The sequence below is a fragment of the Desulfobacula sp. genome (assembly GCF_030611305.1).
Classification (GTDB): Bacteria; Desulfobacterota; Desulfobacteria; order Desulfobacterales; family Desulfobacteraceae; genus Desulfobacula.
This window is the reverse complement of sequence record NZ_JAUWQB010000009.1, coordinates 1-57,671: the sequence shown is the minus strand read 5'-3', so window position 1 is coordinate 57,671 and position 57,671 is coordinate 1. Positions and strand designations below refer to the sequence as shown.

Here is a 57,671-nt window from a genome sequence, read left to right as displayed (position 1 = left end):
GGGATATTCTATGCCCCCTTCAGCCAGGAACTGGTTGTGGCTGGATCCTCTTTTGTTTCCGGGTGAAGAAAGAATATGCTCTGAATATATTGCCAAAGCCATAAAAAAAGGAGCAAAAAACTTTGTCTTAAATGCAGTCTGGCAGATCTCTCTTTTTAAAAATCCAAAGCAATTAAATATCTGGGCAGGGCCCTTTTGCAATATTACCAACAGCATGACGGTAAATCTATTAAAACTATATGGATTCTCCGGTGCCATTGTCAGCCCGGAGCTTGACCAGGAAACATTTTGTTCTCTGCCTGAGACTTGTGAGCTGCCACTTGGGGTTGTCATTTACGGCAACTGGCCACTAGGTATCTCAAGAATCATTTCAAAAGACCTTAAAACAAACCAGGCATTTACAAGCCCTATGGGTGAAACAGCCTGGATAACAAAACAAAACAGTAATTATTTTGTTTTCCCCAATTGGTATCTGGATTTAACCTCTAAAAAAGAAGCGCTTACAAAAGCCGGGTTTTCACTCTTTGTCAATATCCATGAAACTATACCCCGTGGTATAAAAATAAAGAACCGGCCCGGCCTCTGGAACTGGAACTTAAAATTGTTGTAATATATATTTTAGCCCAGTTCATTTATCTGAAAAATTCAGTCTAATATTATACTTGACCACTCACCTTTTCAGTTCACTTGTACGGAATCTATTATTCTTCCTCAGTGATTATCTTTCAGCGTTGATATGCTTGAGTTTTCTCCATAGAGCTGCACGGCTTATACCTAAAAGCTCGGCAGTTTTTGACTTGTTGCCCTTGGTGAATTTGATTGCTTTGATGATATGGTTTTGTTCCATTTCCTTAAGGGTAAAAAGCGGTTTGCTTTCAATTGAACGGAAAGTGGATACTTTTTTTCTGAGCCGTTCAGGAAGATGTACAAGTTCTATGGTTTTGCTGTCTGCCAGTATCACGGCTCTTTCGATGATGTGTTTCAACTCACGAACATTACCAGGAAAAGGATAGGACAAAAATATGGAAAACACTTCATCTGAAAAAAATTCGATATTCTTTTCAAATTCGATATTTAATTTACTCAAAAAATAACTGCATAGCGGGAAAATATCATCCCTGCGTTCCCGCAAAGAAGGCACTGCCATCTCAATAGCATTTAGTTTGTGATATAAATCCTCATTAAATTTTCCTTGTTCAACTTTTTTCTTAAGATCTTGATGAGTAGCAACAATAAAACGAATATCCATTGACACATCAGCCGTATCAGTCAAACGAGTCATAGCCTTCTTATCAATTATTTTCGTCATTTCTTGTTGTGTTTTACTGGGTATAGTTTCAAAATAATCCAACAGGATCGTTCCGACGAAACCCTTTCCCTCCGTTCCTTTTTTTTTAGAGCCGAAATGGGATGCAGATTCCTCTAAGGAACCCAAGAGTTCATTAAAATGAAAATCATTGCTGAAACAACCGCAGTTGAATGCCAGGAATCGTTGGTCTTTTCGATAGCTCAGCTTATGGATGGCCCTGGAAGCTAATTCTTTACCGGTACCTGTTTCTCCCCGGATGATTATTGAACAGTCAAGATCGGACAACCGTTCAATATCTTTCCGCAATCGCTGCATCTCCGGGGTTTCCCCGATAATTTTTGGTAGATCTCCAAAACTTCTGCCAATGGAATCAATATGACCTTTTGGGATTTTCTGATCAGTTCTTTTTTCAAAAGGGTCACTCATAGCTTCAATCTGGCTGGGATTAAAATGTTTTTTTAAATAGTCATTTTTGTGTTGATAAGAAGATGTCGAAGACGACGGTTTAATGACAACCACATCTCCCTGAGTATTAAATTTTTTAATCAAATCCCAGAGATCTCCCATTGAATCTTTTTCAAAATACCCGGAACCAAGATTTTGGGTTTTCTGTTTAGTTTTTTCACTTCCGTAACCAGTCAGAAGGACTGTTTCCAGGTCCGGGATGATCTCTTTTAGCCGGGTAATCGTTTTTAACCCATCCATATCAGGCATTTTTAAATCAACAATTGCCAGATCAATCTGCGTTTTCTTAGCTATTTCAACAGCTTTTGTACCTGATGAAGCTTTCATAACCTCAAATCCCATCAACACCAAGCGTTGTGCCATTGAATTCAATAGCCTTTCTTCATCATCTACAAGCAGAATTTTTTTTGCGGGATTGATCATTTAATCTTTTTTGGAACCTTTTATTTTTAAAGCATCTTCGTGATCGCCACCTTCAGCCATTCCGGCAGCCGCCATGGTTGTTTCTAAACTTTTAAGAATTTTTCGGAAAAACCCCCAAAAGCTTCCCATATCCTCTTTTTCAAAATAGGAAGAGTTAAGCGCTTGGGTTGCCTCTTTTAGTTTCTCATCCCCATGGCCCGTCAATAGCATTGTCTTTATGGCCGGGTCAATCTTTTTCAATTGTGTAATCAGGACCAGACCGTCTATATCCGGCATTTGCTGATCGACAATAGCAAGATGTATCCGGTTGCTTTCCATAATTTCCAGGGCTTCTTTCCCGTTCAGTGCCGTCAAAGGCTCATGGCCTTTTAATTTTATCCTGTCAGCCAAAATTTTAAGAAACTTAGGGTTATCATCCACCAGCAAAATATTAATTTCTCCCAAAGAAAGATTGGCCAAGAAATCCCAGAAACCGGAAATATCCTCTTTATCAAAATATGTAGAGTTAAGGGCCTGGGTTGCCTCTTTTAGTTTTTCATCCCCATGACCTGTCAACAGCAGCGTTTTAATATCCGGTGCAATTGCTTTCAGTTTGGTAATGACTACCAGTCCTTCCATTCCAGGCATCTGCTGGTCAACCACTGCGATATGAATGGTTTGCTTTGATGCCATCTCCAATGCCTGTTCTCCATTGGTCGCTGTTAAAACATTGTATTCTCTCAGTTTAGCCCTTTGGGCCATGGAGTTAAGAAATTTTTCATTGTCATCTACCAGCAATATCGTTAATTTGTCTTTTTTCATAAGTCACCTTTTAAATTGTCCTGTATAAGGTATACGCATAAGTGTTCGCTAAATAACGTCATGGATACTAATGGCCTCCACTTCCCAAAAGCCCAGAGGCTGCAATGGATAAAACCGCAACCTCAAGGAAGGCAATTGCGGCATAAATCCAGTCTTTTTTTGTAACATACCCTTTTATTAGCACCAGATAGCAAACAATGGTCAGCAAGGCAAGAAATACCAACCCAATGTAATTTAAAAAATCACCGTTCCCAAGTAATGCCAGCCATCCCCATCCATGAGGCGAATGGGTAATCTCCAGATATTCGTTCACCCCTTTATCCCAGTTTTGCGTAATCAAAGTCATATCCACATGGGAAGGCATGAGTCCTGAAAGATAAATAAAATACGTTACAAACAATAACGCAAGACCGATCCATACGCCTATTACCAGTATATTAGCATAAATAACCTGTTCTTTTGAAGGCCTTGATGCCAAATTAGCTTGTGCAGTCATATTATTATTTTACTCCTAAAATTTAAATTCATGTATATTGATAAATTGGTCATCCCAATAGTCCCAGGCCCAGGCCTTTATCCATGGCTTTAAGCCCTGCAAACAACAGGACAACAATAACAAAATAACGAATCATCTTGGGCTTGGCTATGGCAAGCAGCCTTACGCCTAACAAAGACCCGAGCATTAAGCCGACAATGGACGGGACCCCGATCAGGGGGATAACACATCCCCGGTTCATATATATCCAGGCTGCAGATGTGTCAGTAATGGACAGCAAAAATTTGCTTGTAGCTACTGAAATTTTCAATGGTGCGCCCATCATAAGGTTGAGTACTGGAACATTAGCCCATCCTGCACCCAGTCCAAACATTCCTGCCACAAGCCCAATCAGGATGAACATGAAAAAACCCAACACTGTCCGGTGGGTTTTCCATTCAACATTTTCCCTGGCGCCCTCATCCCAATAGACACCGCCTAATCCCAATGCGTGACTAATCGCATCCTGGTTGGTTACAATTGGTTTTTCAGAATTTTTTGAAAAAATAAGCAATGCGGCAATGCCCACGATAGTCGCCCCAAGGCAAACCTGAATAATATCCGGATTCAGTGCGGACAAATATAAACCCAGCATGGCACCGATGATGGAAAATGTTGATGCAATCAATGCTACAGGCAGAGCAAGGCGAAGATTTGCCAGATTTCGACGAAGCAGTCCAGGACCTGCGGCCAGAGCTCCTGCAAGGGCAACCATTAAACCGACGCCCCTGACAAAATCAATGTGAAATGGGAAAAAACCACTGACAAGCGGAACATAAAGAACGCCTCCTCCAACACCGGCCATCACAGCCAATATGCCAAGGCCAAAGCAAAAAATAAATAAGATGAGCGGCCAATACCACCAAGGTTTATCTCCACCGCCCAATACGACCTGTTCTGCCGCATAAGCACCAACCGGACAACTTAGCACAAGGATTGTTACAGAAACGAGCAGTCGGTTTGTGGAATTTATCAAAATGTTTACCATTTAATCATTCTCCTAAATTTACTGTTTACAAATGAAACCAAGTGTGTTATATTGCATCTATAAAGTATTATTTTTAAACAGTCAACTAAAAAAATTTCATTATGGAACATGGAAATGTATTAATTGTAGATGATGAAAAAAAGTTTGCGGACATGTTAGCCAAACGAACTGAACTGCGTGGGTACCATTCAGAGGTCTGCTATGACGGCAGGACAGCACTTCAATGGATTAAAAAACATGTCGATTCTGTTACGCTTATTCTGCTTGACCTTCAATTACCGGATATGTACGGTACAGAAGTATTGACCAGGATTAAAGAAATCAATCCGGCCATCCCTGTTATTATCCTGACCGGACACGGAACCGAACGGGATCAACAAAAATGTGAGCGGCTCGGCGCTTATAAGTTTATGCACAAACCGCTGGATATTGATAAACTCATGACCATTCTGGAACACATCAGGGAGACACCCGAATGTTAAAAAAAATGCTGACGTCCATGAAAAGCATTTGGCCTGAATTTCAAAAACACAAACAGGATGTTCATTTGAAGTCTTTTTACACCTTTACGGATTATTGGCACCTATGGACCATGAGCATCTTTATCTTAGTTGTGACCGCTTTATCTCCGTTGTGCATCGTGACACTCATACACTATCAGCTGATTCAAAAATCTGTAGATTCTGAATTGAACCTTCGTACCGAACGTTTAACCTCCAATGCAAAAAGATCCACCACCTTTTTCATGAAAGAACGATTGGATGCTCTGATATTTACAGTCAATGAAATGGGATATGAACAATTAACAGAGAATGATATGCTTGCTGAAATTTTAAAAAATTTGAAGCTTGGATTTGGCGGCTTCTCTGATTTAAGCGTTTTTGATGAGGATGGTGCTCAGGTTGCTTATGCCGGCCCATTTAATATCAAAGGGAAAAATTATAAATGTCAGCCATGGTTTTTACAAAGTCTTAAAAAGAAATATTTTATCAGCGAAGTATTTACCGGATACAGAGATGTGCCCCATATTATCATTGCTGTCAAATCCATCAAACCCGATAAATCATTTTTTATATTGAGGGCCACACTGGATACAGAGCGTTTGATGGAAACCCTTACCTCATATAAAACCGGTGAGCATACCGATATCTTTCTTGTCAACCATAAAGGTAGTTTACAAACACCCTCGACTAATTATGGAAATATCTTTACCCAAACAGATTTAAAAATTTTTAACTATTCAAGAACTACAGAAGTGAGCATGGCAACTTATCAGGAGGTCCCGGTCATTTTAGGGCATTCGTTTATATCAACAGACATGGTGGATACCCCTTTCATCCTTGTGGTACAGAAAAAAAAAGCCGGTTTGATGCATGTCTGGCTTAAATTGCGTCGAAATTTTAATTGGACGGTAGGTATCAGTGTGGTTCTCATTGTTCTTGTCATTACTTTTGCATCGACATTTATGACAAACAGACTCTATTTGATAGACAAAGCAAAAGCCGAAACCATGTTGCAGATGGAACAGAATCAACAGCTTGCTTCTATTGGCCAGCTTGCTGCCGGTGTTGCCCATGAGATTAACAACCCCCTGGCCGTTATCAATCAAACAGCGGGTTATGTAAAAGACCTCTACAGCTTCAAAGATGAACCCCGAAGTGATGCTGAAATAATTGAAAATATCGATTCCATTCTTGAGGCGGTTGACCGGTGTGGAACTATCACACAGCAGCTTCTTGGTTTTGTAAGACAATTTGATATTAAAATTAAAAAAATAAATCTACAAAAATTGGTGTCCGATGTACTGAGTTTTCATAAAAAAGAGGCTGAATACAGGGGGATCAACGTGACAGTCTCAATACCTGATACGATTCCCGATATGGAAACGGACAGCGGCAAACTCCAACAAATTCTTGTTAACCTTATCAACAATGCTTTCCAGGCTGTTGATGAAGGGTGCTGCCTGGATATTATTGGTTCTCAAATCGACACCAAAACCATTGAGATTGTCATACAAGATACCGGATGTGGAATCCCTGAAGATAGATTAGCAAAAATTCATGAGCCATTTTTCAGCACAAAACAAGATCAGATGGGAACCGGACTCGGGCTTTCCATCACTTACGGACTGGTAAAAAAACTGGGTGGGAATATATCGGTTCAAAGCACTGAAGGTGTCGGGACTTGTTTTACAATTACCCTGCCCGTCAAAATCAAAGAAGGGGAATTAGTATGAAAGTCATTCTCGTTGATGATGAAAAGAAATTTATCAACATGCTGGCAAAAAGACTGGCATTAAGAGGGATTCAAGCAGATGCTGTTTTTAGCGGAGAGGATGCCATTAAAAAAGTTAGCAATAAAGCTTATGACGTTGCTGTATTGGATATCAAAATGCCTGGTATTAGTGGTATTCAGTTAAAGAAAAAACTAAGCATTCTGGACCCCGGCTTAAAATATATCTTTGTGACCGGGCACGGAACAGTGAGCAAATCCGATGAAGATCTTATTCAAAAGGATTTTTATTTATCAAAACCTTTGGATATTGAAATTCTGATTAAAAGAATGAACGAGATCGGCAAACTCGGGTTGTGAAGTATAGAACTTTCAGAGAATAAATTTTGGGACAATCAACATCATAGCGAACTGGAGAGAAAAATGAATGACACAATTAATTTTATAAATATCGAGGGGCTTAAATTTTTTGGGAAAGTCAATGCAAGTATTTCCCATGAATTAAAAAACATTCTGGCCATTATCTCTGAAACATCCGGCTTGTTAAATGATTTAACTGATCTGGCAAAACAAGGCAAAGATCTTAAACTGTCAATGTTTGAAAACTGTAGTGCAAGTATTGCCGAAGATATTCAACGCGGATTTACAACCATAAAACAAATGAACAGATTTGCCCATAGTGTGGATATCCCAATCAAAGAAATTAATCTTTTCGAAACCCTGGAACTTACAATAAATTTGTCAGGATTTTTAAGTTTTGCAAGCAAGGTTCAAATCAACAATAGCGATCAGGAGACTAAATCTATTTTGACATGCCCGTTTCTTCTGCAAAACCTGATATATCAGATTCTAATATTCACATACGAATCAGTTGGTCCAGATGGAGACATTCACATTCGGATTGATTCTAAAAACAATGATGGCGCACACCTTATTTTTTCAAGCCCGGCTCAACTGACTTTAAAAGGTTTTCCAACACAAAAAATTCAAAAAACTGTAGATGTTCTTGGTGTGGAACTTAACATAAATGAATCCCCCCATGAACTCGATATTTGGATTCCCTATGTCAGCAATAAAATCATTGTACTGGCAAAAGAACTACAAAACGACTCATACACTGGAAACGATAAACAAGATTGATACCAATAAAAACCATTAAGACTATTAAAACAAAAAAAGGAGGGCATCATGGCCAACTATAACAAGATCCATCTTCTTATGGTAGATGATGAAGTGAAATTCTTAGAAACAATAACAAAACGACTGAAATTAAAATTTTTCGAAATTACATCGGCCACAAATGGTGTTGATGCCATTGAGGCAGCAAGAAAAGGACGGTTTGATGTTGCTGTTATTGACTTGCAGATGCCTGGGATCGATGGAGCTCAGGTACTTGAAATTCTTAAAAAGAACCACAAATATCTGGAAGTCCTTATTCTGTCAGGCCATGCAACCGTCGAATCTGCTGTAGACTGTACAAAATTAGGGGCTTTCAAAATCCTTGAAAAGCCCTGTAAGTTTGACAAACTTGTTGATGCTATAAAAGAAGCCTATGAAAGGCGACTGAAAAAGAAATTTGAACATGATCAGTTAAGGATCAAGAAAATTGAGGCATTAGCACTTGGTCAGTCACCTTTGGGAATACTAAAGGAACTGGCCCAAATGGATGAAGCCGAAAAATAAAATACTTGAATGGATTGACCTGTAAAAAAGCTGATTCAAGACAGAAAAAAATCTTGAAGATTATCAATTATCAGCCATCAGCTCAATGCTACAAGATAACATAAAAAAAATGTGTTGATATTATCTGTAATTTTTATCCTGCACACACTATTGTAAAGGTATTGAACAATAAGGACCTGTAATTAAAAGATTATTTGTCACAGTTGACTGGACCTTTTCCATTTTACTGCCAAGCAGGAAATCCTTTATGATTCCATGTCCATAAGCTCCCAAAACAATTAATGAGTTATGGGGCACATCATATAACATGGTATCAAAATCCGATTGTTTATAAAAATGCCATTGTTTGGATAATTGGCTGACAGGCTCAGTAAGGCCTTCGTGTTTTATCAAGTCTCTATAATATGCTTCATCCTGTTTTTCCAGCAGCGTGTAGATATCCAGAGAAAACCCTGAAGACATGGCAATTTTTACTCCTAATTTCAGTGCATTCAATGCATTTTTAGAGCCGCCAAAAAAAACAGAAATACTTTTCCATGGTTTAAATACCGGGCTTGTAATTAAAATCGGGAATGTAGCATGTTTGATAATTCTTCTGACCTTCGGCCCGATATGGCCCAGACCGATTTTTGAAGACAGGTCGCTGACAGACCTTGGACAGCACAAATAATCAAAATTTGTGGGAATATCCGGCAAAGAAGATGCAGTAAAATTTTTTGGTTCATAGAACATGGGTTTGATGTCCATTTCATTAAATAAATCCTCAGCATGGCTTTTGGCTGTACCGGGCGCCTTCAAATAAGAATGATCCAGATCAACCTGAACGGCATCATTGGGAAAATACATTAAAAATTTATCACTCTTTGGAATATAAGCAACAGGAAATGCATTGATTGTTTTACAAAAATACAATGACTGAAGAAATGTTTCCCTGCCAAAGGGGGTATTCCTGAAGATATGAAGCAATTTGTAGTTCACTTTTTTTCTCCTTTATCTGTTTAGTGGACACTGGTTTGCATAATCAGTTCCCTTCTATACAAATCCAGTATTCTTGTTTTTAATATCATACCAATAAACCGGTCATTTTCCACCACTGATATGCTGTCCATATTATTGATATCCATCATATCCAGCACTTCCTGTAAATCATTTTCCAAAGAAGCTGTCATCATTCCGGTATCCATGATCTGATTTAAAAAAATCATGTCATACATTCCGGGATCCAGGGCATATTTTCGGATAGCGCTGATTTGAATCACACCTTTATACTCACCCGTTCCGTCTTCAATCACAGGATAAAAATTCTGGCCTGACGTTTTTATGATCTCAATAAATTTTCTGAACACCATATTTTCAGAAACCTTGATAAATTCTGTCTCAATAAGTTCACGGATATTTAAATCAGACAGGATTCTTGCATCGGTACCGGGCCTTAAAAACTGTCCCCGCTCTATCAGCTCTTTAAAATAAAAGGAAGCCGGTTCAATATAGTGACTCATGGTGGAGGATATGGATGATACAACGATTAAGGGTAATATGGTCTCATAGCCACCGGTAATTTCAACTATTAGAAAAATTCCGGTTAAAGGAGCCTGCATGACCCCGCTGATAAGCCCTGTCATTCCAAGCAGCGCATATGCTCCTTCACTGGCACAACCGATAGTCGGGAATAAACTAAACAGCGCTTTATGAAACACGATTCCGGTAAGGCTTCCGATAAGCAGGCAGGGTGCAAAGATTCCCCCTGAGCCCCCCCAGCCCAGTGTCATGGCTGTGGCAAAAATTTTAGCAAAGACAGCTACAAAAATAAAAAAAACACTCATTGAAAAGGTTCCGGAAATCATTGACTGAATAAAATGGTATCCCTCTCCCAGCACAACCGGCATAAATATCCCGATTATCCCTACGGTACACCCTCCGACGACTGCACGGACCCATAATGGGAAAGAAGATTTCTTGGCAATTTTCCCTGTCTGCCTTAAAACCTTTGTAAATAATACCGAAATCATGGCTGTAACCACTGCAAGACAAAGGCTTGGCAAAATATCCGAAGCCCCTACCAGAAACGGCTGGTGGTTAAAAATAACCTGCTCCGGGATAATGGCCTGACTGACTTGTGCCCCTGCCACGGCAGCAATGGCAATGGGAATGATATTTACAAATTTCCATTCTCCCAGAATAACCTCAATTGAAAAAACAAGTCCTGCAATGGGGGCATTAAAAATAGAAGCTATAGCACCAGCTGTGCCGCATCCCACCAGTGTAATTCGCTGTCGATCGTTTAAACCAAGAAATTTGGCTAAACTGGAACCAATGGCTGATCCGCTCATGACCACAGGTGCTTCCGGGCCTGCTGACCCCCCGCTTCCAATGGTGAGAAAACTTGAAATCAATCTTGAATAACTGGATCGAAACCGTAATAGACCCCCATATCTTGAAACAGAATATATCACTTCCGGCACACCATGCCCTGCCCCTTCTCTGGCTATTTTTTCAAGATAGAGAGAAGACAGCAACGCACCAATAGCAGGGATTATAAAAGCCCACCCATAGTGGCGAAACCCATGAAGCCATTCAAGAACAGATTCAAGGGATAGCCGCAATGCCACCGCGGCAAGACCACTACAGATTCCGGCAATGGAGCCTGCAATAATCAACAGCAGCCTGTCATCCAGGTGAAACAGTTTATGGTATATAGTTTTATACCAGTTTCTTATTGTAGGCATTTAACGTGGCTGCTCCATTGCGTTCGCTATATCGAGTTTGCTTTCTGAAGTGTTTCAATTTTTTCAACCAGCGCAACCGAATCGGGCCTTGCTTTTAGAAAATTTGTAAACTGATGGTCTCTTAAACAAAATGACAAAACAGACAATAAATGCAAATGCATTTTAAGTGTTGGGCTCAATAAAAAAAACAGGGTTGACACGGGCTGATTGTCCAATGCCTTATAGTCCACCGGATGCTCTAAAAAACAAACAGAAACCATAGGGCTGGTTAAATAGCTCAATTGCTCCCTGGGATGAGGAATGGCAATTCCATTTCCAATACCGGTTGAAAGTGCCTTTTCCCTTTCAACCAAACGATCAAAAAGATCTGCCTTGAAATCATCTGATATATCAGAAATTTTTTCAAGGCAGGCTTTCAAAACACCGTTCACATCATTTGCCTGAATATCAGAATAGACCCCGCCGTTTTTGACTGCAACGGATAAAGGGGTAACAGACTCTCTTTCTTTTTCAGGTATGCCTTTATTCGAAAGTTTCAGGTTAATATTATGCTTGGATGCCCATTTTTCCAGTTCACTTGTTTGAAACCGATAATTGGCGCCTTTTGGGGAAACCGGCAGTTTCCCCTGCCGTAGCCAGCGTTCAATAGTATTCGGGGCAACGCCCAGATGTTTTGACAAATCAAAAACTGAAAGTTCCATTTATTCTTCCTTTAATAATAACGATGAAAGCAAAATATCCGTTTTGCTATTCTTTGGTATAAGCACATCAGGTACAATTTGGATCAAGCCTTCCGGAGAAATCCGGAAAAGATCAGGTCAGACTGGTCAAGTTTTGTTCCAGATAGTTATAATATTTTCATGTGTACACGTTGTCAACCGTTATAAGCTGCTTAATTCATAAACTTTTTTAGGCCTGTTATAAAACAAACTGGCATGAATAACAACCTCAAAAATTTGAGCCCAACAAACTTAAAGGGAAATTGGCGATTTTCAGTCGAGTTTTATTTAAAAAATGTCAACAATGCATGAAGGTTAGTCAGAGGATGCGGAGGGCAACCGGGTATAAACAGATCCACAGGCAAAATAGTGTCCAGCCCTTCAGTTATTTCAGGACTTCCTGAAAAAGGCCCACCGGTTATGGTGCAGCTTCCCACAGCAATGACAACTTTTGGTTCAGCAATTGCTTCATGTGTTGTCAATAATGCCGCTTTCATATTTCTGGATACAGGTCCTGTCACGACCATGCCATCGGCATGACGGGGGGATGCAACAAAGTTGATACCAAACCGGGCAAGATCAAAGAAAGGAGTTGCCAATACATTTAAATCGGCTTCGCAGGCGTTACAGCCCCCTGCTGATACCTGCCTGAGCTGTAAAGACCGGCCAAACAGTTTTTTAAAGTGCTGTTTTGAGTGTTCGGCAAGAGCTGGAAGATCTCCATCCGTCAATAGGTGTTCTTTTTTAGAAGTAGAAATTTCAAAATCATCTGTAAAAGTAATAAAGGCCCCTTTGAAAATCCGTTCACATGTCCCACAGAAGACACACCGCCCCATATCAATTTTCTTTTGACCGATATCAATGGCATCTTGCGGGCAGGCCTTTGCACAAGCTTCTACGATATCAGATGAAACATCTTTTTTTATGATTGGTTTTCCACGATAACGTGCAAATACAGCTGGTTTTTCATTGGGGTAGTTGCATGTTCGATGACCCTGTTCAAATCTATTTTTAAGTGTATTGAGCATTTAAGACTCTCTTTATCATTTTTATAAATTTTTTATTATCAAAGATCAAATCCACAATAAGAAAGATTAAAACTTTTATTATTCAAAGGAAAATCTGATATCCCTGTATCCCGTAATGACATGGCAAGACCATTCCAGTTATGGAATGAAGGATCCTTAACTTTGTATCGAAGTATTTTCCCATCTTTATCTGTTAAAATTGCGTGGGATACTTCTCCCCGCCACGCCTCATTTACAGTTACCACAAAAGAAAAAAAAGCCAGATCATAGTTAATATCATCCACACAATGTGTTTCAACAGGTGTGTCAATCAAAGATTGAATAATATTTAGTGATTGTAAGACTTCATCATATCTTACTCTTGCCCGGGCATACACATCACCTGAAGGCTTTTTGTTTTCAGGAATATCTATCTGGCCATAATGTTCTGTGGGAAAACTTCTTCTAACATCATAGGGAATGCCGCTGGCTCGGCCGGCCGGCCCTACCAGGCCTAATTGCTGTGCATCATAATTGCTGACGATACCGCAGTCTTCAAAACGAGCCCGAACAGTTGAGGCAGAAAAAAGAAGATCAAGAACATGTTCCACCTGGGGTTTTAGTTCCTTGATCCGTTCATCAAGGGTTTTTCGAATATCATCGGCCAGTGAAAAACGGACACCTCCGGGCCGTACCAATCCTTTTCCAAATCTGTTTCCGCATAGCAGAAGAGACAAATTTAAAAAATCACCCCGGATACGGCCAAAATAATTGGCCGGTGGTAAAAAAGCCACATCACCGCTTAACGCTCCAAGATCACCAATATGATTGGCAAGCCGTTCCAGTTCCAGTGCTATGGTTCGAATAATTTGAGCACCCTTATCAGGTGTAGTTGATGTGAGTGACTCAACCGCCTGTGCCATACACAGACTGTGGCCGATGGTGGTATCCCCTGCAATATTTTCAGCAAGAATGGGTAATCTTTTTGCTTCAGCGTTTAAGAAAAGATTTTCTACTCCCCTGTGCTGATATCCCAGCTGAATTTCCAGATGAAGTACGCGTTCACCAATGCAGTTAAACCTGAAATGGCCGGGTTCTATAACACCGGCATGAACCGGCCCAACCGCCACTTCATGGATTTCATCGCCGTCAACCTGGTAATAATCATAATTTCCCGGGATATCTTTATTGTAGTCGTTCCCAAAAACATCCGGCATATCCTCTCTGTAACTGGGATGGTACCTGACCATTTTCAGCCAGGGATGTCCCTCGGGCCGGATACCGAATTGTTCGGCAATTTCTCTTTCAAACATATGAAAGGGCTCACATATTTTACTGAAACTTGGATAAGAATCCGGTGCATCACAGCCTGCTACAAAAAGCTTGTCCGTTCTCAAAACAGCCAGAAATTTCATGGATAAATCATCCTGATAGCCAAAATACTGAACAACCTTTCCGCCATTTTTTATAATATCCAGTGCGTTTTCCTGGAAATCATTAAATGAAAGATGAGGAATCTGTTCTCTTGATAGTTTCTCACCATTTGATATTTCTAAAAAAGCGTTAGTCATTTAAGTCCTCCGCCAATGGCAGTCACTGCATCAATTATAGTTTGATATAATGTGTCCGGCATATAGAAGCATAATATCAGGGATGTTAACAGCAATATATATTGAGGCCAGACAAGGCTGGCCTTTTCTTTTAAGCCGATTGTTTTATTTGAATCTGAATCATCAAAGGAAATTTTCATGACCTGGTTGGCAAATCCGGCAAAAATGACACAAAGGCTTAAAATAAAAATACCGGCTGTTATATAGTGGCCGGTTCTGAACGCACCGACAATAATAAACATTTCACCGATAAAAATGCCAAAGGGAGGAAATCCTGAGATACCGACAAAACCGCCAAAAAAAGCCACAAATGTTTTGGGCATACGCCTTACCATATCACCTGTGTTTTTAATGAATCTGTCACCATACCCCAATAAAATATTTCCCGATGACAAAAACAGAGAGGATTTGATCAGGCTATGGTGAATCATACAGATCATAGCGCCATATGCAGCGATACCGCCGATACCTGTTCCAACGGCGATGATTCCCATGTTCTCGATACTGGAATAGGCGAGCATTCTTTTATATTCGTTCTGCTTAAGAATAAATGTTGCTGCTGCCAGAATGGACATCAAGCCGAAAACAATCAGAATCGTGCCTGAAAAATCATTCAGTCCTGCTGCATGCATGATTTTATTGGTCTTAAAGATACCCAGATACGCACAATTTAAAAGCACCCCGGATAATAGTGCAGAAGCAGGGCTGGGCGCTTCGCTGTGTGCGTCTGGAAGCCAGGTGTGCATGGGCGCAAGGCCCATTTTTGTGCCATATCCAACCAGTATGAAGACAAATCCTGCTTTCAGCCACATGGGATCCAGTGTTTTGGCAACCTGGGTCAGTGCTGAAAAAGATAAGGGGGCATCGACATTGCCAATGTCCATGGCAAGTGTAATAAAGACTGACCCTAAAAGTGCCATGGCTATACCGACAGAACATATGAGCACATATTTCCAGGTGGCTTCAAGGGATGCTGAGGATCTATGGGTGTAGATCAGCGGAGCACTGGCAAGGGTTGTTGCTTCAATGGCGATCCACATTACCATGATATGATCGGATAAGGTCACCATTGTCATGGTTGATAAAAACAGAATCATGGATCCTGTAAAAATATTTTCTTTTTGAATTTCACTCTCTTTCAGGTAGGCAACCGTATAGATGGAAATAAGAAAAAATAATAATGAAATAACCAATAACGATAACAAGCCTTCGGGTGTCACAGCAAAATAGTTATTAAAAATTGCTTCTGGTCTGTTTTTCCATAGAAAAAGTGAAAGAAAAAGATGAATCGCACCAGTAGCCACTAAAAGCTTGCGACTAATCGCTTTTGGAAGAAAAAAAGCAATAATGCCTGTTATAAAAGGCGTCAGAAAAACAATTTCTACCATGAAATAACACCTATTCCTTTAAAGTTCTTAAGTTTGCCGTATCAACATCATCAAAGGTTCGTTTGATATTTTGAAGTATAATGGCCATTATCATAACGCCGGCAAGCACATCCAGCAAAATCCCGAATTCAACAATATGGCGGGCACGAACTGAAATTGTTGTTCCTACAAGATAAATTCCATTTTCCATCATGATGTAACCCAATACCATGGCAATGGCATTTCGCCTGGCCATTAACAGAAACATTCCTGCAACCAGAAGCGCTATAGCTGTCGGAAATAAAAGCGTATAGTCACTGATGGATGGAATATTCAACTGGCGACTGGTATATGTGGCTGCAACGATTAATCCAAGACCGCACAGCATGGAGGCATGAAACCCGATAATGGGTTCCACCTCTCTTTTGATGGCCACTTTTTTTATGGCCACATAAATGCTCATTGGAATAATAATACCCCTGATTATTAAAGTTGCAAAGGTGAAGACTATTCCACCGGCATTCATATCGTGACCAATAAAGAAAGGAACCATGGACACTACAATTCCCTGGAAAGCAATTACCTTTATCAGTCCGGGAAGCCTGCTTGTGCCAAAGGAGAATAAAACAGAAAGCAGTACAAGTGACAAAATAGTATCAACCGGATGTAGTATCATTTGATAAACTCCAAAGTGATAATGGTTGCAAAAAAGGCCAGGGCAAAAGATGTCAGGACAAATTGCGGAACTTTATCCATTCTGTACCGGGCAATGACCGATTCCGTAACACCGATGGCCACATATACAATGATAAGCCCTATAATAAAAATTAAAAAACCAATTGCCGAAATCTTAAAATCAAACGGTAAAATCAGCCTTGAAACTAGTGCTGAGTAAAAAAATAATTTACAAAAAGAACCCAACTCGATCAATCCGAAATCGGGTCCGCTGTGATCTAAAACCATTACTTCATGGATCATGGTAAGTTCCAGATGTGTGGCAGGATCATCAACAGGAACCCTTGAATTTTCCGTCAAAAGAATAATAAAAAAGGAAATCACTATAAATAATAAAGGGGCACCGCCCAAATTCCACAGTGCAATGGTATTGTCTCCTGAAAAATAAGCCGATAGCTGTAATTGCCCGGTCAACCGGTAAAAGAAAATTAAAATCATGAACATGGCAGCTTCACAGATAATCGGAAAATAAGCTTCTCTTGCAGCCCCCATGCCTTCAAAGGGAGATGCTGTATCCATGGCCGCAGCAATCGTAAAGAAACGGCCAAGTCCCATTAGATATAAAATAAAAATAACATCCCCGTTAAATGAAAAAATCGAGTTGTGTCCGGCAATGGGCAAAAACATGAGCACAGTGATTGCACAAGCAAATGAAATAATGGGTCCAAGTTTAAAAACAGCAGTAGTGCTGGTACTATAAACAGATCCCTTTTTAAAAAGCTTGATCAGAGTGTAATAATTAATCAGCAGGGGTGATCCCGTTCTCCCTCCGAAAAATGCCTTTACCTTAATGATGACCGCTGCAAAAAAAGGCGCCGTTAAAATTGCAAGACACCAGAGAATAATGGATTCAATCATGAAGTTTTCCCATTTATTTATTTTATATAAAAAACAACAACAATATTATAGCCAGTAAAATATACCCGATATAAAGATGGATATCACCATGTTGAATCCATCTAAGTTTATCAAATAAAAACAACACCGGATTAACGATAACCCCTTTCATGTTAAGTTCTGCAATATCATTCACACAACTTTTGTAATATGTATTTAAAGGGAATCGTCCTGTGACTTTTGGATGATCTTCGTCCAAGGGTGCAGCAGGTCTGAAAAAATCAAGAAGAAACGATGCGTATGAAGACCCCGTATACTGCATTTTAACCGTTGGCTGAGTAAAACCACATCCCCATGTCCCTGAACTTGTAATAGTTTTGCCCCTGTAAAAAAACCATCGGATTGCGAACACCACTAATACGGTGATAAGGAAAATAGTTGCTGCAAGCGTAATATTTCCTGCCATCTGTTCAAATGGCTCAAGGGGAACACGGGCGTATCCCAGGTTCAAAGCGGAAACAGCTTTGATTGACATATAAATAAAAATCCTTGGGAATATACCGATAAAAATACAGGCGCCGGCAAGAATCGACATGGATATCAGCATGGCCGGGCCTTTTTCATCAACATTAACAGCAGCTTTAGTCCTTGGTTCACCTTGAAAGGCAATACCAATTACCTTTGTAAAGCAGGCCAGTGCCAGGCCGCCGATAACTGCAAGGCTGACAATTGCTAAGATACTCATGACAAAAGCAGATTTATCAAGGGCAACACCTTTAAATCCACCGATATATATAAAAAATTCCCCTACAAATCCGTTAAAGGGCGGAAGACCGGAAATGGCCAGGGAACCAATAATAAATGCTGTTCCGGTAATTTTCATATTTTTCAGCAATCCACCCAGAGCATCAATGGAACGCTTTCCTGTTTTATGAAGAACCATTCCTGCACCCATAAACAAAAGGGACTTGAAAATGGAATGATTAAGAACGTGAAGAAATCCGCCTGTAAATCCAAGAACCGCCATCAAAGGATTTTGGGATGAAACACCAATCATTCCAATACCCAGCCCGATTAAAATAATGCCAATGTTTTCAACACTGGAATAGGCCAGTAATCGTTTAAGATCTTGTTGGCCCAGGGCATAGACAATCCCCAGAATACCTGAAACCACTCCGGCAACAAGAACAATATTTCCAAAAAGAGGGGTATGAAAATCCAAAAGGGAATAAATCCTTACAATACCGTAAATACCGGTTTTAATCATAACTCCGGACATGACGGCGGAAATATGACTTGGGGCGGCAGGATGGGCATGGGGTAACCAGACATGAAAGGGGAATACTCCTGCTTTTGATCCAAAACCAATAAAGGAAAAAATAAATACCAGAATTTTTGCGGTTTCGGAAAGAGCATTCATATTTTCAAATCCAAAGCTGCCAGTATAGCCGTAAACAATTCCAAAGGCTGCGAATATAAACATGGCGCCAACATGGGAAAAAACAAAATAAAGATACCCGGCTCTTCGACTTTCAGCAGAGTTATGCTTGTAAATAACCAGGAAAAAAGATGACAGGGACATGATTTCCCAGGACAACATGAATGTTATCATATTGGCGGCAGTTACTACCAGTGCCATAGAGGCAATTAGAATACTGAAGAAAAAATAGTTAACCGCTGTTCTCATAGCTTTTCCCTCATGATCCATGTAATGAAAACTGTAAATAGCGGAAAGGAGAGAAACTGCAAAAATAACCACAAGAAAAAAAGCAGAAAGTCCATCAATTTGAAATGTCAGTGAAAAAACATTCAAATATTTAAAGGACGCACCGGCACTGCTTGGCTGCATGATTTTTATCACAGCATCCATTAAGCCCAAAAAACAACCAGTGCTTAATAAAAAAACCGTAATTATCTTCATCAATTTAACTTGCCGTGCTAAAACAAGGGATAAAAAGCCTCCAGATAAAATGATCAGTATCGATATAAAAAATTGACTCATAAATTCCCCAGTCTTTGTTTATTTTCATATTTTTTTACAGATAAAAGTGTGTTTTTACTAAAGCAGAACCGATTTTTTGTCAAGAAAATATTCCTAGTGCCGGGAAATGATGGGCCGGTCTTCAGCATCAATATCAATTCCAATGGTATCACCGGTCTTAAAACCAAGATGTATAAATTCCTTGACCACCTTATCGTGCCGGTCGACATGCCAGTAGGCTGACCAGAGAGGATTTCGTACGGTATCAATACCATAGGCGTCATGGCTGCACAGGTTGATCCTGAATTTATCCTTTGCAATCAATGTATCTGCTTCTGCCAGAAAAATATCAATTTTGTAAAGATTGGTGTGAAGGGCTTTTGACAGGACTTTCTGAAGATCAGGCAAATCTTCAAGATAATGGTTGGCAATCTGGTAGAGCTCGGAGGAATCCTGTATGGAAAACCCCAGAACAGCAAATCGCTGGTGCCTTAAAGCAAAAGATTCAAGTTCCTTTTCATATGCCTTTATGCTGGATATAATCCCATTGATATCTGGCTTTAATTCTTTGTTTTTTGGAACAAAATCCTCGCACTGGCTGATGACGTTAATATAAAAGGCCTTGTTATCCATTACATAAACCGGCCTTTCCCTGTAATTTCTGCGCTTTCTTATGCGCCTGATGCCATCAAGCTTAATGGAATGCTGGCTCTCTTTTTCCTCCAGCGTCTCAATATTTGAAATATCCTTGGCCTGCACAACATAGATTTCTCCATCAGTTGCAATAATATACTCGATCTCGCATCTAAACCCCAGGACCTTTTGGATATCTTCTGATAGTTTTAACAGCCTGTGATCATGAGGAACATTGGTGATGTGGGGTTCGTTTTGGACCTTGTGTGAACGGTTCCTGCAGTAACCAAATTCCCAGTGGTTAACTATCATTTTTGCCATGACGCTGGAACCATTGACAAAAGGCATGACAATGACACCCATTTCATTTATATCGATTTGGGGTGCATGGTTGAACATCTGCTGCCGGCGGATGGATAGCCATTTCGACGTCTCAGCTATTTTTATCATTCGATTCCGCGCATATTTTATTCCGCCAATATCTGCATAGGTATCAAGAGAATCAAAGGTACCGCCGGTATACTCAGATTCCAGAGGATGGGCGCTTCTTGCAATGACTTTATAACTTTCACGATGTTTATCTAAAAATGAATCCAGTTGTGTAAAATTATTATTGTTGAATTGATCTGCCGGTACATAAATAAAATCCGGAACCTTAAATCCATTTTTACGAAGTTTTTCCAGCAGTCTCGCTTTTTCGGGTATCTTGTTTTTCATGTTTGACATTGACTTTTTTAGCGAATTTAAATAATTTGACAAAATCCGACCGATCATTTCGGTTGGTTGCTATTAGCTTTTATTTTTAGGTAACATATGTCAATGCCAAATGCAATACTTACAGCAGCCATAAGGTTTCTCAAGAAATGAAACAGGTATATCAGAAGTTAGATGTCTCTAAAAAAAGTTCTGTAGAGATGCCTTCTAAAGTCCTTTTGGTGGACGATGAAAAAGAATTTGTGCTGACTTTGTCAGAACGTTTGCAAATACGGGATATGGGGACTGCAATTGTATACGACGGAAAATCAGCACTGGATCTGGTTCGTAATGATGCCCCGGAAGTGATGATCATTGATCTAAAAATGCCCGGGATTGACGGAATGGAAATCCTAAAAGAAGTGAAACAGAGCCGGTCTGAGATCGAAGTGATTGTACTGACCGGTCATGGATCAGGACAGGACAGGAAAAAGTGCATGGATATGGGTGCCTTTGCATATATGCAAAAACCGGTAAATATCAACATATTAAGTGAGACCCTGAAAAAAGCACATGAGAAAATTAAAACCGGTAAATAAACAACGGTGTGAAACACATTTTTAAATGCGTAAGTGAAATTCATGAAACGATTGAAAAAACTTAAACCCGCATTCTGGGACCACCGGGATATTGCAGGCAGCCATTCGCACACTACTTTTAATTTCCGGCGGAAGTGGAAGCTGCTTGTGCTGTTTACCTCCTTTATGGCCCTTTTGCCCCTTTTTGTCATGACCCTTGTGGACTTTAGCCTCACACGCCGGATCATCGAAGATGAGGTAGAAAGCAGCATGTCAAAAATCCTGAGCTCTGCTGCCGCTTCCATCTCTTTTTCCAAAGATCTAAAAAAATCAGCCCTTGATTATATCGTCCACTCTGATGCCGGAGAGGACAATGACATATTTGTTGTCAATGAAGATGGTGCTTTGCTGACCCCCTCCTTTTATTACGGCAGGCCGGGCACTTCTGATATTTTTAACGTTAACCTGTTCAACGAGAATTCCGGAATCGAAGAAGATGTGACCCCAAAAGGAAAACCAGTTATTGCAGGGTATGCCAGGATACCGGACACCTCTTTAATATTCGTGCTGGTCAAGAGCAAAAAGTGGCTCACCGACCTGTGGCTCAAACCCAGGCTCAAACTGGTCTGGTATCTGGCTGTCAGCATTGTTTTGATTTTATTGTCCATAATGGGTACGGCAACCTATCTTGTGGGGCGCATCCATTCAACAGATCGCAAAAGGACTGAAGCCCTTCGCCATGCCGAATATGCAAAAAAACTTGCATCCATAGGCCGCCTGGCTTCGGGTGTTGCCCATGAGATCAATAACCCTCTGGCCATTATCAATCAGAAAACAGGGTTGATTCTGGACCTGTTTACACTGAGAGAAGATTTTTCTTCGGATGATCGGCTGATTCCCCTTGCCAACGATGTTCTTGATGCGGTTACGCGGTGCGGGGGCATCACCCGGCGGCTGCTGGATTTTGCCCGCCATATGGAGCCCAGCATAGAGCCGGTGGATATAGGGGAAGTCGTCGGACAGGTGCTGGCCTTTCTTAAAAAGGATGCCGAACGCCAAAGCATCACTATCTCTGTGGACAACCAGGACGTCATTCCAGATTTTGAATGCGATAAAGGCAGTCTGCAGCAAATTTTTTTAAACCTGATTGAAAATGCCTTTGCTGCAATGGAAGATGGTGGGCAGCTCACTATCTCTATCAAACTCAAGGAAAAGGATAAATTGACAATAACCGTTTCCGATAATGGAAGCGGCATTTCTATTGAAGATATTGATAAGATCTTTGAGCCTTTCTATTCGTCTAAAGACGATCATTGGGGTACGGGTCTTGGTCTGTCTATTACTTACGGACTGATTAAGGAAATCGGCGGAGATATCATGGTAAAAAGTAGCCTGGGTAAAGGCACCCGTTTTACCCTGACAATACCCATAACAGCAGGTACTGATAATGGTAGATGATAAAGAGGGCCTCAGCAAAAGCGGAATGCGATTTTTTGGCAAAATGTCTGCCTCTGCCACCCATGAAATTAAAAACTGCCTGGCCATTATCAATGAAAGTGCAGGACTTTTAGAAGACCTGTCCATGATGGCTGAAAAGAAACCACCCCTCTCCCTTGCCCGGGTCAACGACATCTCACAAAGGGTGACAAGACAGGTGAACCGAGCCGATATAGTGGTACGCAAATTAAACCGATTTTCCCACGGTGTTGATAGGAAAACCCAAATTGCAAATCTTGAAGAAACAGTCAGTTTTGTTCTGGATTTGGCATCCAGGCTCATTGCAATGCAGGGGGTTGTCATCAAGGTAACCTCCCCATTATCACGCATAATGGTTGAAACAAACATTTTTTATCTGGAAAATATGATCTGGAAAGCCATTGAAACAGCCTGTCTTGCAGCTAAAGAAAAAAAACAGATGGTGATTTCATTCGGAACTGATGCTGACACGCCCTCAATCTGGTTTTCAATGGATGCAGTCCAAAACGATCTAATGGATGACCTGTTTGGATCAAAAGAAGATAGAGCCCTAATGAAACACTTAGATATATCCATTAAAAAGAATAAAGATAATAACGGTTTTGGCCTTTTGTTGTTAAAACGGAACCCAGTTACGCCAAATTGATTTGGCTAAAGCACCAACGGTATAAGGAGAAAGATAATGTCGGAAAAAGTATTACTCGTGGATGATGAAAAAGAATTTCTGGAGATCATGTCCGAGAGGATGACAGCCCGCGGTATGGTGGTCACCACTACAGACTCAGCTGACAAAGCACTGTCTATTTTAAAAAAAGAGTCTTTTGATGCCATTGTTATGGATTTTCAAATGCCGGGAATGGATGGTATGGAAGCATTGAAAGCGATTAAAAATCTAAAGCCCGAGCTGCAAATCATTCTGCTCACCGGTTATGCCACTGTTGAAAAAACAGTTGAAGCCATGAAAATCGGTGCCACGGATTTTCTTGAAAAACCGGCAGATCTTGAAGCCCTGTCAGAAAAAATTAAAAATGCAAAAACTGAAAAAATGCTCATTGTTGAAAAACAAATGGAGGAAAAAATCAAAGATATTCTCCAGCGGCATGGTGGCTGAGCCTCATCACCGTCATTATCCCATTTATTTAACTCTGGATTCAAATGGGATAATGACGTGGCTTTTGAAGTATCACCTGCCCGCTTATTAATATCTGACACATCACTAATCATTGTTTTTTCTATACTTTCCTTGACAAAAAGTAATTTCTTATCTTATTTAAAACAAAATTAAAAATTAAAGGGTCGATATAACCCTATGAAAAAATATATAAACTATTAGGAGATTATTATTAACATGAGCACTGATACAGCAGCCTTAACCGGCTCAAAATTCGATTGGAAACGCATCCTATTTTTACTCATAGGTGTAATACTATTTATTGTTGTCAACTTTTCCCCACCCTGGCCGGATGCAATTGATCCTGCCGGCAAACACTTTGTGTTGAGCCAGCAGGCAAAAGGTGCCCTGGCTGTATTTCTTTTAGGGGGTACATGGTGGGTCTTTGAAGTAGTTCCCATTGGTGTTACCAGCCTCTTTATGGGAATTTTGCAGGCAGTCTTTCTGATCCGGCCTGCCAAAACCGCCTTCCAACAGATGTTTGATCCTTCGGTAGTCTTTATCTTTGCATCCCTTGTGATTGGAATCGTATTCACCAAAACAGGCCTGACACGGCGGCTTGCCTACAAGATGCTTGTCATTGTGGGTGAAAAAACCAGCATGATATACCTTGGCTGTTTTGTGGTCACTGCTGCCTTGACCCATATCATGGCCCATACAGCAGTTGCCGCAACCATGTTTCCACTTCTCATCACCGTCTATGGACTCTATAGTGATGACTTTGAGACACCCACCCGATTCGGTAAGGGGCTGTTCATTGGAATGGCCTATGTTGCAGGGGCCGGAAGTATCGTTACCCTGCTGGGTGCAGCCCGGGGCGCAGTAGCATTGGGTTTTTATAAAGAACTTGTGGGCACGGATATCACTTTTTTCCAATTGGCCTTTTACATGTTCCCCATTGGATGGCTCATGACCTTTGCATTATGGGGATTTTTTATGATCTTTTTCAAACCCGAGCAAAGAACTATTCCGGGCTTAAGGGAGAAAGCAAAAAAACTCAGCAAAGCCATGGGATCCATTACTAAAAATGAAATTATTGCCGCTTCAATCATTTTCGTATGTATTTTCCTGATGTCTATCAGGCCTTATGTTGCAATATTAAAACCCATTGACAAGTCAGCCATTATCCTGACATCTACTGTTCTATTTTTTGTAATTAGAATTCTGGACATTAAAGACCTTGAATCTATTCCATGGAACATTATCTTATTGTTTGGCGGTGCCATGAGTATTGGTTTCTGCCTTTGGGAAACAGGAGCTGCAGAATGGATTGCCATCAACTGGCTGAGCATGTTCAAAGATTCCAACTGGTTTGTCTTTGTAATGAGTATGTCATTTCTTGTTATGATGTTGACCAATTTTATTATGAATGTTGCAGCCATTGCCATCGTCCTGCCTGTTGCATTGGTTATAGGACCTTATCTCGGTGTAGGACCTGATGTAATCACATTCTCAGCCCTTGTCGTGGCGGGCATGCCCTTCTTGCTTTTGGTTGGTGCGGCGCCTAATGCGATAGCCTATGATTCAAAACAATTCACCACCGGTGAGTTTTTTGGCTATGGTATCCCGGCCAGCATTATGTTGATGATAATAACTGGTATTGCCGTTTACGTTATTTGGCCTCTCATGGGTATGAAGATTATGCTATAACATCAATAAGGGAAGAAAATAAAATGGAATTAATAAAAGTCAAAGAGATAATGGTTCCTTTGCTGGAGTATGCTACCGTAAATGAAGAAGATACTCTTGAAACAGCTGTCAGGACACTTCTTGCTTCCCATCAGACAGCGGATCAGTCTAAATACAAACACCGGGCGGTTCTTGTTTTTGATAAAGATGGTGACATTTCCGGAAAAGTATCTTCCCTTGATATTTTACGTGCACTTGAGCCAAAATACAGTCAGTTTGGAAGCTCCGACCACCTTTCCAAAATGGGATTGTCCAGATTCGGGTTGAGTGATGATTTCCTACATTCTCTGGTGGAAAACTACAATCTCTGGGATGAAAGCTGCGAGTCTCTTGTCAAAAAGGCAAAAAACAGAAAAGTAAAAGACATAATGTATTCTCCCCAGGAAGGCGAATATGTTAACGAAGATCTCTCTATTCCAGAGGCAATTCACCAGTTTATCCTGGGCCACCACCAGTCTTTGATAGTATTGAACAAACAGAATAAGGTGATTGGCATATTAAGACTTACAGATATTTTCATGCTCATTTGTGACCTGATGGTAAAAGAATAATCAACTGCCGCCGGGATTTGCAATATAAAATTGCCAATCCCGGCGGCTAATTTATTCGAACTGCAAATTACCAACTCCCCTGCTAATCTGATATTTCGGTTTTAAGCTTAATATGATATTTGTCAATTTTGGCATGAAGTGTCGGTCTTGAGACGCTTAAGAGTTTCGCAGCCTGGGAACGGTTTCCGTTCGTTATTTTCAGAGCTTCGGCGATAACAATAGTTGAAACCATGTCTATAAAATCATCAAAACGGTAATTTTCAGATGGCTTGGATAATAATTGCCGGACCCACTCCTTGATATCATTTAATTTGATCTCTTCAGTGAATTTAGTTTTTTCTTTTTTATTTATTACCTGTTCCAGATCTGTTATGGAAATTGGCGCCCCTCTGTTAAAGATAAGGACTTTCTGAATCAAATTTGACAGCTCCCTTATATTTCCGGGCCAGTCATAACGATTTAACCGCGTTAAAGCTTCTTTTTGAATACCCGGATTATCAACCTTTAATTCATTGGAAAATTTAGCCATATAATATGAAATCAGACTATTGATATCTTCTCGCCTGTCCCTCAATGGAGGAAGTTCTATGGCAACCACTTTTAAACGGAAATATAAATCTTCCCGGAATTTTTTATTCTTGATAGCCTGTTCCAGTTTTTTATTTGTCGCAGCAATAATTCGAACATCGACAGGAATGATTTCTTCACCTCCCAGCCTTTCAATCTTCTTTTCCTGTAACAACCTTAAAATTTTGCCCTGTATATTTAACGGCATATCCCCGATTTCGTCCAAGAACACTGTACCGCCGTTTGCCTGCTCAATTTTCCCGATATGTCGCTGGGAAGCTCCGGTAAATGCACCTTTTTCATAACCGAACAATTCACTCTCAAGAAGATTTTCAGGTATGGCAACACAATTAATGATTAAAAAGGCCTTATCCGAACGAATACCATGCTGATAGACTGCCCTTGCTACTAATTCTTTTCCAGTCCCTGATTCTCCCAGTATTAAAACGGTTGCATCGGTTTGAGAGACCCGGCCTATTGATTTGTATACATCCTGCATGAGTTTACTTTGACCGATAATCACATCTCCGGACTCTTTATCAGGAGCAGCATCCACTTCAACCGGCGATCTCATAAAATATCCCGCCTCTATTGCCTGTTCGATTAAATTAAGCATATCCGGCACATCAAATGGTTTGAGGACATAATCATAGGCCCCCATTTTGGTAGCTTCTATGGCAATTTGGGTTGTACCATAAGCGGTTATAATAATGACCGGCAGTTTTGAATCGATTTTCTTGATTCGTTTGAATGTTTCCATCCCGTTTATTCCGGGCAATCGCAAATCCAGAATAACCAGATCCAAAACATTCTGTTTAACAATTTCAATGCCGGCTTCACCGGAAGCAGCACTGATAATCGCATAGTCTTCCTCTTTTAAAAGCTTGCAAAAACTTTTTCTTAATTGGTCATCATCATCAATTACTAAAACGGTATCCATGTTATGAATCCTTTATGGGAAGCGTAATAACAAAGGATGACCCCTCGCCTTCCTCGCTGGACACATCCAGCCACCCCCCATGTTCATTTATAATATTAAACGCTATACTCAACCCAAGGCCTGTCCCTTCATCTTTGGTGGTAAAAAAAGGATTAAATATCTGTTCTCTGATTTCTTGAGGAATTCCTGCACCATCATCTATTATCCTGATAACATCTACTTTTTTTAACGGCTCCACATGACTTTCTTCTTCATGGATAATGATCAAACCGGTCTTATCCATTGCTTCACAGGCATTGATAATGATATTAATAATCACCTCTTTGAGCTGTTCCGGGTCTATGAATGTATCGCTAAGAGGACTGTGCCGGATTAACCTTGTGGTCACATGATACGATTTTAATCGCTGCTCCAGAAGATAAAGGGCGCTGTCCACAACAATTGACGGGCTCATCTTTTTTATCTTCAGCTTGGGCGGACGGGCAAATTCCAGAAAATTTTCAACAATTTTATTAATCTGCTTTATTTCACCGGAGATAACGTTGAAGTCTTCTTGTTGGTACTTTGTAAAATTACATGAACGGTTCAATGAAAAGAGTCTCATCTTTACAGAAGTTAATGGATTGCGGATACTATGCGATGTTCCGGCAGCCAGTTTGCCCAGCAACGCCATTTTTTCAGATTGCATCAGGGTTTCCCGGCTTCGCTTCAATTCCTGATGAGTCTGTTCTGCATTTTCGATCAAACCATGAACACTTTGTTTTAACGCGGCAACCTCATTTCCCGAGGATTTTGAGTTTCCCAGCCTGCCTGCCTCTGCTGCCAGCTTTCGAATTGGCCCCAATATATGACGGGCAAAAATATAATTAATCAAAAGACTTAGTACAACAACTGTAACAATTGCCATAAGGGCAACATATCTGAGATGATTGGATTCCCTCCGGCTTGTTTTGATTGCATCCGCAATCTTGTTTTTATGAAACGATTTAAATTGTTCGCACAATTCCAGAATTTTAAAAAAATCTTGTCTTACATCCTTATGAAGGGCTGATCCTTTATCATATTCACTTGATTTATATAGATCAATGACTTTATCTCTGGCCGTAACATAATATTTATATTTGGATTCAACCTGGGCAACGGCATCTTTTTCCCATGGTTCTTCCACAAGGGATTTCACTGTTACAAGATTTTCTTTGAAAAGTATCTGATACTTATTCAGCCGATCAATCCAGGCAGGATCGTGGTCCAGCAGATAATACGATACAAATCCTTTCTGGTTGACAAGGGATGTGCCAAGGGCCTCAGCAGATTGATAAATCATAATATTTTTATCAATAATGTTTTTGAAAATTTTTTCCGTCTTATATGTATACCAGACCATAAGTACCGCCCCAATGACAGTTATGCACAAAAGAACAGCATTGAGCAGGTATACCCTGTTTTTAAGACTCAATTGAAATGTAAATTTCTCCGTCATCCCGTAACCTATTGGGTTTGGTGCATTTTTCTTCCATCAATGCAAATTTTTTTGAAAACATCTGTTAATCGTAAAATTCCGACAATATCTTCACCTTTTGTTACCAAAAGAGATTGATGGTGCCCCATAATAAGCTGGTGGATGGCCACTCCCAAATTTGCATCTTCTTTGACATATTCCCCTGGCGTCAGGGTGTGCATGAGCTCTGTTACTTTTTGTTTGCCTGCCTTCCCGCATATATCTTTTACCGGCTCATACCATAATTCATATTGTTCCAAAATACCTTTCATAAATTGCGGGCTGAATCCAAAATGGGACATGCCTATCTGGGGAAAAGCCTTCTCTTCCGTAAACTGTTCGTACTTGGGCTCCAAAGACCGTATCACATCCAGCTGACTGAGTTTACCGATAACCTTGTTGGTTTTCTTATCACACACAAGAATCGCCCGGTGCCGGTATTTGCTTTTATCAAATTGTTCCTGGGCCTTTTCAAGCGCATCCAGTGCATCTGATAATGTGGCCCCCTCATGAACAGTGGCATACTCTGAAAGCGAAACCATTAAATCTTTTACCAGAATAGATTTCATTTAATATCCTCCCTGCATTAAACCATATTGAGTTTTATACATCTCCGCTTCTTCTTAAAAGAAACCTGGCTTCAGCCTGGCGGATTCGTTCTTCCTGTTCATCTTTTCGTTTCCTGGCATTTTCCAGTTTGACTTTTATATCTTTAAAATCAGCCGGCTTCATCAGGTAATCAAACGCCCCCAGTTTCATACCTTCCACTGCGGTTTCCGTTGATCCATGTCCGGTCAACAAAATGACTTCAACAATGGGATAAAGCTTTTTTATCTGTTTTAAGGTGTCAATTCCATCCATGCCCGGCATCCTGATATCCAGGATGACCACATCAATGATTGTCGTTTCCAGCACCTTTAATGCATCCTTACCACTGTAGGCCGTGGATACTTTTTCACCCTGTCCTTCCAGCCGGAGGGAAAACATTTCAACAAAATCTTTTTCATCATCCACTATCAAGACTTTAGCGGGTATTTTAATCATGGGAGTTTTCTCCTTTCTTTTTCATATATTATCGAAGTTTGTCATTATCCGTTTGATTTATCGTATTTCGGCAGCCTCACCTGAAAGCAAGTCCCTTTGCCCACCGTACTTGCGACATCAATTTTACCGTTAAGATTGGAAAGAATTTTATGGACCACAAACAGCCCCAGGCCGGTCCCTTCATGAAAGGACTTGGTGGTAAAAAAAGGATCAAAAATTTTGCTCAAATTTTCTTTGGGTATCCCGATCCCATTATCTTTAATTTCAAGAATGATATCCTCATTAACTTCACAGATGGACAACGTAATGGAACCATTTTTTTGCAACGCATGAACAGCATTGCTCAGAAGGTTCATCAAAACCTGCCGAATCTGATAGGGATCACTCCAAACAACATTCTTTTTCTTATCGATTTTCCAATTAATCGTTGTGTTTTTATCTTTCAGTTCTTTTTTTAACAGACCCAGTGTTTCATACAGCAATGCTTTCAGATTAACCTCGGAAAATTGCGATTCCGGTTTTTTTACATGGTCCAAAAGCTGATGGGTTATCTTGCGAGCTCTTTTAATGCCTTTTTCAATTTTTTCTATTCCCATCAATAATGCATCTTTCTGGGAGAACATAGACATTTCCAGTGTACTGATAACCTGTTTCATAAATCCGGCAGATTCATTGATGATAGCCAGAGGATTATTGATTTCATGGGCAATGCCGGTGGACATCGTGCCAAGAGATACAAGTCGTTCCGTATCAATCATTTTTTTTTCCAGCTTTGCCCGGTATTCAAGTTCTTTTTGTTTTTCTTCTTCCAGTCGGATCATTTCAAACGCCTGTTTTATTTTATTCACCAGATGATCAATTTCCACAGGTTTTGTCAAATAATCAAATGCACCGGATTTGATTCCTTCAATCCCATCCGAGACTGCAACATTGCCGGTTAAAAGGATTACCTGAGTTTTTGCAAACTCCTGCTTGATGAGCCTCAGCGTATCAATTCCGCTGATCCCGGGCATTTTAACATCCAGAACCACCACATCCATGGGGGTTTTTTTAAGAATACCCAGGCACTCTTCCCCCCCAGAGGCCTGCACGGGTTTCAACCCTCTTTTGGCAAGCCTTTTAGCGATTGTCCTTCTGAATCCTTCTTCATCATCCACAATAAGAAGGCGGAGCTTGTTATCATAGAGTTTGTTCATGCAACTATTCCCCCTAAACTAAACCCAGTATTCTCCACCACACAGCTGCAACAACAACTAATACTGTCAGTAAAATCGGCGTGGCAACCAGACCGACCTTTGTCAGGTCAGATGCTTTAAAATACCGGTAACTGTATGCAATGGCATTGGGAGGGCAACCGATAACCAGCAGCATGGCAAATGATGTGGCCATTCCCATGCAAAGCGCCAATACCACCGGATTAACCCCTTCAAGCTGTGCCATGGGGATAACAATGGGAAGAATCAAGGCGGCCGCGGCAACATTGGCCATGGCATTGGTCACTAAAGCCCCGAAAACACCCACACCGATAAAAAGAACCAGCCAGCCTTTTCCCTGGATCAAAGGAAAGAACAAATTGGCAAAATAATCCGCTGCTCCTGAATATCCCATGGCAAGCCCCAGTGAAATCCCGCCGCCAAATATAAACAGGGCAGTCCCCCACTCCAGGTTGTCATTGATGTCTCTCCATTTCAACACTTTAAACAACACTAGGGCAGCCACCCCCAGCATACCGGTAACTGAATAATCAATGCCATGGAGCCCCTTGGTCAGCCATAAGGCAAAGGAAAGGCCAATAATGGCCAGTGTTTTTTTCTCAAGTGTTGTCATGGGCCCCAAATCTTCATCAAACTCCGGTAACTTGTATTTTGGGTTCGGTCTGTAAACCATGTATACAATAAATACAGCAATCGGGGTTGTAATGATGGCTGCCGGCATGGCATATAATATCCACTCAAAAAAGGTAATCTCAATTCCGGTAAATTCTTTTAAAAAAGCAGCTGATACCATACAGCGTCCCCCTCCGATAAGGCTTCCCATGCCGCCGCTTGAGCAGGCAAAGGGTAAGGACAGCATCATGAACTTGGCCGTATTGGTGTGGGGTTCAATACCGGCCGCCCGCATCAGGGGCAGCATGGTAACAATCCCTATGGCACAGGCGGCGGCATCATGCATAAAAGATGATGAAAGCCCGAGGCCTATGGCAATGATAAAGGTAAATCGGGTAATACTGTTCCCGGCTTTTTTGATTATATAATATCCCAGCCGTTTGGTTATGCCGGCCTTGTCAAGGGAAATGGCAAAAATAAGGCAGCACATGATAAAAATGACCACCGGATGCATATATGGGGCCCAGGCACTTTTTACGTCGGTGACCTGCATGATAACCAGGAAGACCCCGATGCAGACTGCGGTTATTTCCAGGGGGATAGGCTCGATTACAAATAATATCACAAGAACTGCAAGAATTGCCAGGAAGCGTTTTGCCTTTGGCGAAAGCCCGTCAACATAATCTACTCGGGCCTTGTCTAAATTTAAATCTTTTGCTTTTTGATCTAAAAATTTTACAGTGGCCTCAAGTGACCCAGGGTTCTTTGCCTTTAAAATATATGATTCTGTTTTTATTTTTCCTTCTGGAACAACAACAAAATGTTCATTCACATTCTGCATGAGTATTCTGCCTTCATCACCTGTAACTTTGAATTGCGTTCCTTCCGGTCTTGGCAGCAGGAAGACGATAACACCCACTAAAAAAGCAACACAGAGTTTAAATCCATTTGTCTTATAAAACATATTTTCTCCTTAACCGTCAGCTATTGTTCAACAACCGTTGTAAAATCCATTTATCACTCTATATGAGATCCTTTTGATTCCTCTAATTGACACTGGTAAGCCTCTTTAATTTTTTCAATTAATTCAGAAAGCTCACAAGGTTTGGTCAGGTAATCAAATGCACCAAATGAAATGCCTTCCCTGGCGGCTTCCTGTGAACCATGTCCTGTCAAAAAAATCACGGGCACTTCAGGTGCCATTTTTTTCATTATCTTTAACACTTCAACGCCATCCATATCTTCCATTTTCAAATCCAAAACCACTACATCAAAATCATTTTTACGTAAGATCTGTATCGCTTCACCGCCGGAATACGCTTTTGTGGCATTTATGGATCTTTTGGACAGTCTGTTTGCCAGAACATTGATATATCCTTTTTCATCATCAACAAGCAGGACACTTATGATTTTTTCCTCTTTACGATTACCAATCATAACATCCCCCTCTTTTCCTTAGACCATCCGGCCTGAAATTTCCTTCATCCGGGCTTCCATAATTTTTTCATCATGTTTTCTTTTCTTTTCCATGGCATCCTTGACCTTGGCCACCAGCATATCAATGTCACAGGGTTTCATCAGATAATCAAATGCGCCTAGTTTCATCCCGTCAATCGCTGTTTCAACAGTTGCATGACCGGTCAGCATGATCACTTCTACAAGGGGGAACCTGTTTTTAATTTCAATCAATGTCTGAACACCATCCATTTGCGGCATTTTTACATCAAGGATAACGACCTCAATGGCTTTATTGTTTTCAAGCTCGACCAGAGCATCTTTGCCACTGTATGCCGCCTGGATTTTCATCCCTCTTTTTTCCAGACGTTTGGTAATGGTATCCAGAAACGGTTTTTCATCATCCACGAGTAATAATTTAATCCTGTTCATGTTTTTTCTCCTTGAATTTCTGACTCACTGTCATTATCTGTAACTTCAATTATTTCTTCCTGAAACGGTATCCATATACGAAATTTAGTCCCACTACCAATCTGGCTGTGGACATCTATTTTCCCTCCCATTTTCTGAATAATGCCGTAGCATATTGAAAGCCCGAGACCCGTACCTTTCCCGACTGCCTTTGTTGTAAAAAATGGATCAAATATTCTGTCGAGATTATTTTTAGGAATACCGGGCCCATTGTCTTCCATGGAAATCACCAGATGATTCTTTTCAATCTGGCTGATTTTGGTTTCAATTTTAATTGTTCCCCCACTTTTTTCCATGGCATCAATGGCATTATTGATTAAATTAAGGATGACCTGCTGGAGTTCAGAAGGAGCTATTCTTATATAAGGAATCCCTTCATTCAGATTTGTTTCAATAATTACATTGTTATACCTGGCCATTTGAGCCGTCAGGGAAACAATTTCCTTGACGGCATCATTGATCTGGACGTCATTGACTGTGGAATCCGTTTTCCTGGCAAAACTAAGCAATTTATGGGTAATCTCTTTGCACCGTTTCCCCTGAGTGTTGATCTGACTTAGCGCACGCTTGAATTCATCAAAATTTTCAGATCCCGTTAAATCCTCTTCTTCAAAAAGATCCTCAATCCAGCCAGCCTCTTCAACCATTATGGCAACCGGATTGTTTATTTCATGGGCAATGCCTGCGGCAAGCTCACCAATCGTGGCCAGTTTTCCGCTTTCAACAACCTGTTTATTCATGACTTCACTCTTTTTGTCTGCACTGGAAATAAGCTTCACAATATTTCGGGGAAGAGTGAACGCGACCGAAAGGATGGCAATGCATCCGAAAATAAATATGGCCAGGGCGAGAAGCTGTGTTTTCCATAAATCACGGAAGGCATCGTTTAAATCCTGACGAAACACCATTAACCAGTCAATATTTTTAAGCCTTGAGGTCACACATAAATATTTATTTCCCAAGGCATCCTGTTTTTTTGCAAAAATCGTTTCATTATTTTTATAACAATCACTATCCATCATTGATGCGATAATCGACTGTTTGAGTCCCACGTTCGTTTGGGTTTGCAATTTGCCTTTACTATTAATAAGAAAGGCGATGCCTGTTTTCCCGATATGAATATTTTCCACCAGGGAATTAAAAGCCCCGAAATTGATGGTCGACCGTAAAATATAATCAGAACCATTCGATGTGATCTTGACCGCAATAATAAAATGAGGATGCCCCCTTAAACCGGCAAACACATCACTGATATAAAAAGGTTTATCACTTGCTTTTATAAACCATTCAGCGTCTGAGTAATCCGCATTTTCAAATTTGAACGGGCCTTCATACGCAAACTGGATACCGTTTCCATTGACCAGTCCTAAATCCGTAAACACATCTCCATATTCTTTTTTTAATAATCCCAGGTTCTTTTGCAGGAATATCTTTGGTGATTGTTGTTTACTGTCAAACTGCCGGGCCAGATACCGGATATTTCCTAGTTTTTCCGACAAAAAGGTATCAATATTCTGAGTGTGTTTTTGGACTAGTTCTGAAATGTGAGCCTGTATTTTTTCTGTATAGGTCAGGTTAAATCGATAAACAAGAATACCCGTAGTCAATATCATGGGAGAAAAAGAAACAACCAGTATCAAAACCATGATTTTTCTTGTCAATATCTGGTAAAATGCTTTCCTATCTGTTAAGGATTGTTCCATTATGTTTTTCCTTTTTACACTTTCCCACTCATCACTCTACTATAACCTAAATAAAGATACAAGATACATGCCAGGCAAAAAAGCGGAACTATACAAACGATAACTTATTAAAAAGACAAGAAAAAGTGCTGTGTAAAAATATCTGACGATACCAATATACGTGTCAGCTATTTTTACACTTCGTAAAACAAGTCGACCAATAGTAAACAAATCCGTCTATGGGTATTCTAAGTCACAAAACCGCAACAGCAAAAGAATAATACCATATTCAGACGTATGTTCGCGCCATTTCCCAAAATAACTGTGTGGGAAATTTTCGACCCGAGATATTGGCACCACGAACAGGATTGTCAAAGATAATCTGGTTCCATTCTTCGAATATTTTCAAAAATCGTTCTTTTTTTACATGCCGTAAAAAAACCTGACGCTCATCAAAGCCGATGCGTCTGCATCACTCTCTTCATTTGGTTGAAAATTCTTTTATTTCAAATAGTTATGAATCCTTAAACTTATTATCTTCTTTGGCATATCTTTTGCTTTGTCATTTTTGGTAGATAAAGAAACCTAAATTAAAAGGAGCTCCCATGAATACCATAAATAAAGTATGTATTGAAATAATCTAAAAGCCATTGTGAAAATTATTTCTTTCTCAATTTTATCACTGTCTAAAACATTAACATGAATTCAGGAAGGATTTTTAAAAATGCTTTTTAAAACAATAAAAAAACAAGATTTTTTCGACTTCTATTTTCCGGATTTTCAATGCATCGGGCCTAAAAAAGTAGGAACTAATAACAACGGCAAGCCGATTTATCAATTCCTGCCCTTTTCCTCTTTTGACGAAATAGACCTTGATTACGAAACAACCGAATATTCAGCCAAGACATATTTCCTTCCGTATAAAGAGACTCTTTCTTCTTTTAGTTTTGAAGACAATGACTGGACGCAGGAAATCAACTACAGCAGCAACCCCAGGCTTATCATCGGGTTACATCCATGTGATATAAACGGGTTGGTTAAGCTTGATAAAGTTTTTGAAAAAACTTTATTCCCAAACCCCTATTATATTACAAGACGTCAAAATACATTTGTCGTGGGAATTGATTGTAAACAACCCTGTGATCGAGGATTTTGTTCTTCGGTCGGTTCAAACACGGTAACCCATGGGTTTGATTTGTTTTTAACCGATATCGGGGATCGATATTTCGTGAAAATCGGGTCGGACCGGGCGTTTAATGCCCTTCAAAAAATTAAAACCAGGGATATTACCAAAAATGATAACGAACTTTATCTTCAAGCGAGAAACAAATTTGACGACGGGGTTGAAAAAACCGTGCGCGTTGAAAATCTTCCCAACCTGCTCGATATTGAATTTGAATCCGACGTTTGGGGAAAATGGGGGGACAAATGTTTGAGCTGCGGCACCTGCGCCATGGTTTGCCCTACCTGTTATTGTTACGGCGTTACCGAACATATATCCATGGACTTTAATAAAAGCGATAAAATCAAACAACTTTATTCATGCAATCTGAACGACTTTGCGCAAGTTGCCGGAGGGCATAATTTCAGACCCGAGCCTGCCACACGCCTCAAATACCGCTATTATCATCAGCACCGCGGCTTTGTGGAATCATTTGGTCAGCCACTGTGTGTGGGTTGTAATCGTTGCGGACGGGCATGCCTAGCCGGCATCAATCCGACCGATGTTATTTCTGATTTACAAAGGGAGCAAAAACGATGAAAAATATTATGCACCCGTATGACGTCAGGCACGAAACAGATATGGTTGAACCGCTTGATTTCAACCGGCGCAGCCGGCTGAAGGAAGTAGACAGATGCTTTAAAGCTGAAATAACCAATGTGATCCGCCTCACTGATATGGAAAAACTGTTCCAGATAAGAATGGTAAATGATAAAGACTGGGAACGATTTGTTTTTCTTCCCGGACAATTTGTAATGCTTGAATTGCCCGGTTACGGTGAAATACCTATCTCATTTTCAAGTTCTCCATCTATTAGAAGCACCATTGAGCTGTGTATCCGAAAAGCCGGGAAAGTGACGCAGGCGCTCCACAAAGCAAAGCGCGGTGCCATTGTAGGTCTTCGAGGCCCCTTCGGCACCTATTTCCCAATGGAACGAATGAAGGGGAATAACATTCTTCTCATTGCCGGCGGATTGGGACTGGCACCTTTGCGAGCGCCGATCAGTTTTGTGATTGAAAACCGGGCCGACTTTGAAGAAGTCCATATCCTGTATGGAGCAAAAGAACCTTCACAGCTTCTTTTTGATTACCAATACGAAGAATGGCACCGTATTGACGATATCAATCTTGAGGTAATTGTGGAACAGCCTGACAAATCATGGATCGGCCCCGTGGGTTTAATCACCAAGCTTTTAGATGATATCAAAATGCCGGCGGACAAAACCTATGCCATCGTTTGCGGACCGCCCATCATGTTTAAATTCGTATGTAAACGCTTAAGCGAGATGGGAATTCCCATGCAGCGGATGTTTGTATCCCTTGAACGCAGGATGCACTGCGGCATCGGAAACTGCTGCCGGTGCAATATCGGTTCCACTTATACCTGTTTAGACGGTCCGGTTTTCGATTTCTGGACGGTCATGAATTTAAAGGAAGCCATTTGATGAAAGGATACTGCCATGAAATATCTGGGCATTGAACCCCAAAAACCAAAGATTGCAGTTTTTGATTTCACTTCCTGTGAGGGATGCGAACTTCAATTGCTGAACAAAGAAGAGACCCTGGCTGATTTTCTGAACGCGGTCGAAATCGTGTCTTTCCGCGAAGCGTCATCTTCAAGTTCCGACAATTATGACATTGCCTTAATTGAAGGCGCGGTTTCTCGAAATGATGAAGTAAAGCGGCTTGAAAAAATTCGTAAAAATGCAAAAGTGCTGGTTGCGCTGGGCAGTTGCGCATGCTTTGGAGGAGTGAACCGGTTAAAAAATGAATTTGATTTAAAATCTGCGAATAAAGAAGTATACGGCAATGACCCGAAGGAGACTATAAATGTCCGGCCGGTAAAGGATATTGTACCGGTGGATATTGAAATTCCCGGATGCCCGGTATCAAAGGCCGAGGTGGAATCCCTCATATGTCATGTGGTATGGGACAGTCCCTTTCAACCCCCTGTTTACCCGGTTTGCGTTGAATGCAAACAGCGCTTCACAACCTGCCTGTTTGAAAAAGGGCAAATGTGTCTGGGACCGATTACCAGAGCCGGCTGCAATGCCCCCTGCCCTGCCGGAGGGCAGGGATGCTGGGGATGCCGGGGACCTGCTGTTGAACCCAATTATGACTCATTTTTTGCCATTGTTAAAGAAAAAGGGTTCGCTGATATTGAACTCAGAGAAAAGCTGAACTTTTTCGGTGCATTTCAGGAGGTTATTATATCATGAAAATAAATCTGAATGTAGACGTCAAACACCTTGCCCGTATTGAGGGTCATGGAAATATTAAAATTCATGTGGAAAACGGGGAAATCAAAGAAGCTAGATGGGATGTCGTTGAGACACCCCGTTTTTTTGAAGTCATGTTAAAAAATAAACATTATACGACAGCGGGTCTTCTTGCTGCCCGAATATGCGGCATCTGCTCCATCAGTCACTGCCTGTGCAGTGTCCGGGCCACTGAGAACGCCTTTAAGGTGGCTATTCCGGAAACAGCCGCTAAATTACGGCTTCTGGCAAAACATGGTGAAACATTCCAGAGCCATATACTGCATGTATTGTTCCTGGCTGCACCGGATTTTTTCAACGAACCCAGCGTGATCCCTTTGATTGAAAAAAAGCCTGAAGTGATTGCCATCGCCATCCGGCTTAAAGGCCTGGCTAACCGGTTGTGCGATACTATTGCAGGAAGAACAACACACCCCGTTACCTTCCAGGTGGGCGGCGTGACGATGATGCCGCAAAAAAACCACCTGCTCGGTTTACAAGATGAACTAAAACGATCCCTTGATGATTTACAAATAGTAGCGGACCTGTTTTCCACATTTACACTCCCCGATTTTATCAGAGAGACGGAATTTGTATCCCTCAAAGGGGAAAAAGGATACCCCTTTATCGGCGGATCATTGATATCCAGCGACGGTGTCGAGCATAAAGAACAGGACTATCGGCCCATGACCAATGAATATGTGGACAAAAACAACACATCCAAGTGGTCTAAACTGTCCCGGGAATCATATGCTGTCGGCGCACTTGCCCGATTTAACAATAACTCTCAACTCATCCATCCAAAAGCAGCCGAAGTTGCCGAATCGCTTGGCTTAAAGCCTGTCTGCCATAATCCGTTTATGAACAATGTGGCCCAGCTTGTTGAGTGCTTTCATGTGGTCCATGAAGCAATCCGCTTGATTGACGAACTGGTTGAATCCGACCCGAGTGAAACCATGACGAAAGTGACACCAAAAGCCGGTGAGGGTGTCGGTGCGGTGGAAGCCCCACGCGGAATTTTGTTTCATCACTATAAATATGACAAAACCGGGCGAATAGAGATGGCCAATTGCGTAGTACCCACCACACAAAATAATGCAAATATCCACCATGACATAAAAAGTCTTGTCAAAAAATCTGCCATGACAAAGGAAATGACTGACAAAAAACTAGAACTTTTATGCTCCATGCTGGTTCGATCCTATGATCCGTGTGTTTCCTGTTCAGTGCATTAGCATTGGAACTTAAATAGAGCCGGGCGCCGTTGTAGCATCAGGCGCCGTTCCACCGAGATCCGGAACAATAACTACAACGGCCCCGGCAAAAATACAAAAAAACTCTTTAACTCAGGATATTGCGGGTACAATCACTTAGAAAATTTCTGAACATGAGAATATTTGTTGGCATTTATTTTTTTACCGTGTATAAAATTAAGAATAATAACAGCAAAGGATTCAAGCTGACAAAAGCACGCACCATTAAATGCTTTTGCCATGATTTATATTAATCTTTAGTTTTTTATAAATATAAGGAGACTATCAAATGAGTGCACTAGTAATCATGGTTGTTGCGTTTATAGGTTATATCCTGATGTATAACTTATATGGAAAATTCATCGGTCAGAAAATTTTCAAGTTATCTCAAGGGCCGGCGGTTCCTTCCATTGAACTGGAAGATGGTATGGATTATGTTCCCACAAAAAAGGAAGTAATTTTTGGGCATCATTTTACATCCATTGCCGGAACCGGACCCATTGTAGGACCCGCCATCGCCATTATCTGGGGGTGGGTACCGGCATTGATCTGGGTGTTTTTCGGTAGTATTTTCATGGGAGCGGTTCATGATTTTGGGGCATTGATTATCTCCATGAGAAACCAGGGGAAATCCGTTGCTGATTATACTTCAAAATACGTCAACGCCCGCACCCGGTTTTTCTTTTTTTTAGTTGTATTTTTAGAACTCTGGATTGTGATTGCCATCTTCGGTCTGGTTATTGCCGTGGTATTTGCCATGTATCCGTCATCGGTACTCCCGGTCTGGTGTGAGGTTTTCATTGCCCTTTATCTGGGACATGCCATTTATAAACAGGGGAAAAGTATCCTGGCCTGGTCCATTATTGCCGTGATTCTAATGTATGTCACGGTGGGCATCGGTGTTTACCTTCCCATTAAAATGCCGGCTATTGCCGGGATTCCACCTACGGGTGTATGGACGATTATTCTCTTGGCCTACGCATTTATTGCTTCTACGCTTCCGGTGACCACATTGCTCCAGCCCCGTGATTTTATCAACTCCCACCAGCTATTAATTATCATGCTTCTGTTGATCGTGGGTGTGTTTCTTTCCGCTTTTGGCGGGAATCTTCACATCGTTGCGCCGGCAATTCAGACAGCACCTGCAAAGGCACCGCCCATGTGGCCCTTCCTGTTTATCACTATTGCCTGCGGTGCCATTTCAGGATTTCATTCCCTGGTATCTTCAGGCACATCTTCCAAACAGGTCAGGGATGAAACCGATTCTCTATTTGTCGGATATGGCTCCATGCTAATGGAGGGTGCTCTTGCCACACTGGTTATCATTGCCGTCTCTGCCGGAATCGGTATGGGCTATGTAACCAAATCAGGGGAAACCCTAGTGGGAGTAGCTGCCTGGACAACCCATTATTCTTCCTGGGCCGCAGCAGCCGGCCTTGGCTCTAAAATAGCGGCTTTTGTGAACGGGTCTGCCAATATGATTGCCTCCACCGGGTTGCCCAACAGCGTGGCTGTGGTTATCATGGGGGTATTTGTGGCATCTTTTGCCGGAACCACTCTGGATACAGCCACCCGTATCCAGCGCTACATTGTTTCTGAGCTTTTCGGCAGCTTAAAGATGAATTTTCTTACCGGTAAATATGTGGCTACTTTTATAGCTGTGGCAACTGCACTGGCACTTGCCTTTGCAACAGGCGCCGGTGGAAAAGGTGCACTAAAACTCTGGCCCTTGTTCGGTGCGGTCAACCAGACCCTTGCAGGTCTTGTTTTGATTATTATTACGGTTTACCTGAAAACCAAAGGCGGTACGAAATGGTTGATATCAGGTATCCCAGCCGTATTTATGATGGTTATGACTATATGGGCACTTGTGCTGAATCAGACCAAGTTCGGCACTGCCGACAATACACTGCTCCAGGTAGTGAATGGATTGATACTTCTCCTGGCTATCTGGATCACTGTTGAAGGACTCATGAAATTTATGAGCATGAAATCTGAATCCTGATAATAAATAGTATGATCCGGGAGAAATAATTTCTTCCGGATCATATGATGATTTGAAATGCAACCGATACTTAAGAGACAATTTATTATAATAATTATACCGGCAGTGTGCCTTTTTCTGGCTTTTGGCCTGGCAAGAGAATTGAATTTTATCAAGCCCGGACTATTTGTTATTCCTTCTGTTCTGCATTCTCTTCTGTTTATTTTATCCGCCATTACTGCCATTGCCGGCCCCCTTTTTTTTCGAACTCTTTTTGCCCATTCCATGCGTAAGCAAAGCCAGGTTACGGCTAAAGAATTTTTATCTTTTCAAAGAAAAATTTTATGGATATCACAGGTTACGCCGTATTTTGCTTTTGTAGCTGTTTTATGTGATTTCCCCAGGTTTTTTGCAGCCGCCATCGTATTGATGGCTCTGTATGCAGTCTATTATTATTTTCCGTCCCAAAAGCGAATTGATTTTGACCGGAAAATATTCCGGGTAAAATGATCAGACCAGGAACATATATCCTCGATATAATCGGAAGAGTGAAAAACCGCCTTTCAGGCATCTGGCAGGTGGCTGACGAAGTGGCAAGATATAAGGCTGTTGGGGCTATTGAGGCGGAGCAAGAAGAACTGGAGTATATTTTTGCCCTTCTGGTACAGGGAACATTCATTGGAATGCCGTCTCCACCAGTACAGATCTGTATGGATCTTCTCCCTTTGATGGAAAAGGATTTGATTTTACTTCTTGAAAGGGTGGACACAGCCAATGAACCATTATCCAGACTGTTTTCCGTATTTGATATAGGATAAAAATCATGACTGAACTTCAAACATTATTTTTTCTAGGCAAGGGCGGAACCGGAAAATCCACGGCATCTGCACTTTTGTCACTGGTTCTTATGGAAAAAGGTAAAAAAGTGCTCCTGGCATCTTTTGATGATGCCCACAACCAGTCGGATATTTTTGAGACGGATTTTTCCGATAAAGCGTGCACGCTGGGGCCTTGCCTTGAAGTCCTTCAAATTGACCGGGATAAAGAAATCAAGCAGTATTTAAAAAAAACTGCCCAAAATGTTAAAAACAGCTATGCATATCTGACAGCCTTTAATCTGGACAATTATTTTGATATTTTAAAATTTTCTCCGGGCATGGAGGAATATGCTTTGGTTACAGCTTTCATGAATCTTCAAACCAGGTATAAGGGATATGATTATCTGATCATTGACATGCCGCCAACAGCCCTGTCATTAAGATTTTTTAATTTGCCTGCCCTGTCATTGACATGGATTGATCAGCTTGAAAAACTGCGGATGGAAATTTATAAGCGAAAGGAAATTATTTCCAGAATAAAATTTGCAGGGAAAGAATTTGAACGGGATAAGGTATTGTCCAGGATCCGGGAAATCAAATCTGACTATCAGGCACTTAAGGGTATTTTTGAAGACCCTCAAAAATCCAATTTCTTTGCTGTATTCAACCAGGATGTGCTGTCTGTGGCTGAAACCAGACGTATCCTTGACCAGCTTAATTCCTTGAATATTGAGGTAAAGGGACTGATCTGCAATGACCGGATGCAGGAGGGGCCAAAAGAAAAAAATATTGAAAATGAATTTTCATCCATTCCCATCCAGCACATTCCTTACTCATCTTCTTCCTTAATCGGGATGTCTGCATTAAAACATCATATTTCTTCATATGATCTGAAGTTTGATAAGGTTTTTAAAAGTCCTTCAGGTTTTGTATGAAAATAAACAATTGGAAAAGCCTTCTGGTGAATGGACAGACAGCAGTTAAAATTTTTATTTTTAATGCCGATGCTTGGCACAAATCCAGCCAACCCGTTTAGATGCAAGGCAGGAAGCATGGAGGGGCCTTTGTTTCTTGTTTGGCCTGCTGTATGATTCATAGAAAGGACTCCTTTATTAAAAATTACCGGCAGATAAATCTATTTAAATATTCTAGATAACTTGACTGTACTCATATCATTCTCCTGTTTGTATCAGCACCACTATAGCTGATCATCGTTTCAATAATTTAAATTCAAGATTCATGCCATGTGCAGGCATTTAATTTAAAAGACACGCATAGAGGAATTCCCTGCCATATCCCGGATTATTTAAGCTCAAACAAAAAAAATATGCGATCAATTTTTTTGCATCTTGTAAAAAAATCTGACATCATAATTATTTTTGATGGAAATCCTTTAATCTTTCATAGGACGTATCAAGACACTATTCTTATGGGAAACATTAGTTCTTTTGAAGTTTCGGCATTCGGTTTCCCAAATGCCAATGCTTTTATGCTGTAATGGTATGATAGTTGCATTTTAAATATTCAGGTTCTTTACTGGACCAGATTATGATATGATTCTATTGTAATACTATTATCTTCGGCAGAAAAAATCTAATGTTAGCAGTTTTGATATCGGTCGTACCCCTCCCCTGGAAACTTATTCACGGTGCAAAAGAAATGACCATCTGGATGGTGCCGTAGCATAAATAAAAATTATGAGGAGGATCTTTTTTATGGCAACCAGAAAACAAGTAATTAATCCTGAACTGTATGATGCTGTCCTGTTTGATCTGGACGGTGTGGTTACCAGAACAGCAGATATCCATGCAACTGCATGGAAAAAGCTTTTTGACGAATACTTGAAAAAAAAGAGCGGCGCCGACAATTATGTACCCTTTGACCTTAGGGATGATTATATAAGGTATGTGGATGGAAAACCCCGATACAAAGGGGTTGAATCTTTTCTGGCCTCCCGCAGTATTGATATTCCCCATGGTTTTGTCAATGATGCTCCTGATCAGGAAACCATCTGCGGGCTGGGCAATAGGAAAAACCATTTTTTTTCTGATTTATTGAAAAAAAAGGGGGTAAAAGTTTATGACTCCAGTATAGATCTTATTAAGCAGTTAAGAAAAAATGGATTTAAGACAGCCATTGTCAGTTCAAGCAAAAACTGTCTTCAAGTCCTTAAGGCTGCAGATATTGAAGCTTTATTTGATAGCAGAGTCGATGGGGTTATATCTGAGAGTCTTGGTCTTGCCGGCAAACCTGAACCGGACATTTTTCTGGAAGCAGCCAAAAGGCTGGATGCTGATGTGAATAGATGTGTGGTGGTGGAGGATGCCTTATCCGGTGTGGAAGCCGGGAAAAAAGGTGATTTTGGAGTGGTTATCGGTGTTAACCGGAAAAATCAGGCAAAACAGCTTAAGCAGAAAGGAGCCCACCTGGTAGTTAACGATCTTTCTGAAATTGAAGCAGGCATGGGAAAAGAGGCCGGCTGGGATCAAATATATTTAGGGTTTGACCCTGAAGATGAAGGACGGCGGGAAGCAATGTGCGCCTTGGGAAACGGATATTTCGTTACCAGAGGTGCGGCCCCTGAAGCAACGGCTGATGATGTGCATTATCCGGGGACCTATCTTGCCGGAGGGTATAACCGGCTTAAGACTGAAATCGCCGGTAGAATCGTTGAGAATGAAGATCTGGTTAATCTTCCCAACTGGCTCTGTCTCAATTTCCGTATCCCTGGAGAGGAATGGTTTCAGCTAAAAAATGTAAAAGTTCTTTTTTATAGACAATCCCTGATTATAAAAAAAGGGGTACTGAACCGCACCATATGCTTTCGGGATAAAAAAAATCGAGAGACGCGCATTTGTCAACACTCATTTGTTCATGGAGATCAGGTGCACAGGGCTGCGCTTAAAACTATTATTACGCCCTTGAACTGGGAAGGTAAAATAGAGATCTGTTCTGCTCTGGATGGCAGGGTGACAAACCAGGGGGTTAAGCGCTATCGGGATTTGAGCAAGCAACATTTTGATCTGGTTGATTCCCGTCACATTGACAAAAAAAGTATGGTGTTAAAAATGCGCACCAATCAGTCATGTATTGATATTGCAATGGGTGCAAGAACCAACATCTTCCTTCAAAGGAATCTGGCTGTTATTAAATCTGTTCCAGCTGACAAACCCAGTGGATATGTTGCCAGACATTCTATTGTAGATGTGAAGAAGAGAGATGATCTTACAGTGGAAAAACTGATCTGTATCTATACATCCCGGGATACAGGTATTTCTGAATGCCTGTTAGAAGTGGAAAATACTATTGCAAATGATGTTGAAAGTTTTGATAGTTTATTAAAATCCCATGTTACAGCCTGGGAACTTTTATGGCGCAAATTCGATGTCACTCTTGAACTGGACAATAGTGATATTGAGCAATATACACAAAAAATTATCAGATTGTATATTTTTCATTTATTACAAAGCTCTTCCGTACATTCCCTGGACATTGACGTGGGTATGCCGGCCCGTGGCTGGCATGGCGAAGGCTACAGAGGACATATATTCTGGGATGAAATGATTATTTTCCCATTTTTTAATTACCGGGCTCCTCAAATTATAAGAACCCTGCTCATGTACCGTTACCGACGACTTGAAGAAGCCCGGCGCGCAGCCAGGAAGGCAGGCTGCAAAGGTGCAATGTATCCATGGCAGAGCGGAAGCAGCGGCAGAGAGGAGACCCAGCAGATGCATCTCAACCCAAGATCGGGCCGCTGGCTTCCGGATCACACCTATCTGCAGCACCATATCAATAATGCCATTGTTTACAATATCTGGCAGTATTTTCAAATTACCCATGACATCGAATTCTTATCCTTTTACGGTGGTGAAATCATCATAGAAATCGCACGGTTCTGGGCAAGCATGGCAACCTATAAACCTGAATTTGACCGATACGAAATCATGGGTGTAATGGGGCCTGATGAATATCATGACGCTTATCCCGGAGCAGAGAAACCAGGTCTGAACAACAATGCCTATACGAATTTAATGGTAATGTTTGTTATGGATCAGGCGCTTAACCTGCAACATGTTATTTCCGAACAGGACTGGGAACATTTAAGAAAAAAGCTTGAGGTGAAAGATAGAGAACTTGAAAAATGGAAAAAAATAAGTCGAAGGATGAGACTCGTATTCCATGAAGGTGGAATACTCAGTCAATTTGAAGGATATGAAAATTTAAAGGAATTTGACTGGGACGGTTATAAAAAAAAATATGGAAATATTCGGCGCCTTGACAGGATTCTTGAAAAGGAAGGGGACAGCACCAATAACTATAAACTCTGCAAACAGGCAGATGTCTTAATGCTTTTATATCTTTTCAGTGCTGAAACGTTAAGAAAGATGTTCAAGCGTCTTAATTATACTTTTGACAAGGGGTTGATCCTAAAAAATATCAACTATTATTTAAACAGAACTACAAACGGGTCCTCCCTGGCACTGGTCATTCATGCCTGGATTGAAGCACGGCAGGCAAGAGAACGTTCCTGGGACTTTTTCAGCCGGGCACTTGAGACTGATATGGTTGATGACCGAACCGGAAGCACCCGGGAAGGTATTCATCTGGCTGCCATGTCAGGGTGTATTGATATTCTTCAACGGGGCTATGCCGGTCTGGAAATACGCAGTGATATACTGATTTTAAATCCTTTACTCCCGAAACCCATAAACCGCATCTGTTTTCATGTTCGATACAGGAACCACTGGCTTGATCTGGAAATCACTCAAACAGACGTTAAGGTTAAAAGCCTGACCAGCAGGGCAAAACCCGTCATGATTATGATCAAAGATGAAATAATCAGACTCTATCCGGGCAAGATAGCATATGTGGATATTTAAACTATCTTTTTGGAAGCCTGGAAAAAGGTAAGGGTAAAAAAATGGATAAAAAAAATACAAAAAAAAGTCATATTATCATTGTATCCAACAGGTTGCCGATTATTTTAAAAAAGGCTGAAAATGGTAAGATAGAGGTTGAAAAAGGGGCTGGAGGCCTGATAACAGCAATGGCACCGATACTGAAGAATCGAAACGGAATCTGGATAGGCTGGCCTGGTTATGTGCACGAGGCAGGTATTGATGACAACAGGTTTCCGGCCATACAATCAGCAGTTTCCGGATATAGTGTTAAATCAGTTATGCTTAGCTCAGATGAGTTAAAAAATTATTATGAAGGTTTTTCCAATTCAATTTTATGGCCTCTTTTCCATGGTTTTACAGATAAATGCATCTTTTTGCCTGAATACTGGATAAGTTACCAGGAGGTTAATAAAAAATTTGCATTAACCGTGTACCAGAATACAGATGACCCCGATTTTATCTGGGTGCATGATTATCAATTAATACTTGTGGGAGCCCAATTGCGTAAATTCAGCAAAAGGACACCCATCGGATTTTTTTTGCATATCCCATTTCCGCCCATTGATACCTTTATACGATGTCCATGGCGATTTGAACTCCTTTCCGCCATGCTGGAATATGACATCATAGGGTTCCACACCATTTTAAGTAAACGTAATTTTATTGGATGTATCAAAAAAATAATCCAGGATGCGCAAATAGATGCAAAAAAAGCGTTTGATGAGACAGTAAGTGAAATAAGATTCAACGGCAGAGTCATCCGTACAGGGGTTTTTCCCATCAGCATTGATTACAATGAATTTTCTCTCCATTCCTGGGACAAAAAAGTCTATAAAAGATCAAAGAAAATACGAAACAATTCCCCTGATACTAAAATATTACTGGGTGTTGATCGTCTGGATTATACCAAAGGCATACCTGAAAAGTTGAAAGCCTTTAAATGGTTTTTAACACATTTTCCAAGGTTCCACAAAAAGGTACATTTCATTCAACTTGTGGTCCCAAGCCGCAGGGAAATAACAGCCTATGCTGATCTGAAACTTAAGATAGAACAACTTGTGGGAGAGATTAACGGCATATTCAGTACAAATGACTGGCTCCCTGTCCAGTATATGTTTCGAAATCTTGACAGAAATGAACTTATTTCATTGTACCGGGCATGCGATATTGCTTTTATTACTCCGTTAAAGGATGGTATGAATCTTGTTGCCAAGGAATATTGTGCCTGCAATATTGATGAAAAAGGGGTACTGATACTCAGCGAATTTGCCGGTGCTGCTCAGCAGTTTTATCAAGATGCAATTTTAGTTAATCCATATGACATTGAAGGCACTGCCAGGGCAATATACAGGGCATTTAATATGCCTCTGGAAGAAAGAAACCAGCGAATGCGCAATCTGCGGGAGAACATTAAAAATAAAGATATTTTCTGGTGGTTGAACTCTTTTTTAAATGCTGCCATTGAAAAGGATTTATCCAGTTTTCCCCGGGTGGATGAATATTTTCCCGATAAACCGACCGCAAACTTAGGAATGTGATTTTATTTTAAGAAGATAGAGATAAAACTATGGATCAAAAACATAAACAGCGCTATCCATATTATTATAAATACTATAGCAAAAACCCAATTTTTTTTTAGTTGTAACGGTTGATTCTCCGCTTTTTTTCTTGATTCTTCCATAATTTCATGTGGAATTAATTTAATTGAAAGCGCTATTAATACAGGAAGAATTAAAAGGTCATCCAAATAGCCTAAAACCGGAATAAAATCCGGAATGAGATCAATTGGACTTAAAGCATATCCCAAAGTAAACAAAATAATGATTTTGGGTAATACAGTAGTTTTCGGATGTTGATATGCATAATAAATTGCCGTAATTTCTTTTTTAAGATTTTTTACTTTTATTTTTAATTCTTCTAATATTTTCAAAAAAACCTGCTTGCATCTCTTGGTCACGAGTTCAAATTCAGAAGGCCGTCATAAAAAAATAAGTTGCGACCCCTGCAACAGCCAGCCAGATATTTGTGATATTACTCACGGTAATATTCAATATAGCTGCCAGGTATTTTTTGCGATTCAAAAGTGCCAGACAACATTTAAACTCCGGCCAACTTGAAAGAGTGGCCAGAACAAAAAATCCGATCACGCCTTTGGGAGCATGGCTTTGCTCCGAGGCAAAGCTTACCACGGGATCAAGAAAATACCCTGCTGCAATTAACACAATAATCGCCGGTATAATACTCCATTTAGCGATAACTTCTTCCTCCATAGACTCCTCAGCCTCTTCCGGCGGCCGCTTAATAAACAGCACTCCGGTCACAACAACCGCTGTCACCACCCAATACATATGATACTGAATTGGAATCGCGTAAAAACTTACAGCCAGACCTGCCGTAAGCGAGATACAGGTCAAACTATACCGCCAATTTGTTTGAAGTGTTTTTAAAAATACTCTAGTAACAAGTGCTGCCGCTATCAATAGAATCGGGTTCATAAAATTAGAACCCAGAGGAGTGCTGGCAGCAAAAAGCACATCCCCCACTACCAGGCCGACGATTAAACAAACAAGCTCAGGCCCATTGGTAATGAACCCGGTTATGGTGCCAAGTCCCTTTACATCCTTCAGGGTCTCGATTATGACTTCAATGGATAATCCGATCAAAATCATGACCAGCACCACCCCTCCTGCCGCAATAAACGACTGATTGAAATTTCCGTTGAACATCAATGAACAACTGCAAAAAAACACAACAACCAGAATCCAGCATATCATATCCAGCCGACCGACAGAATTCATCAGAAATTGTTTCATGGCTTCCCTCCAAATTTTTCTACTAAATTAATTACCCAACTATGTAACTCCCACATACATTGAAGAATTCGGATCGATCCTCAATGGATGCAAACCGGCCGCCCCTGACTGACACGGTTCATAGGGGCGGTCCGGTTTAGAATTCTCATTTCATGCCATACAGGTCAGTCGAACAGCTTGAAAACATCTGAAGGCGACTCTACAACTTTCTTGAGTTTGTTTTCCAAATCCTTTTTCCAGGCTTCATCTTTTTTTCTCCATGCCCCCTCGATTTTTTCAACGAGTTCATCAACTTCACAGGGTTTTGTGAGAAAATCGTATGCGCCCAGGCGGATCGCTTCTATGGCAGCGTCAACTGAACCGTGGCCTGTAAGGAGAAGCGTTTCCGTGAAAAGACCCAGCTTTTTGATCTCCTTCAGGGTAGTTATACCATTCATTCCAGGCATTTTCAGATCAAGAACAACGACATCAAAATTCTCTTTTTCAAGCGCCCTTATGGCGCTTTCTCCATTGTAAACGGCGGTAACCTTATACTGCCTGTTTTGAAGCAGTTTGGCCATGTTATCACAAAATATTTCTTCATCGTCCACAAGTAAAATTTTACTTCCTATCATAATTTATCCTCCTATAATGTTATTCAAAACCGTTAATGTTTAATGTTGCCTCCATATATAATCAGTCTCATCCATGCTTCAATAAATTCTCGGGCGGTTTGAGCGGGAATGTCAGAGTGAAGAGTGTTCCTTTTCCAACATCACTTTCAACGTGAATGTTGCCGCCAAGTTGTTTCACTATGCTGTAACAGATGGAAAGGCCTAGACCTGTGCCCTGTCCCGGAGATTTTGTGGTGAAAAACGGGTCAAAAACTTTCTCAATATCTTCATCTTTTATTCCATTTCCCGTATCCTCCACTATAATGACTATTCCGGTTTTGTCATTTGAAAGGCGGGTGGCTATGGTTATCATGCCATAGCCTTTGTTTTCATGAGCCGCTATTGCATTGTTGATAATATTCAATAATACCTGCTGAAGCTGTGACGGATCTGTCAAGATGGGCGGAATGGTGTCATCCAGTACAGATTTGAACGTTATGCCGTCGGATTTGGCTTCCCTTTCCATAAGATCTATCACTTCTCTTACAAATACATTTATATTAATCGTTTCAATGACCGATTTGGTTCTCCGGGCAAACTTCATAAGATTTTTTGTAATATGGGCGCACCGACGGACTTGTGTACCGATCTGGCTCAATGATCCTGCAAATTGCTCCCCAAATTCCGGGTCTGTTATGGGGGTTCTTTTTTCAGCATCTAAAAGAAGCTGATGTTCCGTCATGATAATGGCAAGGGGATTGTTTATCTCATGGGCAACTCCTGCGGAAAGTTCTCCGATGGATGCCAGTTTCCCTGCCTGCATGAGCTGAGTATTCATTTCTTCAAGCTCGCTGTCTCTTTTTTTAATAACCTGAACCATGTGGTTGGTTACAAATACTGTGACAATTAATATGATCAAAGCGCTGAGATGGAGTGAGACAAGGGTTGCCCTGTTGGCATGACGGATGTCTTCAAAAAACTCTTTTTCGCCAACCCTCACCACCAGGAGCCACCTTGGATCTTTCAGCCAGGTTTCACAGACAATTTTTTTTATCTTCACATCCCTGTCAACTATTTCAAGAAACCTGAATTTCAAATCATCATGAATTTCACCCTTAAATCCTGAGGCCTGGGTCAGAATCTCTCCGCTGAAACCAGGACTTGTCTGATAGATCCCCTTGCTGTTCAGGATGTATACATCCCCGGTCCTGCCGATCCTTACATTCTCCACCAGAGAACGAAAACTGTCTGTGTTAACAGTGGCTCTCAATATCCAACGCCGCCCGTTTTCCTTCTTTGTAACTGCCATTATAAAATGGGGTTCTTTCCTGAATCCCATAAACATATCACTGGTATAAATTTCTTTTTCCATCACTTCCTTGAACCAGAAAGCATTGGAATAATTTTTATCAATAAGCTTGTAAGGCCCTACGTAAGCTGCATGATCCCCGTTTTCATCAATGATCCCAATATCGGTAAGAACCCAGTCATCACGATTGATATTGTTTAAAATATGAGTGAGATTACCCTCTTTTATCAAAAATTCAATTGAATTTGTTCGGGCGATGAAGTCAAGCCTGGTTTTGTTTTCCTTTAAAAAAAGTTCTATAATTTTTTTGTGGTACTCCACACGGGTCTGAAGTGTTTTGAGTATCCTTTCCCTGGCAAATTCTGAATAATGTATATTAATCGCCCATCCGGCCAGGAGCAGGGGAAATAGAGAACAAACCATTGTAAGGAAAATAAACCTGCGAAAGAGACGGGAATAATCTTTCTTGTTCTTGCCTTCACGGTTTTGATCCATGCCAGCTCCTGTATGCTCTGTTTTTTTTGTATACGTAACTGCTTTCACATATAGTATTTCAACAAGTGTGCCAGAGGGTTTCATTCATGCAATATTTGAATAACCTATTGTAATTAAAATATTTCTTTTGCGGTGGCAAAAGCCAGAAAAAATTAAAGTTTGCCTGGATGTCATCTGGCAGGAGACAGGGGTGGAATTTGCCATATGACAATTTTACCCGCCTACCAAAGTACCTCCCAATATTTTTTATGGACTTCAATAACCCTCTTTAAGTTTGACAAATGGCTGAAATCGCTTTTACGGACCCGGTCTATTTTATCTTCGCTTATACCCGGTACATTGCAGATTTCTTTCATAACGGCAAGGCCACATTCCCGGATACCCATTAAGCTGTATCCTCCTTCCATAACAAAGGCTATTTTCCCGACCGAAGCGTGGGCTGCCACCTCAAGGAGAAGTGCTGTTATAAGGGCATACCCGCCTGGTGTCACATTCATGCCTGACAGGCGGTCGTGGATATAAAGGTCAAACCCAAAAGAGACAAGAATTATTTCAGGTCTGTATTCCTGGGCAATGGGCCCGGCAAGAAAACAAAGCGCCCTTCCAATGTCTCTTGCCCGGCTTCCTTTTTCCAAAGGGATGTTGATGGTAAACCCCTGGCCTTTTCCGCTCCCCGTTTCTTCAACCCGTCCTGTTCCGGGAAAAGAGTTTGACTCGTGAATGGAGACAAAAAGCACTTCATCTGTGTTATAAAAAATTTCCTGGGTACCGTTACCATGGTGGGCATCAATGTCGATGATCATCAGTTTGGAAACTTTGTACTGATGTTTAAGATACTTCGCACCCAGAGCGATGTTGTTGAAAATACAAAATCCTGAGCCGCCTGCAGGTCCGGCATGATGTCCCGGAGGTCTTACAAAGGCAAAGCCCCGGGATGACCTGCCTGACATTATCCTGTCCAGCAGAGAAAAGACACCGCCCGCGGCCAGCCTGGCCGTTGACCAGGATTCTTCTGTGGTCTGGGTGTCGAAATCAAGGGAGGTAAGGCCTTTTCCAGCAGTTGTTTCAATTTTTTCAACATACTCAGGCGTATGCACCCATATCAATTCTTTCTTGTCAGCAAACCTGGGGGCAATTTTAACCCATTTTCCAGCAAGGCATTCGGTGGTCAATAGATCCTCCACAGCTTTTATACGCCTGTAATTTTCAAGATGGGCTACCCCCTTGAGATGGTTCCTGTATCTTTTATCAATGACAATTGCGACAGGAAGAAAGGAAGTGGTCTGCAGCGGTTCTGTCTGGGTGCGCCCAAATGCTTTTGCAAGAGTAAGCAGTGCTTCTCCTTCAGGAATACGGCTTTTGTTTTTTAAAAGTTGCGTCACCGTTGTTCTGGCCAGGAGATCGGAACTTGCAGGATGAAGCGACAGCTTTATGAATGCCAGGGCGTTCCTGTGCTGTCCGTTTTTGGTTTTTTTTCCCTTGAGCAGCCGTATCCGGTCCGGAACTCTTTTGCATAAATGACTTGTGATGGAAGGATGGATTTTTTCAGATGATGCCGCAATTGCTGCTATTGTCGTCAAAAGGCGCCCTTCTGGAGATTTGAGTGTATACCGGCACAATCCTCTGGAATGAAAGCCAATGGCGGTATAAAACTTTTCAGCCTCGATTTCAGATTCAAGAACGAGCTCTTTTACCTCGGGGAGATTGCTTTTCCACAGCCCCCATACTCCTGCCATTATAAAGGTCCCCGCCCCTTTGACAGGGCGGGGATCAAGAGGAGAATCTGCTCCGCCCCGGGTGGCAACATATTTTACTTCAAGACCTCTGTAGAAAAGTTTTCTTATCATTTCCAAAAAAATCAGTCCCTGTATCTCTCCTTTTGCAACACAGGCAAAAAGCATGTGGTCCGTGCCCGTAACCAAGCAGTTTAACAGAAAACGGACATGGAAAAACTCCAGGTTAAGGCGGCCGGCCTGAATAAGACTGTCCCGGGAAAAAGGGAATCTCATGAAGGCGGCCATTGTGTACTCATCTACCACCCCCCGGAAAAGTATTCGGGGATCATCCTCAAAATCTTTGAAATCGATCTGATCAGTGCTGTCATTTCGCAGGTCCAGAATTTTTTGCAACCGGTTACGCAACAACTTGACCAAAGGAATTTCATCAGCCTGAATATTTTTTTTAAGTATGGCAGCGATGTTTTTTTTCAACAGGTCTGCGGCCAGATCAATCTCATAATTAAGCATCAGGGACAGGCCAGCGGTATCGGTTTTTGAAGCCATCTTCCCGGGAGCTGCCACAGGGTCCAGGTGAAACAGATCCCGTGTCCGGGCAAGTTCTCCATATTGAATCAACAGTACCTGCTCAAGGCAGGGAGTGCCGCCGGCAAAAAACTGGTACTTGTTGACAAAAGGTTTCTTGTCGCCAAAAGTAAAATACAACTTTTTCTCATCCAGGGTTTCTGATGCAGACAAAAGATCAATGCTCCCCTTTCCCAGCATGGTATGCAGGGTATAGGCAATTTCAGGCTCTCTTTTGGCAATGGCATCTATGGCCTGCCTGATGTTTTCCCGGGTCAGCATCATCAATCCGAAATCATAAGTTCTGAATTTAAAAACGTTCCGATAAACGCTTCGGGCACCTGAACTTCAAATACCACCCCGTATTTTTCCCCGTTTCTAACAGATATTTTCCCGCCGATTCTTTCCAGAATGAATCGGCTGATGGCCAGGCCGAATCCCCAATCCCCCCGTTTGCTCAACTGCTGAAGGTCAAATATCTGTTCCATATCTGCAGTTTCCAGGCCCGGCCCGTCATCTGCGATCAAAACCATCACTGAATTTTCCTTGGCAAATGTGGATACGCAGATCGAGCCGTTTGTGCCGACAACAGCGGAAGCATTCAATAAAAGGTTCAAAAAAACCTGACGCAATACAGCAACATCGCTTCTGACAAAGGATGATCCATCATGAAATCTGGTAATAAGATCTATGTTTTTCTCAATCAATGATGTCTGTAAAAAACCGATCATACGGTTTAAAATCATGTGAATATTTACATCCATAATAACCGGATCTTTTGGTGCAATATATCTGCTAAAGCTGTCTATAAGATTTTTCCCCCTTATGGATTCCGAAAAAATCTGTTTTGCCAGGCTATCGGTTTCACCAGAATCTGCCGGTCCGGTCTGCTCTTTCATCAGTGTTGCTGTAACGTGAATGTTGGACAGGATATCGTTGAGGTCACTGAAAACGCCTCTTGCTAATTTCATTGATGAGGCCAGAAAGGCAGTTCTTCTCAATCTGCTGTCCAGGCGGTGCTTTTTCTTTCTTTTTTCTTCCAGCATGGACACCAGGCTGTCCGTAGTGAGCAGGATGGCCAATATCATAAGAAATCCTGCCAGCAGAACGATAAAAAGGCTGATAATCTTCACTTTTCTTGATACTTCAAAAATATCTCTTTTGTCAACGCTCACAACGCAGAGCCAGGGAATCGTCTCAAGCCAGGTGGTTAAAATAATACTGGACCCTTTATCATCAACCTGTACTCCCTTGAAAGGGCCGGGGGGTGAAACCTGCGATTTCATCATGAGTTTGCCGCCATGTCTCGGATTTGTCTGGAAGGCGCCCTTGCTGTTGATCAGATAGGCATCTCCTTTCCTGTTTCCCGCCACCCGGGTGACAATATTGTCGAACAGGCCTGACAGGATAGTGGCCCTCAAAATCCATACATTTTTTCCTTCATTCCGCTTTACGGCTATGATGAAGTGGGGCTCGTTCCTGAAGCCGGTAAACACATCACTGATATAAATATCCTTGACCATCACGGCCTTGAACCAGAATGCATCCCTGTAATTTTTATCGGCAAGATCGTGGGGGCCTGTATAGGCCAGGTGATCACCGTTTGACCCTATGATACCAAGATCCTGGAAACAGGGCAGTTGACTCTGGAGTGACGACAGAACCTGTTCAATGGTTCCCGGAGATATCATCTTTGAAAGGATATTATTTTCCGAAATAAGCTTTAAATCCATGGTCCGTTCGGTCAGAAAGGAATCAATAGTTTTTTGATGGGAGACCGCTTCCGTCTGAAGCGCCTCCATTGTTTTATTTTTAATTGTGCGGGCCATGTAAAAATACATGCCGCCACCAACCAGGACAAGCGGAAGAAAGGCTGCGGCAATGAGAATTGTGACCACCTTTTTCCATACCTTGCGAAAATAAGGAAAATCTCGTGTAGCCGAAATGGCAAAAGTTCTGGGAAGAAAACCGCACGTTTGCCGCCGAACGGCTGCCAAAAGGTAAAAAACTGTATGCACTGGACATGTTTC

General features: G+C 41.2%; 51 protein-coding genes (1 of these 51 running past the window's edge). 22 read left to right on the top strand and 29 right to left on the bottom strand.

Features of this window, described 5'->3' with window-relative positions; translation table 11 throughout:
• On the top strand, positions 1-610 hold the final stretch of the coding sequence (locus QAI40_RS03065; RefSeq protein ID WP_299977262.1) for a peptidase U32 family protein. It extends 1,346 nt beyond the left edge of the window; the window shows 610 of its 1,956 coding nt (coding positions 1,347-1,956); its start codon lies off the left edge, out of view; the stop codon is at positions 608-610.
• A gap of 108 nt (positions 611-718) precedes the next feature.
• Here the strand turns inward: QAI40_RS03065 and QAI40_RS03060 are convergent, their stop codons facing one another.
• The 4 genes from QAI40_RS03060 to QAI40_RS03045 form a co-directional block, all read right to left on the bottom strand.
• Entirely contained in the window at positions 719-2,197 is a 1,479-nt protein-coding gene (locus QAI40_RS03060) for a sigma-54-dependent transcriptional regulator (RefSeq protein WP_299977265.1), read from the bottom strand.
• On the bottom strand, positions 2,198-2,998 hold the full coding sequence (locus QAI40_RS03055) for a response regulator (RefSeq protein WP_299977268.1): 801 nt from the start codon (positions 2,996-2,998) through the stop codon (positions 2,198-2,200).
• 67 nt (positions 2,999-3,065) lie between these two features.
• Positions 3,066-3,494 carry a DUF1634 domain-containing protein gene (locus QAI40_RS03050; RefSeq protein ID WP_299977270.1) on the bottom strand — a complete coding sequence of 143 codons (429 nt, stop codon included), beginning with the start codon at positions 3,492-3,494 and terminating at the stop codon, positions 3,066-3,068.
• Between the two features lie 49 nt (positions 3,495-3,543).
• Positions 3,544-4,521 (bottom strand): sulfite exporter TauE/SafE family protein, encoded by a 978-nt coding sequence (locus QAI40_RS03045; RefSeq protein WP_299977273.1) that lies wholly within the window; start codon positions 4,519-4,521, stop codon positions 3,544-3,546.
• A 101-nt stretch (positions 4,522-4,622) separates the two neighbouring features.
• Here QAI40_RS03045 and QAI40_RS03040 point away from each other — a divergent pair, with 101 nt between their 5' ends.
• The 5 genes from QAI40_RS03040 to QAI40_RS03020 all read left to right on the top strand — a co-directional run bounded on the left by QAI40_RS03040 (position 4,623) and on the right by QAI40_RS03020 (position 8,436).
• On the top strand, positions 4,623-5,003 hold the full coding sequence (locus tag QAI40_RS03040; protein ID WP_299977276.1) for a response regulator: 381 nt from the start codon (positions 4,623-4,625) through the stop codon (positions 5,001-5,003).
• Positions 4,997-6,757 (top strand): sensor histidine kinase, encoded by a 1,761-nt coding sequence (locus tag QAI40_RS03035; RefSeq protein WP_299977278.1) that lies wholly within the window; start codon positions 4,997-4,999, stop codon positions 6,755-6,757. The genes QAI40_RS03040 and QAI40_RS03035 overlap by 7 nt, the downstream gene beginning before the upstream one ends.
• A complete protein-coding gene (locus QAI40_RS03030) occupies positions 6,754-7,113 on the top strand; it encodes a response regulator (protein WP_299977281.1) in 360 nt (119 codons plus the stop codon). The genes QAI40_RS03035 and QAI40_RS03030 overlap by 4 nt, the downstream gene beginning before the upstream one ends.
• A 63-nt stretch (positions 7,114-7,176) precedes the next feature.
• Complete coding sequence (locus QAI40_RS03025; protein ID WP_299977283.1) at positions 7,177-7,893, top strand: hypothetical protein; 717 nt, start codon at positions 7,177-7,179, stop codon at positions 7,891-7,893.
• A 48-nt stretch (positions 7,894-7,941) separates the two neighbouring features.
• A complete protein-coding gene (locus tag QAI40_RS03020) occupies positions 7,942-8,436 on the top strand; it encodes a response regulator (protein WP_299977285.1) in 495 nt (164 codons plus the stop codon).
• Between the two features lie 147 nt (positions 8,437-8,583).
• Here QAI40_RS03020 and QAI40_RS03015 read toward each other — a convergent pair whose 3' ends face one another.
• From QAI40_RS03015 to QAI40_RS02970, 10 genes are all read right to left on the bottom strand, one after another.
• Positions 8,584-9,414 (bottom strand): universal stress protein, encoded by an 831-nt coding sequence (locus QAI40_RS03015; RefSeq protein WP_299977288.1) that lies wholly within the window; start codon positions 9,412-9,414, stop codon positions 8,584-8,586.
• Between the two features lie 20 nt (positions 9,415-9,434).
• The gene (locus tag QAI40_RS03010; protein ID WP_299977290.1) at positions 9,435-11,162 is read right to left on the bottom strand and encodes a chloride channel protein; all 1,728 of its coding nucleotides are present in this window, start codon (positions 11,160-11,162) and stop codon (positions 9,435-9,437) included.
• A gap of 26 nt (positions 11,163-11,188) precedes the next feature.
• On the bottom strand, positions 11,189-11,863 hold the full coding sequence (locus QAI40_RS03005) for a PTS sugar transporter subunit IIA (protein ID WP_299977292.1): 675 nt from the start codon (positions 11,861-11,863) through the stop codon (positions 11,189-11,191).
• A 302-nt stretch (positions 11,864-12,165) separates the two neighbouring features.
• Complete coding sequence (nuoB, locus tag QAI40_RS03000) at positions 12,166-12,909, bottom strand: NADH-quinone oxidoreductase subunit NuoB (RefSeq protein WP_299977294.1); 744 nt, start codon at positions 12,907-12,909, stop codon at positions 12,166-12,168.
• 38 nt (positions 12,910-12,947) lie between these two features.
• Complete coding sequence (locus tag QAI40_RS02995) at positions 12,948-14,459, bottom strand: hydrogenase large subunit (RefSeq protein WP_299977296.1); 1,512 nt, start codon at positions 14,457-14,459, stop codon at positions 12,948-12,950.
• On the bottom strand, positions 14,456-15,886 hold the full coding sequence (locus QAI40_RS02990) for a proton-conducting transporter transmembrane domain-containing protein (RefSeq protein ID WP_299977297.1): 1,431 nt from the start codon (positions 15,884-15,886) through the stop codon (positions 14,456-14,458). Before QAI40_RS02990 ends, QAI40_RS02995 begins: the two co-directional genes overlap by 4 nt.
• A gap of 10 nt (positions 15,887-15,896) precedes the next feature.
• Positions 15,897-16,541: an NADH-quinone oxidoreductase subunit K gene (locus QAI40_RS02985; RefSeq protein WP_299977299.1), complete on the bottom strand. Its 645-nt coding sequence runs from the start codon at positions 16,539-16,541 to the stop codon at positions 15,897-15,899.
• Complete coding sequence (locus tag QAI40_RS02980; RefSeq protein ID WP_299977301.1) at positions 16,538-17,458, bottom strand: respiratory chain complex I subunit 1 family protein; 921 nt, start codon at positions 17,456-17,458, stop codon at positions 16,538-16,540. The genes QAI40_RS02985 and QAI40_RS02980 overlap by 4 nt, the downstream gene beginning before the upstream one ends.
• A 22-nt stretch (positions 17,459-17,480) precedes the next feature.
• Positions 17,481-19,439: a proton-conducting transporter transmembrane domain-containing protein gene (locus QAI40_RS02975; protein ID WP_299977303.1), complete on the bottom strand. Its 1,959-nt coding sequence runs from the start codon at positions 19,437-19,439 to the stop codon at positions 17,481-17,483.
• A 93-nt stretch (positions 19,440-19,532) separates the two neighbouring features.
• Positions 19,533-20,768, bottom strand: a complete 1,236-nt coding sequence (locus tag QAI40_RS02970) for a hypothetical protein (RefSeq protein WP_299977305.1) — start codon at positions 20,766-20,768, stop codon at positions 19,533-19,535.
• A 146-nt stretch (positions 20,769-20,914) separates the two neighbouring features.
• Here QAI40_RS02970 and QAI40_RS02965 point away from each other — a divergent pair, with 146 nt between their 5' ends.
• From QAI40_RS02965 to QAI40_RS02940, 6 genes are all read left to right on the top strand, one after another.
• Positions 20,915-21,343, top strand: coding sequence for a response regulator (locus QAI40_RS02965; protein ID WP_299977307.1), 429 nt, complete (start codon positions 20,915-20,917; stop codon positions 21,341-21,343).
• A gap of 42 nt (positions 21,344-21,385) precedes the next feature.
• Positions 21,386-22,780: an ATP-binding protein gene (locus tag QAI40_RS02960; RefSeq protein ID WP_299977309.1), complete on the top strand. Its 1,395-nt coding sequence runs from the start codon at positions 21,386-21,388 to the stop codon at positions 22,778-22,780.
• Positions 22,770-23,444, top strand: a complete 675-nt coding sequence (locus QAI40_RS02955; RefSeq protein WP_299977311.1) for a hypothetical protein — start codon at positions 22,770-22,772, stop codon at positions 23,442-23,444. Before QAI40_RS02960 ends, QAI40_RS02955 begins: the two co-directional genes overlap by 11 nt.
• A gap of 36 nt (positions 23,445-23,480) precedes the next feature.
• Entirely contained in the window at positions 23,481-23,909 is a 429-nt protein-coding gene (locus tag QAI40_RS02950; protein ID WP_299977313.1) for a response regulator, read from the top strand.
• A gap of 237 nt (positions 23,910-24,146) precedes the next feature.
• The gene (locus QAI40_RS02945; RefSeq protein WP_299977315.1) at positions 24,147-25,619 is read left to right on the top strand and encodes an SLC13 family permease; all 1,473 of its coding nucleotides are present in this window, start codon (positions 24,147-24,149) and stop codon (positions 25,617-25,619) included.
• Between the two features lie 23 nt (positions 25,620-25,642).
• On the top strand, positions 25,643-26,209 hold the full coding sequence (locus QAI40_RS02940; protein ID WP_299977316.1) for a CBS domain-containing protein: 567 nt from the start codon (positions 25,643-25,645) through the stop codon (positions 26,207-26,209).
• Between the two features lie 82 nt (positions 26,210-26,291).
• Here the strand turns inward: QAI40_RS02940 and QAI40_RS02935 are convergent, their stop codons facing one another.
• From QAI40_RS02935 to QAI40_RS02895, 9 genes are read right to left on the bottom strand one after another with little or no spacing between them, the layout of a single operon-like run.
• Positions 26,292-27,716 (bottom strand): sigma-54-dependent transcriptional regulator, encoded by a 1,425-nt coding sequence (locus QAI40_RS02935; RefSeq protein ID WP_299977318.1) that lies wholly within the window; start codon positions 27,714-27,716, stop codon positions 26,292-26,294.
• A gap of 1 nt (position 27,717) precedes the next feature.
• The gene (locus QAI40_RS02930) at positions 27,718-29,196 is read right to left on the bottom strand and encodes an ATP-binding protein (RefSeq protein WP_299977320.1); all 1,479 of its coding nucleotides are present in this window, start codon (positions 29,194-29,196) and stop codon (positions 27,718-27,720) included.
• Between the two features lie 8 nt (positions 29,197-29,204).
• A complete protein-coding gene (locus QAI40_RS02925; protein ID WP_299977322.1) occupies positions 29,205-29,783 on the bottom strand; it encodes a CBS domain-containing protein in 579 nt (192 codons plus the stop codon).
• 34 nt (positions 29,784-29,817) lie between these two features.
• Positions 29,818-30,258: a sigma-54-dependent transcriptional regulator gene (locus QAI40_RS02920; RefSeq protein WP_299977324.1), complete on the bottom strand. Its 441-nt coding sequence runs from the start codon at positions 30,256-30,258 to the stop codon at positions 29,818-29,820.
• Positions 30,259-30,302: 44 nt separating this feature from the next.
• Complete coding sequence (locus tag QAI40_RS02915; protein WP_299977326.1) at positions 30,303-31,454, bottom strand: hybrid sensor histidine kinase/response regulator; 1,152 nt, start codon at positions 31,452-31,454, stop codon at positions 30,303-30,305.
• Between the two features lie 13 nt (positions 31,455-31,467).
• Entirely contained in the window at positions 31,468-33,048 is a 1,581-nt protein-coding gene (locus QAI40_RS02910) for an SLC13 family permease (protein ID WP_299977329.1), read from the bottom strand.
• 53 nt (positions 33,049-33,101) lie between these two features.
• Entirely contained in the window at positions 33,102-33,521 is a 420-nt protein-coding gene (locus QAI40_RS02905) for a response regulator (protein ID WP_299977331.1), read from the bottom strand.
• An 18-nt stretch (positions 33,522-33,539) separates the two neighbouring features.
• Positions 33,540-33,971, bottom strand: a complete 432-nt coding sequence (locus tag QAI40_RS02900; RefSeq protein ID WP_299977334.1) for a response regulator — start codon at positions 33,969-33,971, stop codon at positions 33,540-33,542.
• A complete protein-coding gene (locus QAI40_RS02895) occupies positions 33,968-35,713 on the bottom strand; it encodes a sensor histidine kinase (RefSeq protein WP_299977337.1) in 1,746 nt (581 codons plus the stop codon). The genes QAI40_RS02900 and QAI40_RS02895 overlap by 4 nt, the downstream gene beginning before the upstream one ends.
• Positions 35,714-36,416: 703 nt before the next feature.
• Between QAI40_RS02895 and QAI40_RS02890 the strand changes: the two genes are divergently transcribed.
• The 10 genes from QAI40_RS02890 to QAI40_RS02845 all read left to right on the top strand — a co-directional run bounded on the left by QAI40_RS02890 (position 36,417) and on the right by QAI40_RS02845 (position 49,669).
• A complete protein-coding gene (locus tag QAI40_RS02890; protein WP_299977340.1) occupies positions 36,417-37,454 on the top strand; it encodes a 4Fe-4S dicluster domain-containing protein in 1,038 nt (345 codons plus the stop codon).
• Entirely contained in the window at positions 37,451-38,359 is a 909-nt protein-coding gene (locus QAI40_RS02885; RefSeq protein ID WP_299977342.1) for an FAD/NAD(P)-binding protein, read from the top strand. Before QAI40_RS02890 ends, QAI40_RS02885 begins: the two co-directional genes overlap by 4 nt.
• A gap of 15 nt (positions 38,360-38,374) precedes the next feature.
• Positions 38,375-39,133 carry a hypothetical protein gene (locus tag QAI40_RS02880; RefSeq protein WP_299977345.1) on the top strand — a complete coding sequence of 253 codons (759 nt, stop codon included), beginning with the start codon at positions 38,375-38,377 and terminating at the stop codon, positions 39,131-39,133.
• Positions 39,130-40,407 carry a Ni/Fe hydrogenase subunit alpha gene (locus QAI40_RS02875; RefSeq protein ID WP_299977348.1) on the top strand — a complete coding sequence of 426 codons (1,278 nt, stop codon included), beginning with the start codon at positions 39,130-39,132 and terminating at the stop codon, positions 40,405-40,407. The genes QAI40_RS02880 and QAI40_RS02875 overlap by 4 nt, the downstream gene beginning before the upstream one ends.
• Before the next feature lie 307 nt (positions 40,408-40,714).
• A complete protein-coding gene (locus tag QAI40_RS02870; protein WP_299977351.1) occupies positions 40,715-42,430 on the top strand; it encodes a carbon starvation CstA family protein in 1,716 nt (571 codons plus the stop codon).
• Positions 42,431-42,487: 57 nt separating this feature from the next.
• On the top strand, positions 42,488-42,919 hold the full coding sequence (locus QAI40_RS02865; protein WP_299977354.1) for a hypothetical protein: 432 nt from the start codon (positions 42,488-42,490) through the stop codon (positions 42,917-42,919).
• Positions 42,916-43,227, top strand: a complete 312-nt coding sequence (locus QAI40_RS02860; RefSeq protein ID WP_299977357.1) for a hypothetical protein — start codon at positions 42,916-42,918, stop codon at positions 43,225-43,227. The genes QAI40_RS02865 and QAI40_RS02860 overlap by 4 nt, the downstream gene beginning before the upstream one ends.
• 5 nt (positions 43,228-43,232) lie before the next feature.
• On the top strand, positions 43,233-44,162 hold the full coding sequence (locus tag QAI40_RS02855; RefSeq protein ID WP_299977360.1) for an ArsA family ATPase: 930 nt from the start codon (positions 43,233-43,235) through the stop codon (positions 44,160-44,162).
• A gap of 780 nt (positions 44,163-44,942) precedes the next feature.
• Complete coding sequence (locus tag QAI40_RS02850) at positions 44,943-48,110, top strand: beta-phosphoglucomutase family hydrolase (protein ID WP_299977362.1); 3,168 nt, start codon at positions 44,943-44,945, stop codon at positions 48,108-48,110.
• Between the two features lie 41 nt (positions 48,111-48,151).
• Positions 48,152-49,669 carry an alpha,alpha-trehalose-phosphate synthase (UDP-forming) gene (locus QAI40_RS02845; RefSeq protein WP_299977364.1) on the top strand — a complete coding sequence of 506 codons (1,518 nt, stop codon included), beginning with the start codon at positions 48,152-48,154 and terminating at the stop codon, positions 49,667-49,669.
• A 2-nt stretch (positions 49,670-49,671) separates the two neighbouring features.
• Here QAI40_RS02845 and QAI40_RS02840 read toward each other — a convergent pair whose 3' ends face one another.
• The 6 genes from QAI40_RS02840 to QAI40_RS02815 all read right to left on the bottom strand — a co-directional run.
• Entirely contained in the window at positions 49,672-50,061 is a 390-nt protein-coding gene (locus QAI40_RS02840; protein WP_299977368.1) for a YkvA family protein, read from the bottom strand.
• A 37-nt stretch (positions 50,062-50,098) separates the two neighbouring features.
• Positions 50,099-50,944, bottom strand: a complete 846-nt coding sequence (locus QAI40_RS02835; protein ID WP_299977371.1) for a sodium:proton exchanger — start codon at positions 50,942-50,944, stop codon at positions 50,099-50,101.
• 164 nt (positions 50,945-51,108) lie between these two features.
• A complete protein-coding gene (locus QAI40_RS02830) occupies positions 51,109-51,558 on the bottom strand; it encodes a response regulator (protein WP_299977373.1) in 450 nt (149 codons plus the stop codon).
• A 67-nt stretch (positions 51,559-51,625) separates the two neighbouring features.
• Positions 51,626-53,341 (bottom strand): sensor histidine kinase, encoded by a 1,716-nt coding sequence (locus tag QAI40_RS02825; RefSeq protein ID WP_299977376.1) that lies wholly within the window; start codon positions 53,339-53,341, stop codon positions 51,626-51,628.
• Positions 53,342-53,562: 221 nt separating this feature from the next.
• Positions 53,563-55,926, bottom strand: coding sequence for a histone deacetylase family protein (locus QAI40_RS02820; RefSeq protein WP_299977379.1), 2,364 nt, complete (start codon positions 55,924-55,926; stop codon positions 53,563-53,565).
• Positions 55,926-57,671, bottom strand: a 1,746-nt coding sequence (locus tag QAI40_RS02815; protein WP_304511448.1) for a sensor histidine kinase, incomplete at its 5' end; no start/stop codon positions are given. The genes QAI40_RS02815 and QAI40_RS02820, both read right to left, overlap by 1 nt.

Bases quoted from the DNA above. Each gene is read 5' to 3' on its own strand.
- QAI40_RS03060 (WP_299977265.1), bottom strand. From the start codon at position 2,197: ATGATCAATCCCGCAAAAAAAATTCTGCTTGTAGATGATGAAGAAAGG.
- QAI40_RS03055 (WP_299977268.1), bottom strand. From the start codon at position 2,998: ATGAAAAAAGACAAATTAACGATATTGCTGGTAGATGACAATGAAAAA.
- QAI40_RS03050 (WP_299977270.1), bottom strand. From the start codon at position 3,494: ATGACTGCACAAGCTAATTTGGCATCAAGGCCTTCAAAAGAACAGGTT.
- QAI40_RS03045 (WP_299977273.1), bottom strand. From the start codon at position 4,521: ATGGTAAACATTTTGATAAATTCCACAAACCGACTGCTCGTTTCTGTA.
- QAI40_RS03040 (WP_299977276.1), top strand. From the start codon at position 4,623: ATGGAACATGGAAATGTATTAATTGTAGATGATGAAAAAAAGTTTGCG.
- QAI40_RS03035 (WP_299977278.1), top strand. From the start codon at position 4,997: ATGTTAAAAAAAATGCTGACGTCCATGAAAAGCATTTGGCCTGAATTT.
- QAI40_RS03030 (WP_299977281.1), top strand. From the start codon at position 6,754: ATGAAAGTCATTCTCGTTGATGATGAAAAGAAATTTATCAACATGCTG.
- QAI40_RS03025 (WP_299977283.1), top strand. From the start codon at position 7,177: ATGAATGACACAATTAATTTTATAAATATCGAGGGGCTTAAATTTTTT.
- QAI40_RS03020 (WP_299977285.1), top strand. From the start codon at position 7,942: ATGGCCAACTATAACAAGATCCATCTTCTTATGGTAGATGATGAAGTG.
- QAI40_RS03010 (WP_299977290.1), bottom strand. From the start codon at position 11,162: ATGCCTACAATAAGAAACTGGTATAAAACTATATACCATAAACTGTTT.
- QAI40_RS03005 (WP_299977292.1), bottom strand. From the start codon at position 11,863: ATGGAACTTTCAGTTTTTGATTTGTCAAAACATCTGGGCGTTGCCCCG.
- nuoB (WP_299977294.1), bottom strand. From the start codon at position 12,909: ATGCTCAATACACTTAAAAATAGATTTGAACAGGGTCATCGAACATGC.
- QAI40_RS02995 (WP_299977296.1), bottom strand. From the start codon at position 14,459: ATGACTAACGCTTTTTTAGAAATATCAAATGGTGAGAAACTATCAAGA.
- QAI40_RS02990 (WP_299977297.1), bottom strand. From the start codon at position 15,886: ATGGTAGAAATTGTTTTTCTGACGCCTTTTATAACAGGCATTATTGCT.
- QAI40_RS02985 (WP_299977299.1), bottom strand. From the start codon at position 16,541: ATGATACTACATCCGGTTGATACTATTTTGTCACTTGTACTGCTTTCT.
- QAI40_RS02980 (WP_299977301.1), bottom strand. From the start codon at position 17,458: ATGATTGAATCCATTATTCTCTGGTGTCTTGCAATTTTAACGGCGCCT.
- QAI40_RS02975 (WP_299977303.1), bottom strand. From the start codon at position 19,439: ATGAGTCAATTTTTTATATCGATACTGATCATTTTATCTGGAGGCTTT.
- QAI40_RS02970 (WP_299977305.1), bottom strand. From the start codon at position 20,768: ATGAAAAACAAGATACCCGAAAAAGCGAGACTGCTGGAAAAACTTCGT.
- QAI40_RS02965 (WP_299977307.1), top strand. From the start codon at position 20,915: ATGAAACAGGTATATCAGAAGTTAGATGTCTCTAAAAAAAGTTCTGTA.
- QAI40_RS02960 (WP_299977309.1), top strand. From the start codon at position 21,386: ATGAAACGATTGAAAAAACTTAAACCCGCATTCTGGGACCACCGGGAT.
- QAI40_RS02955 (WP_299977311.1), top strand. From the start codon at position 22,770: ATGGTAGATGATAAAGAGGGCCTCAGCAAAAGCGGAATGCGATTTTTT.
- QAI40_RS02950 (WP_299977313.1), top strand. From the start codon at position 23,481: ATGTCGGAAAAAGTATTACTCGTGGATGATGAAAAAGAATTTCTGGAG.
- QAI40_RS02945 (WP_299977315.1), top strand. From the start codon at position 24,147: ATGAGCACTGATACAGCAGCCTTAACCGGCTCAAAATTCGATTGGAAA.
- QAI40_RS02940 (WP_299977316.1), top strand. From the start codon at position 25,643: ATGGAATTAATAAAAGTCAAAGAGATAATGGTTCCTTTGCTGGAGTAT.
- QAI40_RS02935 (WP_299977318.1), bottom strand. From the start codon at position 27,716: ATGGATACCGTTTTAGTAATTGATGATGATGACCAATTAAGAAAAAGT.
- QAI40_RS02930 (WP_299977320.1), bottom strand. From the start codon at position 29,196: ATGACGGAGAAATTTACATTTCAATTGAGTCTTAAAAACAGGGTATAC.
- QAI40_RS02925 (WP_299977322.1), bottom strand. From the start codon at position 29,783: ATGAAATCTATTCTGGTAAAAGATTTAATGGTTTCGCTTTCAGAGTAT.
- QAI40_RS02920 (WP_299977324.1), bottom strand. From the start codon at position 30,258: ATGATTAAAATACCCGCTAAAGTCTTGATAGTGGATGATGAAAAAGAT.
- QAI40_RS02915 (WP_299977326.1), bottom strand. From the start codon at position 31,454: ATGAACAAACTCTATGATAACAAGCTCCGCCTTCTTATTGTGGATGAT.
- QAI40_RS02910 (WP_299977329.1), bottom strand. From the start codon at position 33,048: ATGTTTTATAAGACAAATGGATTTAAACTCTGTGTTGCTTTTTTAGTG.
- QAI40_RS02905 (WP_299977331.1), bottom strand. From the start codon at position 33,521: ATGATTGGTAATCGTAAAGAGGAAAAAATCATAAGTGTCCTGCTTGTT.
- QAI40_RS02900 (WP_299977334.1), bottom strand. From the start codon at position 33,971: ATGAACAGGATTAAATTATTACTCGTGGATGATGAAAAACCGTTTCTG.
- QAI40_RS02895 (WP_299977337.1), bottom strand. From the start codon at position 35,713: ATGGAACAATCCTTAACAGATAGGAAAGCATTTTACCAGATATTGACA.
- QAI40_RS02890 (WP_299977340.1), top strand. From the start codon at position 36,417: ATGCTTTTTAAAACAATAAAAAAACAAGATTTTTTCGACTTCTATTTT.
- QAI40_RS02885 (WP_299977342.1), top strand. From the start codon at position 37,451: ATGAAAAATATTATGCACCCGTATGACGTCAGGCACGAAACAGATATG.
- QAI40_RS02880 (WP_299977345.1), top strand. From the start codon at position 38,375: ATGAAATATCTGGGCATTGAACCCCAAAAACCAAAGATTGCAGTTTTT.
- QAI40_RS02875 (WP_299977348.1), top strand. From the start codon at position 39,130: ATGAAAATAAATCTGAATGTAGACGTCAAACACCTTGCCCGTATTGAG.
- QAI40_RS02870 (WP_299977351.1), top strand. From the start codon at position 40,715: ATGAGTGCACTAGTAATCATGGTTGTTGCGTTTATAGGTTATATCCTG.
- QAI40_RS02865 (WP_299977354.1), top strand. From the start codon at position 42,488: ATGCAACCGATACTTAAGAGACAATTTATTATAATAATTATACCGGCA.
- QAI40_RS02860 (WP_299977357.1), top strand. From the start codon at position 42,916: ATGATCAGACCAGGAACATATATCCTCGATATAATCGGAAGAGTGAAA.
- QAI40_RS02855 (WP_299977360.1), top strand. From the start codon at position 43,233: ATGACTGAACTTCAAACATTATTTTTTCTAGGCAAGGGCGGAACCGGA.
- QAI40_RS02850 (WP_299977362.1), top strand. From the start codon at position 44,943: ATGGCAACCAGAAAACAAGTAATTAATCCTGAACTGTATGATGCTGTC.
- QAI40_RS02845 (WP_299977364.1), top strand. From the start codon at position 48,152: ATGGATAAAAAAAATACAAAAAAAAGTCATATTATCATTGTATCCAAC.
- QAI40_RS02835 (WP_299977371.1), bottom strand. From the start codon at position 50,944: ATGAAACAATTTCTGATGAATTCTGTCGGTCGGCTGGATATGATATGC.
- QAI40_RS02830 (WP_299977373.1), bottom strand. From the start codon at position 51,558: ATGATAGGAAGTAAAATTTTACTTGTGGACGATGAAGAAATATTTTGT.
- QAI40_RS02825 (WP_299977376.1), bottom strand. From the start codon at position 53,341: ATGGATCAAAACCGTGAAGGCAAGAACAAGAAAGATTATTCCCGTCTC.
- QAI40_RS02820 (WP_299977379.1), bottom strand. From the start codon at position 55,926: ATGATGCTGACCCGGGAAAACATCAGGCAGGCCATAGATGCCATTGCC.